Origin of the sequence: Halomonas sp. A3H3 (assembly GCF_000982975.1) — a bacterium.
GTDB classification, from domain to species: domain Bacteria; phylum Pseudomonadota; class Gammaproteobacteria; order Pseudomonadales; family Halomonadaceae; genus Vreelandella; species Vreelandella titanicae.
Map to the genome: position 1 here is coordinate 3,243,029 of NZ_HG423343.1, position 56,141 is coordinate 3,299,169.

The window sequence follows — 56,141 nt, forward strand, 5'->3', positions numbered from 1 at the left end:
CCGTATTGTCGGGGTGGGGTTTTCATCGGGGGCGCATTTAGTGAGTTTGCTGGCAGTGGCGGGAGTAGAGGGGCCGCTGGCTGAACCTTACGGCGGTGAGCAGAGCCGTTTGGCTGCAGTATTGGCAGGAGGGCTACCTAGTGATTTGCTTAAGTTTGACGATGGACGCTTAGTCGTCGACTTTATCGGCGGTACCCGCGCTGAAGAAAACGAAGCGTATCGCCTAGCCTCTCCCGCACGGCAAATTACTCCGCAGACGCCGCCATTTTTTCTGTTCCACGGCAAGTGGGATCAACTGGTGCCGGTGGATCACGCCACGGACTTCTATCAAGCCCTGCAGGAAAATAACATCGAGAGCGAGCTGTATCTGCAGCGCTGGCGCGGCCACTTCGCCAGCTTTCTATTCCGTGGCGGCGCCATTGATGCAGGCATTGCGTTTCTTAATCGGCAGGTCAATCCTTAACGGTTATACGTCATCAAGACATGGCCAATGACATCATTCCGATAACAGCGCCATCATCAAGATCCATCTGAGTGACGAGTTTGCTTAGTTGGCTCATAGCCTCTTGAAGCGAATTATTGAGGCTACTGATTTCCTGTTGCAGGGCGTCGAGTTTTGCTTGGCGTTGTTCATCGTTTAGGGACTTGTCGCGCATAACATCTTCAAGTTCCTGCTGTTTCTCCTTTAACTTTTCTCTATATTCAACAATTCGCTTTAGTAGTTCTTTAATCTCCTGCGGGAGATCGCTTTCATCGATTTTGGTGTTCTTCGCTTCCTGTGTGTTACCAGCCTTTTCTGAAGCTGAGGCGATGCCTCTAGCCACGGGCGAAAGATCCAAATGAATGCTGGTGTTGGCTTCTTCCTGGGCGGCGTTAGAAGTGACCGGTGTAGTTGTTACCTTCTCGGCATTTAACGGCTCACTACGTAAAGAATGTGCGTCTAAAGAAGCACTCCCGGTAGGTAAAGAGATGGTCATGGCAATCTCTCGTTAGTGTTAAGGGCTATTTTAAGCAGGCGCGACCGCGGCTACACAGGCTTGCTTAGATAAATAGGTTCAAAGCAGGCTAATAGTGTTATCGACAGCCCGAGACAATACTTTAGCTTACGCTAAGGAATACCTAGGTGACCTGGAAGTCAGTGCAATAGGGATAGCCATCATTGCTGCATGGCCATTGATGCAGGCATCACGTTTCTTAATTGGCAGGTAGTTAGCAGGGGTTAGACTTTAGTTGCGTTCTTACTTTATGCAAGGTTGGTGACAGTTTCGTGGGGTAGCGTCTTAAGCACACAAGGTAAGATCTGTGTCGAAAACCAAGCAAACTTATAAAAAGAGAGCCACGCTATGCTTAACACTTCCAGTGCTTCCTTATCGTTTAATATCAAATCGATATTGGTAGGGGCAACGGCCGCCATTGCCTCTCTATCAATGGCGCTTCCTGCTGTAGCTGACGACTTTCCTTCTCGGCCGCTCAACATGGTGGTAGGTTTTGGCACCGGCGGAAGTGCGGATCGTATGGCCCGCATGATGTCAGGGCCTATTTCCGAAGAGCTAGGTGTACCAGTACAAGTAACTAATCGCCCCGGTGCGGGCACTCAGGTTGCTTCTAATTACGTTCTTAACGTGCCTGACGATGGTTATACCGTCTATGCCTCGACATTTGCTCCTTACTTAACCAACTCGATCCTTACTGGTGATGCAGAGTTTAGTGTCGACGACTTTTCTTATATCAACTTCCAGTGGTTTGATTTGGATCTAATCGCTGCAAATAAAGACAGCGGTTATGAAGACCTGCCAAGCCTGCTTGAAGCGATCCGCGAAGAAGAGGGTCAAGTACGCGGTGCGGTGGTTCAAGGTTCTGCTGGTCACTTAATGGTGCGTTTGCTGCTTGATGAGGCAGGTATTCCCCAAGATAACCTCAACTTGGTGACCTATAACAGCGGCGGTGAAGCCCGTTCAGCGGTAGCGGGTGGGCAGGTGGATTTCGTCTCTATTAGTGCCCAGGGTAGTGAGGGAATCCGTGAGTTCTTAACCCCGTTGGCGATCGTAAGTGATGAGCGCATTGAACAGTGGGATGCACTCCCGATCAATGAAGCGCTGGCGCCGATGAATCTTGAGGTGCCCGTTCTTCAGGGCTCAATGCGCGGCTTTGCAGTGACCAGTGAAATGGAGCGTCAGCATCCTGAGCGTTTTGAGAAGATCTCCTCGGCTATTCAAAGTGCGCTTGCCCGCAAGGATGTTCAAGAGCAGCTTGAGCGCAACGAAATGGGCGGCGTTTGGGTAGGCCCAGAGCGCTCCAACGAGCTGATGCGCGAAAACTATCAGGTGTTTGAAAAGTACGCTCACCTGCTTAACTAATTTTCACGAACAGGTTTTTCACGACCAAGTTTTTCCGAGCAGTTTTTCCGAACTAATCCTTCCATGATAGCTGGCCCCTCACATTAATGAGGGGCCAGTATGGGGTTTTACCATGTCTGAATGTAAACGTGACTATGGGGACTTTATCGTTCTCATGGGTCTGGCTGGCTTTACACTATGGTATTTATTAGACGCCATTCGCGTATCCGCCACACCGCAAAACCTGCTGCTTATATTGCCACTTGCCGTTATCGTGTTAGCGATTATTGCACTCGAGTTGATCCTGCGTATTAAACACGGCTCGCTGTTTCGCTCCTCTGAAGAAGAACCGCTGCATAAAACATTACCTGTTGTGGGTCTCTTCGCCGTTTATGTGCTGTCGCTTGAAGCGATAGGCTTTGATATTGCCACCGTAGCGTTTCTGGCGCTTTTCCTGATCCTTAAGGGGGAGCGCAATTGGTTGTTGGTAGGTGGCTATAGCGTCGCTTTTGGGCTGAGTGTCGCGTTCTTTTTCTCGCAGATGCTGCCGTACCCTATGACACTGCTGCTGCTTCCAAGCTGAGGAGATACCATGATTGATTTTGGCGCAGTAGGGCAGAGTTTTGATCTGCTTTTTTCTAATTTTGGCCCTTGGTTGGTGGTAGTGCCGGGTATCGTGCTGGGGCTTATTTTTGGCGCAACGCCAGGCCTGCAGATATCAATGGCTATGGCCATTTTCCTGCCAATGACCATGTATATGGACTTTATTCAAGCCATGTTGTTCCTTACCGCTATTTTTACTGGCGGCTCATTTGGTGCCGGTATCCCAGCCATTCTGATGAATATTCCGGGAACCTCTTCGGCAATCGCTACCGCGTTTGATGGTTACCCCATGGCGCGAAAGGGGCAGCATAACCAGGCGTTAGGCGTCGCGTTAGCCTCCTCGGTGATTGGCGCGCTGATGGGCTACGTGGTGCTGTTCTTTATGATACAGCCGCTTTCCTACATGGTGCTGAGATTGGGGCCAGCAGAGATGTTTGTAGTGATTCTCTGGGGGATGACGCTGATTGCGAGCTTAAAAGGCGAACAGGTGCTTAAAGGCTTGATTGCAGGGTTTGTTGGCCTGTTAGTCGGGACGATTGGGTTTAGCGAAATCGGCTTGGCACGCGGTACGATGGGGCAGACTTACCTGTTGGACGGCGTCCCCGTCATTCCGGCCATGATGGGTATGTTTGCGGCCTCTGAGCTATTTAAGCTGGCCAACAAGGGCTTCATCGTTGAATCCGCCGATGCTCGTAAGGTCAAGGTGAGTGAGATCTTCGAAGGCTGCAGAATGGCGATGCGTTACCCTGTTGTGATGATTCGGGGTGGTTTGATCGGGGTGTTGGTCGGGGCGGTTCCTGGTGTGGGCTCATCCGTGTCTAACCTGCTCTCTTACATAGAAACTAAGCGCCGTGATCGGGATCCCGATTCATTTGGGAAAGGCAATCCGAAAGGGGTCGTGGCCTCTGAGGCGGCTAACAGCAGCTCCGAAGGGGGCTCGATGGCAACACTGCTGGCACTAGGGATTCCCGGCGGTGGCGCTACAGCGGTAATGTTAGCGGCGTTTGCTATGCATAACATCACTGGCGGCCCGCAGTTTATTCGCCAACAAACGGATGTGGTTTACGCGATTATCTTCGCTAACTTTGCCCAGGTGTTTCTACTGGTGATCATCGGCTTACTGTTTATTCCTCTCTTGGCCAATATCGTCAAAGTGCCCATGCGCTACTTGATACCTTCTGTGTTGGTGCTGGCGGTAATGGGGTCATTCGGGCTAACCGGCAATATGACTGGGCCCGCTACGGTGCTGGTGTTTGCGGTGATCGGTTGGATATTTCGCCACTATGGCTACTCCGTACCCGCTGCCGTGATCGGCATGCTACTGGGCTCGCTGGCTGAAAAATCGCTACTTCACTCCTACCAAATCAGTGGTGGCGACATCACGTACGTTTTTGAGCGCCCAGTAACGCTGGCTATTTTTGCCTTACTGCTTATCTCACTATTTAGCCAGCCACTAATGAAGCGCCTTAAAGCGCGTCAAGAGGCTGCTCAACTATGATTCCTGAATTCAGAATTTGAAATGTTGAAAAAAACTGTCATTACCGTTGGCTTGGGTTTTGTGGGTGGCTGGTTTGCCACCCTTTTTTCATTGCCCTTGGCTTGGATGCTTGGTTCTCTGTTTATGGTGATGGGCTTATCACTGGTGGGGGTGAAAACAGGTGTCGATAAGCGCGTACACCGCACCGCCATCGCACTGCTAGGGCTATTTATCGGGAGTCGAATCCAAGCAGATGAGCTCGTAGGATTGGTTTTGTGGTACCCCAGTGTGCTGGCAATGCTGGTTTATATGGGACTAATGCTGATCGGCGGGTTCTGGATTTTTAACCGAGCAAGAGTAGGGCGGATGAATGCTATTTTTTGCTCGTATCCAGGGAGTATGAATTCAGCGCTGGTGCTGGCTGAACGTGCAAATGGAGATTTACGTTGGATCGCCATCTCTCACTCACTACGCTTAGTCACCGTGGTCTCGGGTGCGGCTTTCGTGGCGAGTTTTTTTGTTGATGATGTAGCGCTTGCCAGTTCACCATCAGCGCTAGCCTTAGTCGATATTTTGCCTCTGTTATTGGCACCACTGTGTTGGTGGTTAGCGCGCTTATTAAGAATTCCTCTGCCTGAGTTTTTAGGGCCCATGGCCGCAGGGGCCATTATTGCTAATCTTGGATTTGATTACTCCCTGCCGACCGGGGTAGTGCTTGCAGCCTTTCTGGTGCTGGGGGCTTCTGTAGGCTCGCGTTTTTCAGGGACTCAGTGGTCGCAGGTAGTCAGCATGGGGCGCTATGGGATTACTTTTGCCCTATTTGCGTTGGTGTTAGCGGCGCTCATGGCGTGGTTGGTTTCAAGTTTTACCCAACTAGCCTTCGTTGCTGTCCTGCTTGCGTTAATTCCTGGTGGAGTAGGAGAAATGGCGGTGATCGCCATGGTGATGGGTATCGACCCAGTCTATGTTGTTTCTCACCACATACTGCGCCTACTGCTATTGATCTTTATGACCCCGCTAATGCTGCGAATAGTCAATCAGCCGCTTAAATAGCGGGGAAAGTCACCGAGACCTCAAAGCCGCCCTGGGGCCGATTCGTTAACGCCAGTCGGGCAGAGTGCGTCGTGGCAATTTGTTCCACAATGGCCAGCCCTAATCCGCTTCCAGGCGTATGTTTGTTGTGGCGGAAAAAGCGTTCCGTCAATTTGGAAAGCTGCGCTTCCTCCACGCCGGTACCCTCATCGCTAACCGTTAACGTTACTTGGCGCGTGTCAGCCGTTAGTGCAACGGTTATAACGCCTCTATAGGCCATGCTGCCACCCGCATGCACGCTGGCATTTTCGATGAGATTGGTCACCAACCAGCGCAGCATAATGGGGTCGCCCAAAATGTTAGGTATTGCTTTATGTTGATCAAAGGCGAGTTCTTGGTTCTGTTTATAAATATTAGGGGCAGTCTGGGCACAGGCATCATGGCAAATGGCGATTAAATCGACACTTTCGAGATGAGACGTATCGACTAATTCACTGCGTGTTTTGGCGTATTTAAGCAGTTGCTTAACGGTATGGCTGGCATGTTCAGCGATGCGTTGAATCTCTCGCAGGCTAGTATGAGCGGGTGAGTGCGAGGGGTCTTTAAGCGACATTTCCGTTAAAGCGCGAATTTCTGAGACAGGTGTTCTAAGTTGATGCGAGACATCGGCATTGAGCTGCTGAGTGCTTTCAATACTGCGCCGCATACGCTGCATTAAATGATTAATACTCTGGATTAGCGGCAGGATCTCTTTTGGGGCTGCATCATCCAATGCATGCAAGTCATTCGGTGAACGTTGTCGCAAGGCTTGGCTAACCGCGTTAAGAGGTGCTAACCCAAGGTGAATGGCTAAAAGTGCAATTGAAATTGCTAGTAATCCTGTAACGACCATTAATCCTGTGAGCGTTATCATGAAGTCGTTGGTAAGGGTGTGGCGGGCTTCCTTTGATTCGGCGACGACGACTTCAATGTCTACCGGTTCGCCTCCGCGCCGGAACGGAAGGGTGAGCGCAACAGCTCTTAAAGCATTGCCCGCATAATCTACATCATAAAAAATTGGCTCGTGCGACGTTTGGGGTGGATCTGTCAAACCGCTAAAGCCTGCGATTATGTCTCCGTCATTTTCTTTAATGCGATAGAAAATTTTTCCTTCACCTCTGCTGCCAAGTGTACTGATGCTGAAATAGTGCATATTGATGCGTAGCTCACCATCCGCTGTGTAAATTCGACGCTCCAGTCTCTGAGCTGCATTAAGTAGCAGGTCATCAAAGGTGGCATTAATTTGGCGAGACAGCAGCAGGTGACTAGAGATCAATGCCAAGATCGCGAGGGCGGTGAAAGGCAGTCCAATCCATAAAAGCAGCCGACTGCGGATCGATTGGCGTTTATTCATAGCCAGGGGCTTTCACGTCTTTAGGTTCGTAGTCTTTAGATTCCAGGTAATAGCCCAGGCCGCGTACCGTTTTTAAGCCGAAATCGTAGCCAATTTTTTTACGAATCCGGGAGATGTAAGTTTCCACTGCGGCGTAGCTGACCGACTCATCGGAGGTAGATAGTCGGTCGATAATTTGATCCTTATTAACGAGGCGATTTTGGTTTATCAGCAGGTACTCCATGACTTCTAACTCGCGGCGATGCAACAGCAAGGGTTTGCCATCAAGCCGAAGCTCCATGGCATCAGGTAAAAACTCTAAGCGCCCACACTGCAGCGTTTCTCCGCCAAAGTGCTTGGCACGCCGCACTAACGCACGGGCACGTGCAGTAACTTCTTCCAACGAAAAAGGCTTGCATAGATAGTCGTCTGCGCCCACTTCAAGACCATGTATGCGCTGATCCAGGCTGTCGCGTGCCGAAATAATCAAGACAGGGATCGTATCCTGCTGGTGGCGTAATGTGCGTAGTAAGGAGATGCCATCCAATTCAGGCAGGCCAAGATCCAACACCAACAGGTCGTATCCGCCCTGTTCAAGCATATGGAGTGCTTTTCTGCCATCGTCGGCGACATCAATGCTAAAGGCAGCCTCGCTAAGTGTGGCTGCAATAGAGTTGGCTAAATTAACGTTGTCTTCTACTACAAGCGCCTTCATAAGCAGTCCTGTTGTTATCCCTCCGGCTGGTACTTATACCCTACGCCATAGACAGAACGGATGATCTCCAGCTCTGGAAGCGCTTCGTGGATCTTCTTGCGCAGCTTTTTGATGTGGCTGTCCACGGTGCGCTCCGAGACGATGCGGTTGTCGCGATACATGTGATCCATCAGCTGCTCGCGGCTGAAAATCCGGCCCGGCGCCTGCATCATTACCCGCAATAGTTGGAACTCCACCGCCGTTAGGCCTAAATCCTGCCCATGGGCGAGCGCCTGCCAGCCATCTTCGTTTAATACCACCGGTGCGTTTTGCACCTCGGCTGGGGCATCGGCCGCCGCTTGGCTGCGGCGTAGTACCGCTTTGACCCGTGCGACGACTTCCCGGGGGCTAAACGGCTTGCAAATATAGTCGTCGGCACCTAGTTCCAGCCCTAGCAAGCGGTCGACCTCTTCTACCTTGGCGGTGACCATGATGATGGCAATGGCAGGCCACTGCTGACGTATTTCCCGGCTGAGGGTGAGGCCATCTTTGCCTGGCAGCATGATATCGAGGAGTACCAACGCAGGGGAGTGCTGCTCCAGCCACGGTATCACCTCATCGCCATGGCCCAGGGTGGTTACCTCAAAACCGTGGGTGGTTAAGTAGTCCGTCATTAGGCGGGCAATCTTCGGTTCATCCTCAACAATCAGTAAAGAGGCAGCATGAGACATAAAGGTAGACTCGCTTAACAGTGAACGTGAAAGCAGGGCGTAACGGTTCTTGTACTATCAGTTTTGGTGATACTAATCCCGGAAATATTAATCAGCAGCCAACAGCGGAAAACGTAGCGTCCAGCGTAGCCCACCTAGCGTTGAGCTAGAGGGCGTCAGCGTTGCGCCGTGGGCATTAACCAGGGCGCTGGCAATTGAAAGTCCTAAACCGCTGCCACCACTGGCACGGCTGCGCGAGCCTTCAACGCGATAGAGCCGCTCGGTCAAACGGGCTAATTCACCTTCCGGCACGCCTGGCGTACTGTCTTCCCAGATGACTACGGCCATTCCCTGCTGAGCGGTAAGCGTGACGCGTAGCTCTCCCGGCGGCTGGGTATAGGCGCAGCTGTTATCCAACAGGTTGTTCCACAGCTGGCGCAGGCGTTGGGCATCGCCACGAATCATAATGCCAGGCTCGATCTGTTCGGTCAGCGTTAAACCGCTTTCGACTAACCAGCGGTCGGCGTCGGACAGGCGGCTGGCAAGGCAGTCGCTAAGATCCATCGGCGCCAGCTGAATATCCAGCGCGCCAGCATCGCTTTGCGATAGCAAGCGTAAATCCGCCACTAAACGCTCTAGCTGCCCCACTTCCTGGGCGAGGGAGCTAAGGTTCTCCTGATTCAATGGACGAATCCCATCCTGCATGGCTTCGATTTCGCCGCGCAGCACCGCCAGCGGCGTGCGCAGCTCGTGGGCGGTATCAGAAACCCAGCGGGCGCGGGCATCGCGGCTGGCCTCCAGCGTTGCCGCCAATACGTTGAAGTCGCGTGCCAGGCGCGATAGCTCATCGCGACCGCGTTCAGGCAGTCGAGTGCGATAGTCGCCCTCGGTAAGCCGCAGCGTGGCGCCCGCCAGTGCCCGAGTGCGTCGCCCCAGCCACCAGGAGAGCCCGCCTGCCAGTAGCAGTGAGGCAACGCAGAGTGATATCACGATAAGCACCAAGTTACGCTGTTGGCGCTCAAGGAAGCGGCTCTCCATACGCTCCATCATTTCTCGGGGCGGCCGAAAACCCAGCGAGCCGATATCGGTATCGCCGCTGCGAAGGGTTAGCCAATGCCAACTGCCCGAACCTTCGCGCCCGCTCCTGGGGAGCACCACAAAACGGCCATCCGCTGCGCGCAGGGTGAAGTCCCGCGCCTCACCGAGTGGCGAAGGGCGGTCACTATGCTCCTGACCCAGTTCAAAGCGGACAATATACGGCCAGCGTTCCGGTGACTGCTCCAGCCATCCCCAGCTCTGCTGGGTTTCCCAGCGAGTCACGAGGCCGTCAGCCAGCAGTGTGGCACGGCGTTCCTGGGCCTGGTTGAGGTAGTCGAGAAAGCCGCGGTCAATACTGTACGAGACAGCAAGAAACATACTCGCTGAGATCGCTACATTGACGCTGAGAATAATCACGAACAGCTTGAGCCCCAGCCGAGAGGGGCGCCATTGACGTATGGCTGTGAGCAAGGCCATCAGTGGGCTCCTTCTTCTTGGCTAGGGTTTTTATCTAGTGTCGGTTGGCGTGGCGCGCTGAGCCGCTCGCGAACATTCTCCATGCCTAAATAGAGGCAGGGCACCAGGATCAGCAGTATCACTGTGGCGAAAAGCATACCGAAGCCGAGCGAGATCGCCATGGGGATCATAAAGCGCGCTTGTCTGGACGTTTCCAAGATCATCGGTGCCAGACCTAGAAAGGTCGTCAGCGTGGTCATCATTATCGGGCGTAAGCGGCGGGTGGCTGCTGCCACAATGGCTTCCCGGGCGGCCATGCCCTCACGGCGTTTGCGATTGGCGTAATCAATCAGCACCAAGGCGTCGTTAATGACCACGCCTGAGAGCGCCAGCATACCCAGCAGGCTAATGATGGATAGCCCGAAGCCCATGATCATATGTCCAGCGACGGCACCAACAATGCCAAAGGGGATCGCGGCCAGCACCAGCAGTGGTTGTAGGTAGCTTCTAAACGGGATCGCCAGCAGTGCATAGAGCGCGGCAATCATTAACCACATGGAAGTTCTTAGCGTGGCTAAATTGTCGGCGGTATCCTGCTGACGGCCACCCATGCTGACTTCCAACCCCGGCCAGGTCGCTTCCAGACTGGGAAACTCCTCTTCCTGGAGCGTGGCGAGCACTTGATTGATGGCCACATCGCTTTCCGAGTCAGCGGTAACGGTAATAATCCGCCGCCCGTTAATGCGTTCAAGGCTGCTAGAGGCTTGGCTGATGGTAATGTCGGCCACTCGCGATAGCGGTACACTCAGCCCATCAGGTGTGCGCACCGGCATGCGGTAGAGCTCATTCAAACTGTCGCGGTTGTCGGTGGGTAAACGTACCTCAACGCTGATTTCGCTGCGCCCCACGTACTGTTCAAGCGCGGTGGCGCCCTGGAGTGGCCCGCGCAGGGCTTGGGCTAGATTATTACCCGTGAGCCCCAAGGCGCGGCCTTCGGCAGAAAGACGCATTTCTAACTGCGGTTTACCGTCACCAAGGCCGCTGTCGATATCTGTGAGGCCATAGCCGCCCAGCGTTTCCGCTAAGCGTTCGGCGGCGGCTTCCAGCACCTGAGTATCCGGGTGCGAAAGACGTAGGCTGAGTGCCGCGCCGCTACCGGGCCCGCCGACATCGGCTTCAAAACGAACCGACTGGGCGCCGAGTAAATCGCCGGTGAGATCACGCCACTCCCGGGCGATACGCGAGGGTGGCCACGCTTCCAGGCTCTCGCTGGCAATATCCAAACGCACTTCCAAACTTTCGCCATCTAAGCGGCTGCGTGAGCTGCTGAAGCTAAGTGTCTCTTCGCGCTCGCTGAGGGCATCGGCGGCGTCGAGCAACTGTTGGCTAAGCTCGCGGCTAACGTTGATATTGCTACCAATGGGCAGGGTGACCGTGGCCTGCACCTGATCCGATTCGACCCGTGGCATCAGGGAAAAGCCCAAACGCCCACTCATCGCCCAGGAGAGCGCGATCAACAGAATCGCGATGCCCAGCGAAATACTCAGCAGGCGCTGATTGAGGGCGCGTTGCAGGAACGGTTCGAACTGGTGATAAGTAAAGTGGTGCAGGCCCCCCTGAAGGCGCTGGCGCAGTGCTTCAAGGGGACGCTGCCACGCCGGGGTTTGGCGCGGTTTGCGACTATGCGCCAGGTGAGCGGGTAGAATCACCAAGGCTTCCAGCCAGGAAATCAAGAATACCGTCACCACCACTACCGGCACGGTGGCAAAAATCAGTCCCAAAAAGCCGGGTAAAAATAGCAGCGGCAGGAAGGCGACGATATTGGACAGAATCGCAAAGGTTAGCGGCGTGGCAATTTCGCTGGCACCTTTGACCGCCGCATCGCGCAGTGAGTAACCCTCTTCCCGGTAGCTGTAGATATTCTCACCAACGATAATGGCGTCATCTACCACGATCCCCAGGGCGATAATAAAGGCGAACATCGACATCATATTGAGCGAGACGCCGATCCAGGGCAGAAACAGCATGGCACCCAGGAACGCCGTTGGAATGCCCAGGGTGACCCAGAACGCCAACCGCGCTTCCAAAAATAGCGCCATGAGTACCAATACCAGCGCTAGCCCCATCCAGGCGTTTTTTAACAGCAGGCTAAGACGATCTTCGTAAACTTCTGAGCTGTCGCGGGAAATATCCAGGCTGACGCCTTCTGGCATACCTGCGCGTAGGCGCTCAAGCTCACCGTTGACCGCTTCCGAAATACTGGTCGGGGTTTGATCACCAATCTGGTAAACATCCACAGAGAGACCGGGCTGGCCGTTATAAAACTCCTCTCGGTCGGTTTCGGCAAAGCCATCGCTGACTCTGGCGATCTCGCCCAGGGTAATCGGCGCCCCCTGGGTGCTGGTCAGAATCGGCAGCTCGGCAAAGGCCTCGGCACTGTTACGCCGTCCCTGATAGCGAATCAGCCATTCACCTTCTTCCGTAGTGAGCTGGCCACTAGCAAGATCAAGGGCTTCTTCGGCAATGCGGTTGGCAAGTTCCTGGTGATCAAGGCCATAGCGCTCGATGGCCTCTTCGTCCAAGTGGACTTGAATCTCTCGCTCGCGGTTGCCGGATAGCTCCGCACGGGAGATGCCGGAAGTGGCTTGCAGTTCACCGCGTACATCTTCGGCCGCGTTGTGCAGTGCTTCCAGACCGACTTGGCCGTAAACCTGTAGGCTCAACACGCTGCGGGAGCGCCCCGCGAGGGTAAAGCGGGGTGGATCGGCAGCGCTGGGTAGGGTTGTGATGGCGTTCACCGCCTGCTGGATATCCTGATAGGCGCGCATCACATCCACACCATCAATCAGCGTTGCGTAGACGCTGGCGCTGCCTTCACTGGCCGTCGCGGTCAGCTCGTCGATGCCCTCTACATCGGCAATCGCGGCTTCCACCGGTAGCAGCAGGCTCTGTTCCACATCCTCTGGTGTGGCGCCAGGGTAGCTGATAGTGACTTGCACAACTTCGATGTCGAATTCAGGGAACACTTCCTTCTTAATCGCTAGCGACGCCATTAGGCCGCCGACGATAAACAGCACCATCAATAAGTTGGGGGCTACCCCGTGATCTACCATCCAAGCCAATGGGCCGCGTGGTACCTTCATGATTCATCTCCCGGTCCATCTCCTGCTTGAGCCGGGGTGTCGTTGGGGTGACGAATGCGCACTAGCTGGCCTTCTCTGGGCTGGGCCAAGCCCGCGGTGACGACCTGCTGGCCGGTTTCCAAGCCGCCACGAATCAAAGCATCATCTTCCCCGCGATAAGCCAGGGTGACCGGCGTTCGGCGTAAACGATTCTCTTCATCTACCCGCCATGCTACGTCACCCGGGCGGAGAGCCGCAGAAGGTAGTGAAATAAGCTTCTCCTGAATAGCCGGTTGAAAAGAGGCGCGCAGGACATCGCCCAGGCGCAGGGCAGGGCCGTCGGTCTCTAGGGCGAGCGGGTCGTTAACCGCAATCAACAGCTGTGCCTGCAGGCCATTCTCTTCAAGGCTGGGTAGCATTGAGACCAGGAGTCCTTCGCGTGTGGCGCCTTCGGGCCAGCCGCGGCTGGTTAACGTAACGCTGCTGCCCGATTCCAGCCACTCCGTCCACTCGCTGGGAAGCGAAGCGCGCACCCAAAACTGCTCAACGCCCACCAAGTGGACTACTTCTGTACCCTGGCTGAGCAGGCTGCCGGCGCCGACCAGGCGCTCTTGTACCATGGCCCGCCAGGGAGCAGTGAGAGTGGCGCGTTCCACATTCAGCGCCGCTTGGTCGCGGGCCACTCGTGCTTGGGTGACTTGGGCCTGTGCTTGGCGCAGCTGCGGTTCGCGTAGTACCAGTGACCGCCGCTCTGCTGAGAGCTGACGACCAAAAGATTCGTACTCGCTGCGGGCGCGTTGCTGCTCCGCCTGCTCTAGCGCCAGCTGCGCTTGAGCATTGGACAACTGCGCCTCAGCATCTTCAAGGCTCAGGGCCAAGTCGGCTTGGTCTATATAGGCTACAGGGGCCTGCTGCTCGACCACCTGACCGGGCACAACGTTATCAGCAAAACGCTCCAATTGGCCCGCTACTCGGCTGGCCAGCATCGTCTCCTGCTCTGCTTCAACACGCCCAAAAGCGTACAGGTTGGGTGCCTGGGAACTGGCATTCACCGTGACAACGTCTACCACACTAGGCAGAGGCTCTGGCGGTGGGGTACGCTCTATACGCGGTGGTTGAGTAATGATCCACCAAGCAAGGGCCAATGTGGTAATAAGAATCAATAATGCGACCACAGCACCCAAACGAATGCGGCCATGTTGATTCGTAGCGTAATAGCGAGAAAGAGTCATTACCGCGCGTCATCCATTGGGAGCGAAAATTCCAGAAAAATAAGCGTATGATGCTAGGGTTTGTACGAAAAGTCGCCGAGCGAAGGCTAGATAAGGCAAAAATCAACGAAAAAAGGATCGGATTCGCGTGCGAATTTACGGGTGTAAATGAACATTTTGATCGGACTCGGGCACGAGTTGATTTTTAACGCCGTATTGGCGAGCGCAGGCAGTTTTCGTACAAAGCCCAGCATCGCGCATTGTTAAGCAGCCATTAGTCAAAAAATGTGCAAATAACATGCAATTGCCACTTAACCAGGCTTTCTTACAGCTAGATTTTCTTACAATTGGGTTCTCTTACAAATTGGCTTTCATTCACTTGGCTTTCTCTCACTTGAAAGCAATAGACTGACTGGTCTACTTTAGGCATATGAAAAATACTGCAACGCGCGACAAATTAATCGATAGCGGCGCCCAGCTGATTAGTCAGCAAGGCTACAACGCAACGGGCATTAATGCCGTTTTAAAAACCTGCGGTGTGCCTAAAGGCTCTTTCTATCACTACTTTTCCAGCAAAGAAGATTTCGGGTTGGCGGTGATCGAGCGTTTTGCCGCCAGCTATGATGAAACGTTGATGGCGCTGCTGGAAGATAATGACACGCCGCCGCTTGAGCGTCTAAAACGTTACTTCGCGGCTGGCCGTGAGCATATGCACGAGTGCGACCACGCCACGGGCTGTTTGATTGGCAACCTTGGCCAAGAGCTTTCGGGGCAGAGCGATACCTTCCGCGATGCGCTAAATCTAGTCTTTCAGCGCTGGGAGCAGCGTTTTGTGCGCTGCCTGGAAGATGCCCAGGCGCGGGGAGATATTGCCACCCATTCGCCCCCAGAAGCGCTAGCCAGCTTTATTCTTACCGGCTGGGAAGGCGCTATTCTACGCGCCAAGACGTTGAAATCCGTCGAGCCCATGGAACACTTTGAAAAGATTCTGTTCCAGCAAGTGCTGGTGCCTTCCTCTTAACGCTTACCTACTTAAACATCCGTGCTCTAGTGACGAGCTCTGAAGTGATGCTCATCAGCGGCCACATCGTTTCGAGTGGCGGCTATTAGAGCGTCATCAAGTGAAGGGTCGTCCAGTGTTATTAAACCGCACTGTGCCAGCGCTTCGCGCAGGCTGACCTGTTCATCCAGGCGTTGATACACCACCCGCACACAGCAGGGCATGCGTTCACTGTTATCCGCCACGCCTATTTTTAAGCCGGTCAAACGCGTTACTTGGCTCTGAAAACTCGGAAACAGAATCGTCTGAGTGATTTCATGGCCGTTAAGGGTTTCGTGGTCGACCAAAAAGAGTCGATCAGCAAGCTTAACCGCGGTACCTACATAACGATTGTGACACGGGCGGGAGCCGGGCGTGGTCTGCATCCGCTCGGTGCGCTGATAGACCACGCCACCTTCCCGTGCTTCCAGGCACACCAAAGTTCGCATTAACTGCCCCGGTCGCGACATTGAGTGATAAAGCTCAAAGTAACGGCCAATATAGCGCTCCATGCCTTCGCTGCCGCGCTGAACCAGCGCGTTAGGCCAAGGCAGCGTTGCTGGGGTTGCTTCTCTATTGAGCTGGCCGGTTTGTACCAGAGCACGAAAATCATGATGGGGTAGCGCGATATCCTCAGTGGTGACGCCGAAAAAGTGGCAAATGCGCTGAAGAGCGGCGTGGCTGGGGCGGTAGCGCCCACTCAGGTAGCGGTTAAACTGAGCACGGTTGATCGTTAAACGCCGACAAACCTCTGCAATAGACGGGTAGTAGCTGCAGAGCAGGCGCAGGTTGGCCACAAAATCGTCATGCATGGGGTGACTCGATTCTCTTGGTGTCGTGGCTGCCTAATGTGATGGTTCACGCCTCAGAGTGCAACGGCCTTGTGCCAGGGCCGTCGCGCCCATTAAGCAATTTTTTGTTTAAAAACCTTCCAAGACCAGTTTGCCGATCGTGCGGTTGCTCTCAATAAGTGCGTGCGCGCGTTTTAGATTCTCAGCATTAATGGGGCCTAACACCTCGCCTAAGGTGGTTGTTAGCCTTCCATCATCGACCATGGCTGCCACTTCTGTGAGCAGATCGTGCTGCTTGGCAAGATCGTCGGTGGTGAATAACGGGCGGGTAAACATCAGCTCCCAATGCAGCGAAAGGCTTTTCACTTTGAGCTTCCGCACATCGATCAGTTCCGGGTCATCAATCAGTGCCAATTTGCCCTGAGGCTTAAGGGCTTCAACAATGGCCTCAAAGTGGTGATCGGTTTGGTTAAGGCTGATCACCATATCCACCCCGTCAAAGCCTGCCACTTTAAGCGCCTGATCAAGTGGTTGGTGGTGGTCAATCACTGCGTCCGCGCCTAGCGACTTCACCCAGGATTGGCTTTCGGGCCGAGACGCCGTACCAATAACAGTAATATCGGTGAGCTGTTTGGCAAGTTGCACAAGGATTGAGCCCACGCCCCCCGCTGCGCCAATCACCAACAGGCTTTTGCCTTGGGTATCGCGCATGCCCAGCTCTAGCCGGTCAAACAGCAGTTCCCAAGCGGTAATGGCGGTTAATGGAAGCGCAGCGGCTTCAGTGTCAGAAAGGCTTTTTGGCGCTAGGCTGGCGATGCGCTCATCGACCAGTTGAAACTCGGCGTTAGAGCCTTGGCGAGCAACGTTACCCGCATACCACACCCGGTCACCTGGCTGAAAACGCGTAACGGCGCTGCCAACGGCATCCACAATGCCCACAGCATCGTACCCAAGTACGCGCGGCTCGCCGGTTTTCGGCAAGGCGCTGTTGCGCACTTTGGCATCAACGGGGTTTACGGAAATGGCGCTAACCGCAACACGAATATCGTGGGCTTCTGGTGTTGGGATCGGTAACTCAATCTCTTGAAGTGCATCAGGATGATCAATAGGCAGACTTTGGGTAAAGGCAATCGCTTTCATAATGGGGAGTCTCGTGAGTTGTCGTTGCGCCATCATGCCTGGATGTTGTTTTGCTAAAAAGAGGGGTAATCTTGCTAACAGTTTCTAATAAATTTTGAAGATAGCAGGCGCCAGGGGGTCTAATGCGTGTCGATGATCTAAAAGTGCTGACCTATGCCGCCGAGTACGGCAGCCTTTCTGCCGCTGCGCGGGAGTTAGCGATTACTCCAGCGGTGGCCAGTGTGGCCATCAAACGTTTGGAAGACGCGCTAGGCACACGGCTATTGGTGCGCTCTACCCGCAGTTTGCGGCTAACCACCGCGGGCGCACACTACCTTGTGCACGCTAAAGCGGCGCTCAATGCTCTCAACCAAGGCGAGAAAGAACTTCACCGCGAGCGCCAAGAGATCGCTGGAGAGCTCAGTCTTGCCATGCCTTCCGACCTGGGTCGCAATGTGCTGCTGGGCTGGTTGGACACCTTTATGGCCCAGCACCCGCAGTTGCATTTACGCCTGCGAGTAAGTGACCGCGTGAGTGACCTGTTCCGCCAACCCGTAGAAATCGCCCTGCGATACGGCGTTCCAGAAGACTCCAGCCTCGTCGCATTGCCGCTTAAAAGCGATAACTATCGCGTGGTATGTGCCTCTCCAGACTATATTACGCGTCATGGCAGTCCTGCTTACCCCGACGATTTACACCAGCACAACTGTCTGTGTTTCGTGCTTGGCGAACGTGTTCATAACCAGTGGAAGTTTGGGAGTGACAACATCAACGTAAAAGGCAATCGGGTGAGCGACGATGCCGATTGTGTGCGGCGCTGGGCATTGGCTGGCGAGGGCATTGCTTACAAGTCACGGCTAGACGTTGAAGAAGATCTTCGCAATGGTCGCCTAGTGGCAATGCTGGAGGAGTTTCCCTGCGAGCCAACGCCGCTTTACCTTGTGTGCCCTCATCGCCTTTCATTGACGCCTGCCGTGATAGCGTTAAAAGACTTTCTTATTCAGCAGTTAAAAGGTTACAGCCGCTAGCGACTGAGGTCAGGGTTTAACATCAACTTGTATTGCGAATCACTGATATAGGCGTTTATAAAAGGGTTACGCGATTACGTTGTGTTAGTTACATTGCCAGCAGACCAGGAGAACACCATGTTTCATGGGTTTGAAAAACAAACGCGCCACGTTAATGGCGTCGAGATCGCTTTTCGAATGGGTGGCAGAGGCCCGGCACTGCTACTGCTTCATGGCCACCCTCAGACCCACGTGATTTGGCACAAAGTAGCAGAAGAACTTGCCCAACATTTCACCGTTATCGCCGCGGATCTGCGCGGATACGGTGACAGCAGTAAACCCGACGATGATCCTGAGCATCTAAATTACTCCAAGCGCGCTATGGCGCAGGATATGGCTGAGCTAATGAGCGCGCTGGGTTTCGAGCGTTTTAAAGTGCTGGCCCATGATCGCGGCGCGCGGGTCGCCCACCGTTTAGGTGTTGACCACGCTGAACGCGTAGAGCGCATGGTGCTGCTGGATATCGCCCCGACGCTTGCCATGTATCGCGGCACCAACGAGGCCTTTGCACGCAGTTACTGGCACTGGTTCTTCTTGATTCGGCCTCAGCCGCTGCCGGAAATGCTGATCCAGAGCGATCCCACCCAATATCTGAAAAGCGTAATGGGTGCCCGCAGTGCCGGTATGGCGCCTTTCTCCTCAGAAGCCCTGGCCGAATATGAGCGCTGCTTGTCGCTCCCCGGTACCGCCACCGGCATTTGCGGTGACTACCGCGCCAGCGCCACCATCGATTTGGAGCATGATCAGGCCGATATCGATGCGGGCGTAAAACTCACCTGCCCGTTAAAAGTGATGTGGGGCGCGGAAGGCGCCATTGAAGCCTGCTTTGATGCCCTAAGTGAATGGCAAAAAGTCGCCATTGATATAGAAGGCAAGGCGCTTCCTTGCGGCCACTACATCGCTGAGGAAGTTCCCGAAATGCTGCTTGGGGAAGCGCTGCCGTTTCTAGCAGCCTGTCGGGCTTGACCGATCGTCGCGAGAAGTACGGATTTTGAGCCAAATTTATCGATCGATTGAGGCGAATAGCGCGCTATTTAACGAAATCGATCGAATAAAGTTGGCCAAAATACCGGGATTCGCAGTAGATCAGTGTTAAGTCCGACAGGCTGCTAGGCAAGGCAGGGTGACAATAGTGTTTAGATAAACCGATCATAGCCTGGCGGCAGATCGGTTTATTTATTTCCGTCTTTAACGCTCGATACTGCTAACAATAAGCGCCGCATTGACGCCACCAAAACCGAATCCGTTGCACAATACATGCTTAGTGACGTGCTTATGATGAGTCGCCGTGACGAAGGTTAAATCCTGCATATCATCATCGCAGTGCTCAAGATTGATGGTAGGCGGAAGTTGCTGCGTATTGGCTGCCAATACAGAGAAAATACTCTCTATGCCCCCTGCTGCGCCTAAGAGATGGCCTGTGGCGGCTTTCGTTGCCGAAATCGGGATGGCGGGCAAGCGCTCGCCGAATACATTACGCAATGAGGCAATTTCAGCCCGGTCGCCAACGGGGGTCGAGGTAGCGTGGGCATTGATATGGTCAATAGCATCAGTGGTAAGGTTCGCCATGCCTAGCGCTGCTTGAATCGCTGCTGCTGCGCCAGCCCCATCTTTTGGGCCTGCCGTTAGATGATAGGCATCTGCGCTGGTGCCGTAGCCGCTAATCACCGCTAACGGCGTTGCACCCCGCGCGACCGCATGCTCAAGCGTTTCGATCACCATAACGCCAGCGCCTTCTCCCATCACAAAACCGTTACGGGCTTTATCAAAGGGTCTGGACGCGCGTTCAGGGTTGTCTGCTTCTGTGGAAACGGCCTTTAGAGCGTTAAAGCTGGCCAGTGAAAGCGGGTCAATACATGCCTCGGCACCGCCGACGAGGGCTACATCGGCTTCTCCATTGCGTATGATGCGCATACCGTCGCCAATCGCCTGTAGACCTGCCGCGCAAGCCGTTACTGGGCACCCCAGTGGGCCTTGAAAACCATAGCGAATGGACAGATTGCCCGCAGCCAAATTGGCTAGAAAGGCGGGCACCGTGAAGGGGGAAAGTTTGCGATAGCCTCGCTCGGCAAGGGTTTTTTGGGCTTGAGTAATGGTAGGGAAGCCGCCAATGCCGGAACCAATAATGGTGGCCGTTCTGCGTTTCTGAGCCTGCTCAACGGGAAACCAGTTGGCCTGTGACAGTGCCTCTTTGGCTGCCGCCAATGCGTAGAGGCTGAACAAGTCCATTTTGCGCTGCTCTTTGGGGTCAGCTATCTCATCCAGGTCAATACCGCCGCTGGGGTCATGGCTAATGCTCGGCACCACCCCGGCAATTTTGATCGGGATATTACTTGTGTCAAAGCGGTCAATGGTGCTGATGCCAGACTGACCGTTAACCAGTCGCTGCCAACTTGTGTTGACGCTGTTGCCTAGCGGGCTGACCATACCCATGCCAGTAATCACGATAGGTGAGTGCATAGTGACTCCTGAGTTATTGATATGGTCACCCTAGCAATGGGCAATATATGATCAAGATAATATTTAGCTGACGAGGTAGATATGCCTTATCCCAAGAGCCATAAATCGAAAACCAAAGAGCGCATTTTGGCTTCGGCGACAGAGCTATTCAGCCGCAATGGGTTTCAAAAGGTGTCGATCGGTCAGATCATGAAGCTAGCCAAGATGACCCATGGCGCCTTTTATGCACATTTCGCTTCAAAAGAGGCCCTTTACAATGAGTCTGTGCGTCTGACCATTGATAACAGCCGAGCAGCGAGACTGGTAAAAGGCCCGCTTTCGTTGCAGCACTTAACCGAGTTAGTCGCTAACTACTGCAATCTCCAAGAGTTGGAAGCTAAGCATAAGCCGGGGCCTGAAGCGGTACTGTTCAATGAAATAGGCAGTGAAAAAGCAGAAATCCGCACTATGTTTGAAGCGTCATATATGAGTATGAAAAAGATGCTTGAAACGCGATTGATAGCGCTGAGTAAGCTGAAACAACTTCCCTTTGCCGATGACCGCAAAGCGATTGCTGATAAATCCCGGGTCATATTGGCCTCCTTGATAGGGGCCGTCGCCATTGCCAAAAGTTTGCCGGGGGAGGTGGAGCGAAAGCAGGTGTTGGTAGCCACACAACGCCAGATTTTGCTGATGCTCGGGGTCAGCGAAGCTGAGGCGGAGCGTATGATGCAAGCTCAATAGTGCGTGAAGAGAACCCCGAGTTGCTGCTGTAGTAAGAACAACCATTTTTGCACGACATGTGGTAGATGATTTGGGAGACTGACCAAGACGAAGCGGGTAAAAAACTGGATAATGGGCCGCAATTCGCCTACTGCCCACTGCTAGTCAAACTCATTGCTCCGGATGCCCGCTCATGGAAATCAAAGTTAACTATCTCGACAACCTCCGCCTGGAGGCCAAGTTCGACGATTTTACGGTTATCTCCGACCAGCCGATTCGCTATAAAGGTGACGGCTCGGCACCGGGGCCGTTTGACTACTTCCTGGCATCGTCTGCCATGTGTGCGGCCTACTTTGTAAAGGTGTATTGCAACGCCCGCGATATTCCTACCGAAAATATTCGTCTTTCCCAGAATAATATCGTCGATCCGGAAGATCGCTATAAGCAGATTTTCAAAATCCAGGTCGAGCTGCCTGAAGATATTTCTGAAAAAGACCGCCAGGGCATTCTGCGCTCCATTGACCGCTGCACGGTCAAGAAAGTGGTGCAAACTGGCCCTGATTTCCAAATCGAGACGGTAGAAAACATCGATGAGGACGCCCAGGCGCTGCTTATGGGCGCGCCGGAAGGCGGCAGTACCTACATCGAAGGTAAAGACCTGCCGCTGGAGCAGACCATTGCCAATATGAGCGCGATCCTTGCTGACCTGGGCATGAAGATCGAAATCGCCTCCTGGCGTAATATCGTGCCTCATGTTTGGTCATTGCATATTCGCGATGCGGCCTCCCCCATGTGCTTTACCAACGGCAAAGGCGCGACCAAAGAGAGTGCGCTGTGTTCGGCGTTGGGCGAGTTTATCGAACGTCTGAGCTGCAACTTCTTCTATAACGACCAGTTCTTTGGCGAAGAGATGGCGGGCAGCGCCTTTGTTCACTACCCCAATGAGAAGTGGTTCAAGCCGGGCCCGAACGATGAACTGCCTGCGGAAATCCTCGACGAGCACTGCTTGGCGATCTATAACCCGGAAGGCGAGCTGTGCGGCTCAAACCTGATCGATACCAACTCGGGGCGCGAAGACCGGGGCATTGTCTCGCTGCCTTATGTGCGTCAATCCGATGGCGAAACGGTTTACTTTCCTTCCAACCTGATCGAAAACCTGTTCCTGAGTAACGGCATGAGCGCGGGCAATACCCTGGTGGAAGCCCAGGTGCAGTGTCTGTCGGAAATTTTCGAACGGGCAGTGAAGCGTGAAATCCTTGAGCAGGAGCTAACCCTGCCGGATGTACCGCAGGAAGTGTTAGCAAAGTACCCAAGCATAGTAGAGGGTATTAACGCTCTGGAAGCCCAGGGGTTCCCAGTGTTGGTCAAAGATGCCTCCATGGGCGGGCAGTTCCCGGTGATGTGCGTCACCTTGATGAACCCGCGCACCGGTGGCGTGTTTGCCTCCTTTGGTGCCCACCCAAGCTTTGAAGTGGCGCTGGAACGCAGCTTGACCGAGCTGCTACAAGGTCGAAGTTTCGAAGGCCTGAACGATCTGCCGCTGCCCACTTTTAACTCACAGACGGTTTCCGAGCCCAACAACTTCGTTGAGCACTTTATCGACTCGGTGGGCGTGGTCTCCTGGCGCTTCTTTAGCGCCAAGCCCGATTTTGAATTCAGCGAGTGGGACTTCTCCGGCAGCAACGAGGAAGAAGCCGAGACACTGTTTGGTATCTTTGAAGAGCTGGGTGCCGAAGTGTATATGGCGGTACACGAAGACCTGGGCGCGCCGGTGTGCCGAATTCTGGTGCCGGGCTACTCGGAGGTATATCCCATCGAAGATCTGATCTGGGATAACACCAATAAGGCGCTGGATTACCGCGAGGATATTCTTAATCTGCATCGCCTCGACGATGATCAACTGACTGACCTGGTCGAGCGGCTGGAAGAGAGCCAGATGGATGACCACGCCGATATCATTACGCTGATTGGTATCGAGTTTGATGAAAACACCGAGTGGGGACAGCTGACGATTCTGGAACTGAAGCTGTTGGTCTACCTGGCGCTTGGCCGTCACGAAGAAGCGCTGGACTGTGTGCAGATGTTCCTGCAGTACAACGACAACACCGTCGAGCGCGGCCTGTTCTACCAGGCGGTGAACGCGGTGCTGGAAATTGTGTTGGATGACGAGCTGGCGCTTGAAGATTATCTGCATAACTTCCAGCGCATGTTCGGCGAAGCCACCATGGTGGCGGTGGTTGGTTCAGTGAGTGGCGAGGTACGTTTCCACGGCCTAACGCCCACTAACATGCAGTTAGAAGGCCTAGAGCGCCACCAGCGCTTGATTGAAAGCTATAAAAAGCTCCACGCTGCTCGGGCGGCAAAAGCGGGCATCTAAGCATTATCCAAAAATGATGATCGTTAACTGCTGGCGTTACGGCGCCAGTAGAGAAGCCGGTTTGCTCCGTACAGTCGGTCTAATCAGCAGAGTGGAACCAGGATTGGTGACTGAGGAATTCGATTAACTCGCTGCGAAACAGCTTGGCCCGCGCTGAAAGGCTTCGCCGGTAGGGCCATACCAGGAAAATTTCCCTGTTGAGCCCCTGCCACTCAGGCAGTACTCGGATTAACTCCCCCGTTTGTAGGCTGTTGGCCACCATGCTGGTAGGCATCAAGGAAACGCCGGCGCCCGATTGGGTGAGATTCAGCACAATACTCATGTCGTTACTGATGTGAAAATGGCTTTTGCGGCAAGTGTACTGACTGCCTTCCCTGTGCGTGAGATGCCAGTCGCTAAACATTTTGGCGGCCACGCTGGGGCACGCTTCTAACTCATCAATCTTACTGGGAAGAGGATGCATCATGGTGGGTGATGCCACCAATATGAGCTCTATATAGCCCAGGTATTTCTGGATCAGCGTATCGTCTTTTTGTGGCCCAGAGCGTAGTGCAATATCCGCTTGTTGGCCGCGAATGTCGGCTACGTTGTTGTCCAGCTCGATGGTCAGCGAAATCTCAGGGTAGCGATGGATAAAGTGACGCCAAAATGCATCTAGCGGCCCGCTGCCCAAATTGACCGGCGCCATAATTTTCAACGGCCCGCTTAGGCTATGCAGCGTTTGATCCAGATCCAAAATGCGCTGATCTAGTGCGAGCACCAATTCCTCACATTCGCGGTAGTAGGATTCGCCGTGAGGCGTCAACGTCAACCCCTTGGTTGAGCGATAGAGCAACTCAACGCCTAGCGTGGCTTCTAATGCGCTTATACGCCTCGACACGGTGGCAATAGTCATCTTCAACGGTGCCGCCGCAGCCGTGAGACTGCGTTGATTAGCGGCCACGATAAAGATATTTAGGTCATCTAACGAGGGTTTTCGCATTTTGCAATTCTGTAAAATTGATTCTCATATATTGGCATATATTACCGTTATAGATGTTTGTTAATCTACCTGCACTTATACATCATCCTTAGGTACTCTCATGAAACATAGAATTATCTTCGCTATTCTCATGTCGTTTACGCTATCGCTAATTATGTCTGCCTGGGTGACCTACGTGAATATCGGCATGCATGCTGATTTTGTTGGCATCTGGATGCACGCTTGGTTTCTTGCCTGGCCAGCCGCTGGGATCATTGCGTTTATCAGCGGCCCCTTTATCCATAAGTTAGCCCACCGCATTGCCGAGAAGGTCTGACGGCTTGCCTGATGCACTATGGTGCACCCACTGATGCAGCGAGTGCACACAACTGCACCGCTGCGCCAAATTTAATCCTGCCCCACACTTGGTAAAACGTTCTCCGCGGCGCGAATTCCACAAGCGCGATAACAAACGACGCGAATTCAAACATAACGCTAATACAAAAACGCGGAGAGAATCACATGCTCGATATGCTCAATGACCTCCTGTGGGGGAAGGTTCTACTAGTGCTGCTGGTGGGCGTTGGCATCGGTTTTACCGTTGCGTCCCGCTTTGTACAGTTTCGTTATTTCGGTGAGATGTTTCGCATCCTCGGTTCCGGCCAAGCCTTTAAGCGCAATAAACACGGCCATTTAAGCTCGTTTCAGGCGCTGGTGCTCTCAGTGGCTGGGCGCGTTGGTGGTGGCAACATCGCCGGCGTAGCGGTTGCGATTACCTTGGGTGGCCCAGGGGCGATTTTTTGGATGTGGTTGGTGGGTTTAATGGGTATGGCCACCAGCTTTTTGGAATGCACCCTGGCACAGACCTATAAAGAAGCCGAAGGTGACGGCACCTATCGCGGCGGCCCCGCGTACTACATTGTTAAAGGGCTGGGTAAGCAGTGGCGCTGGCTGGCAGCGTTCTACTCGGTACTGCTGCTGTTGACCTTCGGTTTTGCCTTTACCGCACTGCAATCCTATGCGGTGGCAACCTCTTTCGGCGATGCTTTTGGCGTACCGGTGCTTTATAGCGGTATTGCCCTGGCGATGCTGGTAGGGCTGATTATTTTCGGCGGTATTAAGCGTATTGCACGTATTTCCGAGGTTTTGGTGCCCTTTATGGCGGTGAGCTATATCGCCATTGCGCTGCTGGTCATCGCCATGAATATTACGGAAATACCTGGCGTGATTGTGCTGATTGTAAAGAGCGCTTTCGGCCTTGAACCACTGATTGGTGGCGGTATTGGCGCGGCAATTATGATGGGCCTGAAGCGTGGCCTGTTCTCTAATGAAGCGGGCTTGGGTAGTGCGCCAAACGTCGCGGCGGTGGCCTATGTGCCGCACCCTGCCAACCAGGGCATCGTGCAGGCGTTTTCGGTATTTATCGATACCGTGATTATCTGTTCCGCCACGGCGTTTGTGATTCTGCTCAGCGGTGCTTATGACCCGACCGTAGGTGCTGGTGTTGAAGGCATCGCCCTGACCCAGGCAGCGCTGGCCGACCATGTGGGCGAATGGGGCCGCACTTTTGTCAGTTTGGCACTGTTGCTGTTTGCGTTTAGCACCATTCTCTACAACTACTACTTGGGTGAGAACAGCCTCAACTTCTTTAGCCGCGACAACCAGAACCTGTTTAACGCCTTCCGCGTTGCCATCGTGCTGTTGGTTTGCTGGGGCGCGACCACTGATTTGGGCACCGTGTTCGGCTTTGCTGATGTCACCATGGGGCTGCTCGCCGTGGTCAACCTGATTGCGCTGATCATGCTGTTCAAGTGCGGCCTGCGCATTTTGAAGGACTTCGATGGTCAGCGTCGGCAGGGCATCAAACAGCCGATTTTTGACGCTAACCAGCACCCAGATCTTGACCTGGATCCAAAAGCCTGGGAGCTAGAGCCTGAAGAGGCCGAAGCGTTAAAGCAGCGCCTGGAAGGCGTGCCTGCGAAGTAAGTATTTATTTAGACGACTGTACTGATTAGGAAAGGAGTGGCCATGCCCCGCGTACTGATGCTCTATACCGGTGGGACTATTGGTATGCAGCCATCGTCACAGGGTTATATACCTTGCGCGGGGCTGGCCGAACGCCTAGCGGCGCATTTGGCATTGGACGATCTTTACCGGCTGCCAGCGTTTGATGTGCTGGAAATGCAGCCGTTGATTGATAGCGCCGAGCTAATGCCAGAGGCCTGGAACCGTTTGGTGGCACAGCTGGAAATCCACTGGTCGTGCTATGAAGCGTTTGTGATACTCCATGGCACCGATACCATGGCGTACAGCGCCGCGGCGCTTTCGTTTATGCTCGGTGCGTTGAATAAGCCGGTGATCTTCACCGGCTCCCAAATTCCCCTGGGTGAGCCAAGAAGCGATGCGCTGAATAATGTGTTCAGCGCGCTGCAGCTTGCGGTTCACCCCGCAACACCTTGTGAAGTAAGCCTGGTGTTTCACGACCGGCTGTTGCGCGGTAACCGAGCCCGCAAGGTGCGCACTCAAGGCTTGGATGCCTTCGACTCACCCAACTTCCCCTGGCTTGCCGAGCTTGGCATTGGTATAAACTTCCCTCAGCCCTCGGCGCTGCTAAGCGGTAAACCGAATTTTGCACCTATTGAGGTGGACGACGAGGCGGTGGCGGTACTGCCGCTGCATCCAGGAATGTCGCTGCGCCGCGCAAAGGCGTTGCTGGCGGATAAAACGCTAAAAGGGCTGGTGCTTTATAGCTACGGGGTTGGCAACCCGCTTAGCTTTGAAGGCGAGCTGCTTGACGCCTTGAAGGCGGCCAGCGAGAGAGGCGTAGCGCTGCTTAACGTCACCCAGTGTGCCCAAGGCGAGGTAGTGCAGGGCGCCTACGCCACCGGTGCCGCACTCAATCAAGCGGGCGTGATTGCCGGAAGTGATATTACCCTGGAAGCAGCTATCGCGAAACTAACCGTACTCATTGGGCAAGGGCTGGTGGGGTCAATGCTGAGCAAGGCATTGAGTGCGCCCATGCGCGGTGAGTGTAGCCGTTAAGCTTATCAGCGGGAAGAAACGCTCAGCGCGGTGACGGTTAGCAAGATGATCCCCATACCGACCATTTGAATAACGCCCAGGCTTTCGTTTAACACCGCTACACCAAACAGGGTGGCGGTAATCGGCTCGACCATGGCAACCATGGAGGCTAGCGCAGGTGCCGCATGCTTGATACCTACCACGTACAGCAGAAAAGATAGTCCAGCGCCGAGAATGCCCAGCGCCACAAACAGCGGCAGCTCCGGAGCGCTGATAACGCTGACAGCCTGGTTAATGTCCGTTGGAAACAGCAGTGCGATGGCTAGCACGGTGAAGGCGACCGAAAGAATTGCCTGAGGACTGCCATGGGGCGCGGCATACTTGAAACCAAAAATGAACGCTGTATAAGAGAGCCCGGCAAGCAGCCCGGTGCCTACGCCAATTAACGAGAGACCACTGGCGCTGATGGCATACAGCTTGGTTAACAGCACAATACCCACCATGACCAGCGCAATGGCCAGCCACTTGGCAGCGGTGGGGCGCTCTAGTTTGAGGGAAAATGAGACGAGGTAGACAAAAACAGGGGCGCAGTACATCAGGGTGGCAGCGACCGCAACGTTGCCATACTCAATACTAAGAAAATAGAACGTAAAATTGCCAGCGACGCCCAGGCCTGCAACCACTGACCAGAACCAAAGCCGCTTGCTGTTTAGGCCGCTATGCCGACGTTGAAGCAGCAGCCACCCAAGTGCGAAGAGAAGCCCTATAAACCCTCGATAAAATGACACGACGGCTGCATCCCAGCCGTCGTCTAACAAAATGCCTGCGATTCCCCCAGATATCCCCCAGCAGAAGGCCGCCAGCGCTATCAATAAACTGCTTGCGCCTGCCATATTTCACCTATCGTCCTTGAGCGGTAAACACTCGGGAGCAACGAATGTTTAAACGCATTTCTACTGCTTAGCGATGGCTCCTGATCTACTGCCTGTAGACCTTAATGCGGCTCCCCTGAAAGGTAGACGCTGAGCCCAGTGAACGAAAGCCAGCTAACACCAGCTATCCAAAAAACCAGTAACACACCGCAATCGCAGTGGTTACTCCCGCCACATCGGCGACCAACGCACAGCCCAACCCGTGGCGAATGCGAGTGATACCCACGGCGCCAAAGTAGACAGCCAGCACATAGAAGGTGGTTTCAGTGCTACCTTGCATAGTGGCCGCGAGTAGCCCGGCGAAGCTGTCTACGCCGAAAGTATCCATGGTTTCGATCATCATGGCGCGGGCGCCGCTGCCAGAAAGCGGTTTCACAAAGGCGGTGGGGAGAGCATCGACAAAGCGGGTGTCCCAGCCAAAGCCTTCTACTATCCAGCGGATACCGCCTAAGCCAGCGTCTAAAACGCCGCTGGCGCGCAGTACGCCGACTGCCACCAGCATGGCGATCAAGTAAGGCAGCAACGTGATGGTAAAGCTCAGCCCCTCTTTTGCACCTTCAATAAAGGCGTCGTACACCCTCACCCCACGTAACGCCCCGACCATTAAAAACATCATCACGATGCTAAATAGCGTCAGGTTACCGACTAGCGTAGAGGCCGCGGCTAGCGCCTGGGCGGACATGCCTGCCAGCGTGGTTATCAGTAGCCCCAACGCAAGTGCAGCAATCGCTAAATAGGCTAGCACCACGGGCTGCCAGAGTTTTAAGCGCTGCATCAGTGCCACCGCCAAAAGCCCTGCCAGGCTGGAGGCGGTTGTCGCTAGTAAAATAGGTAAAAAGACCAGAGTGGGGTCGGCGGCGCCTTGCTGGGCGCGATACATAAAAATCGTTACCGGCAATAGCGTGAGAGAAGAGGTATTGAGCACCAGAAACAGAATTTGTGCGTTGCTGGCGGTCTCACTGCTGGGGTTAAGGCTCTGCAGCGAGTGCATCGCCTTGATGCCAATCGGTGTGGCGGCGTTATCCAGACCCAGGATATTCGCCGCGAAGTTCATGCTGATCAGCCCCATAGCAGGGTGGCCGCGAGGAACCTCTGGCATCAAGCGGCAGAACAGCGGGTCGAGCACCCGTCCAAGCAGGCGAATCAAGCCTGCCTTTTCGGCAATCGAAAGAAACCCTAGCCACAGCGTCATGGTGCCCAGCAGCACCAGGATAATATCAACGCTCACTTCCGCCATGTCGAACAGTGACTGCACCAAGCGGGCAAATACCTCGCTATCGCCGCCAACCAACCACTGCCAGAGTGAGGCCGCGAAGGCAGCGATAAAGAAGCTTAACCAAATTCCGTTGAGCATGGGGAGTGGGCATCCTGGGGGGTAAGAGTTTTTATATCTCCAGCAATGCCACTTATCCTAACCAATGAGCGCCCGTCACCGCTAACCCGACAGCGAAAGAAAGAACAGAATCAGCGGCGGGGAGAGCAGTGAAAGGATAAAACCGCTGACCACGGCAATGGGTACGCAGGCCACACCGCCGTGCTGCTGAATGACGGGCAGGGTGAAATCCATGGAGGTGGCGCCGCCGTAACCAATCGCCAGTGCGGTATGGCGGTGAATCACCAGTGGAATCAATATAAACGCCAGCAGCTCCCGGGTCAGGTCGTTGAAGAACGCCACACCGCCCATCAGTGGGCCTAGCTGGTCGCCGATCAAGATGGCCGAAAGAGAGTACCAGCCAAAGCCTGACGCCATCGCCAGGCCTTCGTTCCAGCTTAATGAGAGCAGCGGGGCGGCAGCCAAGCCTGCCAGCAGCGAACTTATTGCTAGCGTCACCGCAATCGCCAGCCCCATGCGGTTAAGTAAGATCTGCCTGAGTGGCATGCCGGAGTTACGCAGCTGGCAGCCAATCAGTGCCAGCAGCAGGTAGAGTACCCATTCGGCCAGTAAATCTGCGCTGTTGAAAAGCCTATCACCCAGGAGTGGCCCCAGCAGCAGGCCAGCGATAACTCCCCCTGCCACCACGGCGACCAATAACAGCGAACCCTGCATGGCCGCCAGCTTACTGGTCGGAGCATTTTTCACCACCGGTGAGCTACCGGCCTTAAGCGTTAAACGGCGCGATAGCCACCATAGTGCTGCTAAGTTAAACAGCGTGGTAATGCTAAATAACAGCAAGGCGTTGCCACCCAGGCGCGAAAGCTGGCTAGTCAGGTTTTCAAGCCCGGCAAGGCTTATGCCCATGAAGAGCAGAATCAGGTAAACCGAGCCATTAACCGCTCGGTTGATCAGGTTCTGTAACTGTATGGAACGGACGCGAACCAGATAGCCAAGAAAAAGCGGTAGTAGAACAATCAATAAACCGGAAAACATTTAGGGCGTCGCGCCACCGTTTGGGTTGAAGTTAGTTAATGTCAGCTGCGTTTCGCGGCGACCCTCTTTTCGATACACCGCAGAAAGAATCAGCCCGGGCCAGTCAGGGTGAAAGCTAATGGTTAGCAGGCGGTCGGGCTTCTCGATATCAATGAGCGATACGTTCAGTGCTTCAAACTCTCCTGCGGGAACCTCAATGCTGCCTGGGGCGGTAACATAATATTGAAAGTGCTCATCGCGGCCTTTTTGATCGACAAACTCAATCGCGCAGGGCGTGCTTTGTGTACAGTTTTCGTGTCCCGCCCGGCGGGAGAGATCAAATAGCGCCGCTTGGCGATCTAAAGTGGGGATCTCACCTTCGTTCAGTTGATAGCTATCACCCACGCCCAGCACCGAATAGCTGCTGCTAAAGAGCAGAGCGTTGGTGTCATTGCCATTGAGCGAAAAACGGCTGAACTCCTGGCCGCGCGCCACGGTGATTGAAAAGCGCATATCGCTTAACCAGTGATTCCCTTCGTTAGAGAGGCGATGGGTAATGGTAGCCCCAGGCCAACCGCGAACCTCAAGCCGGTACTGTGCTTCAAAGGGTTGGGGGGCTTCAAAGGGCTGCGGCTCTTTGAACGTCTCAGTTGCTAATGCCATGCCACTTGAGCAGGAAATAGCAAAACCCAACCCCACACACCTGAGCGCGCGGCCAGGTAGTCGTGCGAAAACATTGACCAAGGGCCTTTCCTCCATAAAGGGTATCTTCCTAAGAGCCTTTAGCCACTGCTTGGTTCCCAGCGCGCCAGTATAGCCTGGGTGAGGGGTGGCGTCAGTAACCTGCTTCCGGGTTGATGGTGGAGAGTTTTTCACCCGATTCAAAGGCATGCAAGTAAGCGATCACTTGGTCGATGGCATCATTCAGCGGAGTAGGCGCCGCCATATGGGGTGTGACGATTACCTTAGGATGCTGCCAGAGCGGGTTGTCAGTGGGCAGTGGCTCTTCCTGGAAGACATCCAATAGCGCACCCCGCAGGTGCCCCGGCTGGTTACCGCTACCCAGTGCTTCCAATAGCGCCTGCTCATCAATCAAGCTACCCCGGCCAGGATTAATCACACTAGCCCCTTGGGGCAGCTGGGCCAGCCGCTCGGCGTTGAGAATATGTTGAGTGGCGGCCGTATCGGGCAAAATGGTGATCAGGCTCTGCACTTGGCCGAGCAGTTCGCTTAATCCATCATCGCCATGAAAGCAGTGCACGCCACGGATCTGCTTGGGGGAGCGGCTCCAGCCCAGTACAGGGAAACCTGCTTGCTCCAAGGCGCTGGCCACAAAGCTGCCAATAGCGCCCAGGCCTAATACACCCACCGGCCACTGGGATTTTTCCACCACCTCTTGCGGCTTCCAAGTGGCGTTTTGCTGCTGCTCTGAGTAACGATCCATGCTGCGGTAAAAGTGCAGTACGCCATAGAAGGCGTAATCGGCCATCAGCTCGCCCATGCCCGCATCGCGCAATTTTACAATTGGCACGTCGCTGGGCAGGCCTGGGGTTTTCAGCAAATAATCCACCCCTGCGCCTAAATTGATGATGCCTTTGAGCTGGGTCTGCTCTTGCAGTAAATGGGCGGGGGCTTTCCAGATGGCGAGATAGTCAGCGTCTTTACGCTCATCCGCTGGTGCCTCGCTGGTGAGTACGGTGGCTTGGGGCAACGCTTCCGCAAGCGCCGCTTGCCACTGTGCCGCCTCATCAATATGCACAACAATTTTCATTTCGTTTCCTCTCGCTAAACGTGTTTCCAATGCAGGTTATCATGGTGAGCGATAGGTGCCGTTGCAAGCTCGCATAGTGCAAATAACGATGCCGTATGCACTTTTTGTCATAAAGCCTTTGACCGCTAACCAAGGGTCGGTGCTAGTATCGGCTTAAGACGACATTGGCGGGCCTGCTGCAAGCGCGGCAGATGCAACCCCGACGCCTGATCGGTGGTGGCCAGGTCGATCCTGTGGCCCAGCGTTGCGTGCCTATAGTAGGCAGTGCGCTGGTTCTTGGTGATCTTTAATGGCGAGTTGCCCGATGACTCAGGTTTCCCTGCCTTTCACGCGCGAAGAGTACGCTAACCGCCTGTGGAAAGTGCGTGCTGAAATGGCCAGTCGTGGTATTGACGTACTGATCGTCAGTGACCCTTCCAATATGGCTTGGCTGACCGGCTACGACGGTTGGTCGTTTTATGTGCATCAGTGTGTGCTGGTGGGCCTTGAAGGCGAGCCGGTATGGTTCGGGCGGCGTATGGATGCCAACGGTGCTCTGCTCACCTGTTGGATCGATCCCGAAAACATTACCTACTATCCGGATTACTACGTACAGAATCCGGACATGCACCCGATGGAGTATCTGGCTCAGTCGATCATGCCGGATCGCGGCTGGCATCTGGGGGTGGTGGGTATGGAGATGGATAACTACTACTTCTCCGCCAAGGCCTATCTAAGCCTACTGCGCGAACTCCCCCATGCGCGTTTTATGGATGCCAATGCGCTGGTTAACTGGTGCCGGGCGATCAAATCGCCGCAAGAAGTGGCCTATATGCGCATTGCCGCCAAGATTGTGGAAGGCATGCATACGCGTATTCTTGAAGTGATTGAGCCTGGCTTGCCCAAGAGCAAGCTGGTGTCAGAGATTTACCGCGTTGGCATCGAAGGTTTTGTGGATGAGAACGGCAAAGTATTTGGCGGCGACTATCCCGCCATCGTGCCCATGCTGCCTACTGGTAAAGACGCCGCCGCGCCACACCTAACCTGGGACGACACGCCGTTCCGCAAAGGTGAAGGTACTTTCTTTGAGATTGCCGGGGTGTTTAAACGCTATCATGCGCCGATGTCGCGCACCGTATTTCTGGGCACACCGCCGACGGATTTTATTCGCGCGGAATCAGCTCTGCTAGAAGGCATCGAAAATGGTTTGGCAGTGGCCAAACCTGGTAACCGTACGGCGGATATCGCCATGGCACTGGGTGCGGCGATGGATAAATACGGTTTTGACCGTGGCGGCGCCCGCTGTGGTTACCCTATCGGTATCTCCTATCCGCCCGACTGGGGCGAGCGCACCATGAGTCTGCGCCCCTCGGATGAAACCATTCTCCAGCCAGGCATGACGTTCCACTTCATGCCTGGGCTATGGGTCGATGACTGGGGTCTGGAAATTACCGAAAGCATTCTGATTACCGACGATGGCTGTGAGACGCTGGCCAATTTCCCGCGCCAGCTGTTTGTGAAGTAGTGCTGATATAGCTGCCCGTAACATAAAGGAATTTTTTCATGACGACGATGCGACCAAGTCCCATTTCCGCCACCGTTGATTTTGATGCCGATGGCGTGCAGCACGGCTTTTTAAAGCTACCGATCTCTACCGATGAGTCTGCCTGGGGCGCGGTGATGATTCCTGTGACCGTGGTAAAAAACGGCGAAGGCCCCACGGCACTGCTGACCGGCGGCAACCACGGCGATGAATATGAGGGCATCACCTCGCTACTGAAACTCTCTTCAACGCTGAAGGCAGAGGACGTGACAGGGCGGGTGATTATCGTGCCGTGCATGAATACTCCAGCGGTTATGGCAGGCAAGCGTACCTCTCCGATGGACAAGGGCAACCTCAATCGCAGCTTTCCCGGCGACCCCAATGGCAGCGTCACACCGCAAATTGCCGACTACTTCACCCGTGTGTTGGTACCCATGGCGGACGTGGTGCTCGACCTTCACTCGGGCGGCCGCACGCTGGATATTCTGCCCTTCGGCGCGTCTCACGTGCTGGATAATAAAGAGCAGCAGCAGGCCGCTCTGGAAGGTGCCAAAGCGTTCGGCGCCCCCTATGCCATGGTGATGTTTGAGTTGGATGCGGAAAAACTCTTCGACACTGCCTGCGAGCGCCAGGGCAAAGTCTTTGTGGCCACCGAGCTTGGCGGCGGCGGTACTTCCACCCCACAAAGCATTGCCATTGCCGAGCGCGGCGTGCGCAATTTCCTGATTCACTACGGCCTTGTAGAAGGCGAAGTGGAAATGCCCACAGGTGGGCAACTGTATCTCGATATGCCCGACGCCAGTTGCTACGTGCAGAGCCAGCACTCCGGCGTGTTAGAGCTATTGGTGGCCCTGGGTGATGAAGTGAAAAAAGGCCAAACCATCGCCTACGTGTACGACATGACCCGCAGCGGCACCGATCCGGTTGCCTATAAAGCAGAGCGCGACGGCATTCTAATGGCTCGCCGTGCCCCCTCACTGATCAATATGGGGGATACCCTGGCGGTGATTGCCGATGTTGTTGAACGCCTGGAGGCGTAATCCTCGGCATGATGAAACTTGACCGTTACGATCTGAAAATTCTCGATATCCTCTCCCGCGATGGGCGAATCACCAAGTCGAAGCTAGCCGAGGCGATCAATCTCTCGGTCAGCCCCTGCTGGGAGCGGGTAAAGCGCCTGGAAAAGGCTGGCATCATTGAAGGGTATACCGCGCGCATCAACGCGGACGTGTTGGTGCCGCGCAATCCTGTCTGGGTGCAGATTGAGCTCAAGCAGCACAACGCCGAAAGCTTCACTCGTTTTGAAGCGCTAGTGATGCAAACCCCGGAAGTTACCGAGTGTGTGGCGGTGGGCGGTGGGGTGGATTACTTAGTGAAGTTTGAAGCGCGCACCATCGATAGCTACCAGCGTTTGATGGATAAGTGGCTGGTCTCTGAAGCCGGTATCGAGCGCTACTTCACCTATATCGTGACCAAAACCGTCAAGCGCGTTCCTATAGGCATTGATACCGACGACATTCTTTAATGTAGTTTTGGCCCCCTATCGTAAGCCCACCAAAAAAAAGCACTGCCAAACGCTCTCTGACAAAAAAAGTCGCGTGATAAGTCTCGGTTTTCAAAAACACTTCGTGGCTCCTCTCCGTTAACCTGTGGGCATTCGACGGCAAGGCTAATCAGCACTTGCTGACAATGCCACACAGTGACTGCAGCGCTCGGTTAGCCAGACTGCATTTGAGGGGGAGGTTCCCATGACCACACTATCGACCACGCTCGCCAAGCGCCTGGAAGATCCGCGTCTGTTCCGGCAGTACGCCTACGTGAACGGTAAGTGGACTCACGGGGAAGGCGGTCGCGAAGAGGCTGTCTATGACCCCGCTACCAATGAAGCCATTGGTCATATCCCGTTGCTGGAAGCCGAGCAGATAACCGCCGCTGTAGATGCCGCTGAAGCCGCTTTTGTACAGTGGCGGGCGCTACGCGCCGATGAGCGCTGCGAGCGCCTGCTGGCCTGGTATGACCTGATTCAAGCTAACCGTGAAGACCTTGCGACCATCATGACGCTGGAGCAGGGTAAGCCGCTGCCCGATGCCCGTGGGGAGGTGCAGTACGGTGCCAGTTTCGTGCGCTGGTTCGCCGAAGAGGGTAAGCGTACCTATGGCGAAACCATCCCCAGCCATATTCCCAACGCATCACTTGGTACCATTAAAGAGCCGGTGGGAATCGCGGCGATGATTACTCCATGGAACTTTCCGTTGGCGATGATTACCCGCAAAGCTGCGGCGGCGCTGGCAGCGGGCTGCCCGGTGATCGTCAAACCCGCCAATGAAACGCCCTTCTCGGCGTTGGCGCTGGCGGAGCTGGCCGAGCGTGCTGGGATTCCCGCGGGGATTTTCAATGTGGTGCTGGGCGATCCTGCGGAAGTCTCAAAGATTCTCTGCGCCGAATCGCGTATTCGGGCGTTGTCGTTCACCGGTTCCACCCGCGTGGGCCGTCTGCTGATTGAGAAGAGCGCTAATACCGTCAAGCGGCTCTCCCTGGAGTTGGGGGGCAATGCACCGTTTATCGTTGGGCCCGATATGGATCCCAAAGAGGCGGCCTTTGCAGCCATTGACGCCAAGTTCCAAACCGCTGGGCAGGACTGCTTGGCTGCTAATCGCATCCTGGTGCACGAATCTATCCATGATGAATTCGTAGAGCATTTCAGCGAGCGTATGGCGGCGCTTACCGTGGGCAATGGCCTCCACAGTGAGATAGACCTTGGCCCGTTGATTCACCGTCAGGCGGTAGAAAAGGCGGCCGCGATTGTCGATGACGCCATTTCCAAAGGCGCCAAGATGGTGGGGGGTGATCAAAGCCAAGCACCGGGGGAAAACTTCTTTATGCCGGTGATGCTGACCGGCGTGACGGCGCAGATGAAAGTGTGGCGGGAAGAGAACTTCGCGCCTGTGGCCGGGATCACCGCCTACAGCACCGACGACGAAGTGATTGAAATGGCCAACGACACCGAGTACGGCCTGGCGGCGTATATCTATACCCACGATATTCGCCGCATCTGGAAGCTGATGCGCGCCCTGGAGTACGGCATGGTCAGCGTTAACTCGGTTAAGATGACCGGCCCGCCGGTTCCCTTTGGTGGCGTGAAGCAGTCTGGCCTTGGCCGTGAAGGCGGTGCCACGGGTATCGATGAATACCTGGAAACGAAGTATTACTGCCTGGGCGCGCTGGGTTCGGTGTCGGGTAGTTAAGTCCGGGAACTTGAGTTGGCCTTGTGGGAGGCCGGCTCGGCCGGGCGAAGGCACCGTTAGGTGCCCAAAAATAAGTTCATCATTAATGAATAAAGCACCTCCCCGCTGACTGGGGAGGTTTACCGTACAGAGAGAACACTATGAGCTTGCATCAGGATTTGATCGAACGCGACCGTAAAGTCACTTTCCACGCCTCTACCCACTTGCGCGATTTCGCCCATGGCGATGCGCCGGGCCGCGTGATTACCGGCGGCAAAGGCATCAATATCGTGGATAAGGACGGCCGCGAATTTATCGACGGCTTTGCCGGGCTTTACTGCGTCAACATCGGCTACGGGCGCACCGAAGTCGCCGAGGCGATCTATAAGCAGGCACTTGAACTCTCTTACTACCATACCTACGTAGGTCACTCCAACGAGCCGCAGATCGAGCTTTCCGAGCGTATTCTAAAAATCGCCGGGATGAATATGTCCAAGGTTTACTACGGCATGTCGGGTTCTGATGCCAACGAAACCCAGCTCAAGATCGTACGCTACTACAACAACGTGCTGGGCCGCCCGCAGAAGAAAAAGGTTATCTCACGTATGCGTGGTTACCATGGTTCGGGCATTGCCTCGGGCTCGCTGACCGGCCTGAAAGCATTCCACGACCACTTCGATCTGCCCATCGATACCATTCGCCATACCGAAGCGCCGCATTACTACCTGCGTGCCGCCGAACAGCACGGCATGACCGAGCTGGAGTTCTCTGCGTATTGCGCTGAGAAACTGGAAGCGATGATTCTGGAAGAAGGCCCGGATACCGTGGCCGCCTTTATCGGTGAGCCGGTACTGGGTACTGGCGGTATCGTACCGCCGCCGGAAGGCTACTGGGATGCCATTCAAAGCGTGCTGGCGAAGTATGACGTGCTGTTGATTGCCGATGAAGTGGTCTGTGGCTTTGGCCGTACCGGCTCTGACTTCGGTAGCCACCACTACAATATGAAGCCTGACCTGGTCACCATCGCCAAGGGCTTAACTAGCGCCTACCAGCCGCTCTCCGGCGTGATTGTTGGCGAGAAGGTGTGGCAGGTGCTGGAGCAGGGCACCGGTGAGTATGGCCCCATCGGCCACGGCTGGACCTACTCTGGCCACGCTCTGGGCTGTGCGGCAGGGCTTGCCAACCTGGATATCATCGAGCGTGAAAACCTGGTGGGTAACGCGTCGGAAACCGGTGCTTACTTCCAGCAGCAGCTAAAAGCCAATTTCGAAGGTCATCCGCTGCTGGGCGACGTTCGTGGTGTAGGCCTGATGGCGGCACTGGAGTTCTCTCCGGATGCCAAGCAGCGCCTGCACTTCGACCCAGCGCTTAAAGTCGGCCCTCGCGTGGCGGCTGCCGCCATGGAAGAGAACCTGATTGCCCGGGCCATGCCGCAAGGCGATATTCTCGGCTTTGCGCCGCCGCTGACCATTAATCGTGGTGAAGTGGACGAGATGATTGGCCGCGCCAAGCGCGCCATTGACCGGGTTACCGATGAGCTTACGCGCTCTGGCGACCTGAAAAGCGGTGAAAAAGAGGCCGCGTTTACGGTCTGACCGAGTGTCGTAGTCTTCTGAGCGCCGCTGCCTGTGCAGCGGCGCTTTTGTTATTGAAGGTGTCGTCTATGCTAAAGATATAAGCTGAACTCAGGTCACAATCAATTGAAAGTTAAGGAGTAGCCAACGATGCAACCGGTCTTAGCCTTCGATGTATACGGTACGCTGATCGATACCCAAGGCGTTACTGTTGAGCTCGAACATCGCCTAACGGATGCTTCCAAAGCTGGCGAATTTGCTCGCCGCTGGCGCGATAAGCAGCTTGAGTACAGCTTTCGCCACGGCCTGATGGGGGCTTACGTGCCGTTCTCGGAGTGCACCCGCGAAGCGCTGGTTTTTATTGACCGCGCACTGCAAACCGGGCTTTCGGATAATGACCAAGATCATCTGATGGCGGTGTATGCTGAGCTGCCCGCGTTTGACGATGTAGTGCCTGCGCTCGATCAGCTTCGCGAAGCGGGCATACGCTGCGTGGCGTTTTCGAACGGCACAGCAGATGCCGTGTCCAAGTTACTCACTCGAGCAGGCGTTGAGAGCCATATGGACGATGTAATCAGCGCCGATGAGGTAAAACGCTTTAAGCCAGACCCAGCAGTGTACGCGCATTTGCGTAGCCGCTTAGAGACACGCCCCGAGCACACATGGTTGGTTTCCAGTAACCCTTTTGATGTGATTGGCGCCACCCATGCAGGCCTACGCAGTGCCTGGATACGGCGCAGTTCCGACGCCCCTTTCGACCCTTGGGGTGTCGAGCCGGATATGACGGTTACCGATCTAGAAGCATTGGCCGAGCGCATAATCCGCTAGGTTGTTAACCTACGTCGACAAGCCGCATAATGACGTACGCTTAACGACTTAGGAGATGACCATGTCAGAAAAAATTTACTGTGTTGCCGGTTTTAAGCCCAAACCTGGCAAAGAAGAAGCGGTATTCAAAGCGCTTCAGTCGTTAGAGCCGAACACCCACCGGGAAGATGCGTGCATTCACTACACCGTAACCCGGCAGATTGATAACCCCTTCGCCCAGGGCACCAGTTATCCGATTGTTTTTCATGAAATCTGGGCCAGTCGCGAAGAGTTTGAAGCCCATTGTCAGCGCAAAGAGATTCAAGACTTCTTTGCCAAGCACGTTGAAGCGCCGGATGGCGATATCGAAGATGCCAACGTGTGTGTTTATACCGACGAACCATGGAATTTTGACGCGCCCAAGGTTTAAGCGAATCAAGGTTTAGTGAAAAAGGAGCCAACATGACCGATAAAAAGATGAACGTCGAGAGCTTTAACCTGGATCACACCAAGGTAAAAGCCCCGTACGTTCGGTTAGCCGATATTAAAGAAGGCCAGAACGGCGACCGTATTCATAAATATGACTTGCGTATCTGCCAGCCCAATAAAGAGCATATGGAGATGCCGGCACTGCACTCCCTTGAGCACTTGATGGCTGAGTTGTCGCGCAATCACACCGATAAAGTGGTCGATATCAGCCCCATGGGCTGCCAAACCGGCTTCTACATCGCAATGATTAACCACGACGACTACGACGGTGTGATCACTATCATCGAACAAACCCTGAACGATGTGCTAGAAGCCACCGAAGTGCCTGCCTGCAACGAGATGCAGTGCGGCTGGGCCGCCAGCCACAGCCTGGAAGGCGCTAAAGAATTGGCCAAAGGCCTACTGGCCAAGCGTAGTGAGTGGACTGAAGTGTTCGCCTAAGCGCTATGTGGCAGCAAAAGGTCGTTAGACGGCGCCTCCCCCTTGTTACATATAGCAAAGGGGGAGGCGTTTTTATTGAGCGTGCTTTAACGAATGGAAAACGCCGACCAACAGTGACATGCTGGCGCATTGAAAGCATTTTTTCATGGGGGAAGCGTTACTATGCTGTTGGACACGTGGCTTTTATACCTAATCGCCTGCCTTGGCCTTTCGCTTTCGCCTGGGCCAAACGGCCTGCTGGCGCTGACCCACGGCGCGCTACATGGCAGCCGTAGAACCCTGTTTACCATCGTAGGCGGCGCCACAGGATTTATGCTGATTATTGCCCTGTGCATGTTTGGCATTGGTGCGCTGCTTAAGTCGTCGGTGGTGTGGTTAACAGTGCTGAAATGGGTCGGTGGGGGGTATCTTATTTGGCTGGGTATCCAGGTATGGCGCTCGCCGCCGATTACGGGCGAGGTGGATGTGAGCGCAAGCCAAGCGAGCGGGTGGCATCTGTACCGCCAGGGGGTGCTGGCATCGGTTACCAACCCCAAGGTACTGTTATTTTTTAGTGCTTTTCTACCTCAGTTTATCGACCCACAGCGCAGTTTGATGCTGCAATATTTCGTGCTGACAGGCACCTTTGTGGCTATTGAATGTATGGTTGAAGGCCTGCTCGCCAATATGGCTAACCGCATTCGCCACTGGCTGAAGCGTGTTGGCCGCGGCTTCAATCGCACTTGCGGCGGCATCTTCGTTGCCATCGGGGCTGCGTTGCCGCTGCGCCCATGAATGCGGCTTTGCGTGGTGGCGAGCGCACGATAGAGAACCATTGACTTCCGCTTATGATGCCCCTATAAACTGGGTACAACCCATCACTCTAGGCCCTCATGTTCCTCCTAATCACGATTGCTACCCTTTCAATCGCGTTCTCGTTTTTATGTTCCATCCTTGAAGCGGCGCTTCTTTCAATTACACCCAGCTATATTGCTAAGCAGAAAGAAGACAACCCCAAGCTGCACGCCTCGCTTACGCGCCTGAAGGCTAATATCGACCGGCCCCTAGCCGCTATTTTGACGCTCAATACGATTGCCCATACTGTTGGTGCAACTGCTGTGGGGGCTCAAGCGGCGGTCGTGTTTGGCGAAGCCTCTATTGCCATCGTTTCGGCAGTAATGACAATGGCGATTTTAATACTGTCGGAAATTATTCCTAAAACCATAGGCGCGACGTACTGGCGCGGCTTGTCACCGTATTTGCCACGCCTGTTAAACCCGATGATCATTGGCTTGCTGCCTTTTATCTGGATGTCGGAGCAGATCACCCGCCGGCTAGGTAAGTCAGAGCATGATGTCGATCTGCGTGATGAAATTAAAGTACTTGCCCGCGTCGGCCTGGAAGAGAAGGTTCTGGACGAGGACGAGTCGCGCACCATTATCAATATGCTCAACTTGCACGATATCGTCGTCAGCAAAGCGATGACGCCGCGCACGGTGTGTGAAACCGTTTTGCCTGACATGACCGTGAAAACGTTCGATGAGCAGTATGGCAAAGCACCGTTTACGCGCTTCCCAGTGATGGACAACGGTGAGCAGGCCTTTGGTTATGTGCATAAAGCAGATATGTACCACGCTGACGATGCCAAAACGATGCGCGAGTTGATGCATCCGATTGGCAGCGTGGACGTCTCACATAACATCGAGCAGGTATTCACCTCTATGCTAAAAGATCACCTGCACATGCGGGTTGTCTACGACGAGCATGGCACTTTTGTAGGTTTAATCACGTTAGAAGACATTATCGAAACCATTCTGGGGCAAGATATTGTCGATGAGACCGACAATGTGGCCAATCTACGCCACTATGCTAAACAGCAGTGGATCAAGCGGGTTAAACGGGAAGATAAAGCTGCCAAAGCAGCCGAGTAATCCCAAAGAAGGTGCTCTCTGTTGTTGATTTAAAGCGGCGCCTTGGGGCGCCGTTCTGCTTTTACAGGCATTTATATTCAGGCTTTTACGCCGTTAGACTACGCTTGGCAGAGCGAGGGAACGTTGTACTACGACTCGCTGTCTTAGCGCTAAATGATCTATAGTGAAGGTGTTGAAAGTCAAATAAGCTATTAGGGCGTCTAACGCCCATTAAGGAGGAAAGCATGTCATTACGTATTAATGCAGTCGTGCCCGATTTCGAAGCGGAGACGAGCCAAGGGCCGATTCGTTTTCATGACTGGATTGGCGACAGCTGGGCGATCCTGTTTTCGCATCCTAAAGACTTTACCCCGGTTTGCACGACAGAATTCGGTGCCGTCGCGCAGCTGAGCGCAGAGTGGAAGAAACGTGGCACCAAAGTAATCGGTGTTTCCGTGGATGGTGTTGAAGACCACAAACGCTGGGGCAATGACATCCAAACCGTCAGCGGCAGCGAAGTCGATTTTCCGATCATCGCCGACGACGGTCTTACGGTGTCAAAGCTGTATGACATGCTGCCGGAAGATGCCTACCTGCCCGATGGCCGCACGCCAGCAGACAGCGCAACGGTGCGCTCGGTGTTTATTATCGGGCCGGATAAGCAGTTGAAGCTTTCCATGACCTATCCAATGACCGTAGGGCGTAACTTTGCGGAAATCCTACGCGCCCTGGATGCATTGCAAACCACGACGAAACACGGCGTTGCCACCCCAGCTGATTGGACGATAGGTCAGGACGTGATTATTCCGCCTAGCGTTTCTGACGCCGATGCCAAGCAGAAGTATGGCGAGTATGAAACGGTTCTGCCTTACCTGCGTAAGACGCCACTGCGTTAATTGCGTTAGTAGAATAGTGTAAAAAGCGAAAAGCCAGCGCCTATGCGCTGGCTTTTGCATGGGCCATCAAGTGGACTCTATACAATGTTTTTGTCGGGCGTACGTAGGAGTTCGCTGACGGAGAAGCGAAGCAGGAGAGAGTAGTGGTTTGCAGCACTTAGCCGAAAAAGCTAATCGTCTAGCGTTTTGCGGGAAGAGATTCGCGAGGCGGGGTGGTGGTCGCTAATGTTGTGCAACAGATCGAATTGGCGGGCGCAGTGACGGCAATCCCGGCACATCGACAGGTGAAGACGAAGAGCCATCTTTTCACGCAATGTTAATATTTTGTCCTGTTTTAAAGACATCAACCTCGTGGCTTCGCGGCACATAAGCATATCAGGTTCCCCTCAGCTAATTTAACCAACCATGATCCAAGCACTCTCTTAGCCGTAAACGCGCACGGTGTAAGATGACCCAGCAGTTGGTTTCAGTAATGCCGGTTTCCTTACAGATCTCTGTGGTGGAGAGCCCCATGAGTTCACGCAAGGTAAATACGCGTGCGATATTCTCCGGTAAGGCTATCAAGCAGGCATCAAATACTTGCCAAAAACGCTGGTTTTCTAACACCTGCTCAGGCTCTCCCCAGTGGCTGGGGCGGGCAGCGCTTTGCCAGTGACCATCCTGTTGAAATAGACGGTCAAGGGTGTCGTCATCTAAGTCCAGGCCTAACGGTTGCCAAGTACCTTGACGGCGCTGTTGACGCAGTTGATCCAGAATTTTGTATTTTAATATGCCAAATACCCAGGTCTCGAACTCGGAGCGCCCTTCAAAGGTGGCGCTTTTCTCAAAGGCGGTGAGCAGGGTCTCCTGTACAGCATCTTCAGCGGCGGTAGAGTCGCGTAACTGCAAGCGCGCAAAGGCCACTAAGCGGGGTCGTAGCTGGGTAAAGTGGGCGGCGGCGAACGTAGCGGAATGAGGCACGAGAATCCCCTTTTAATGTTCCCAAGGCGCACTACTGACATCGCGCTAATGAAAACCATCGTTATTTATTCATTAGGCATTAATGCGTTAAAGTACGTGTTGATACCACGTTAGACAACAACGTGTCGTTCTCTTTGATGCCTTTCTGAATGCCAACCGAGTTTATGCTGTCCATGGAAAATACGTTGTTATTAGGGTTTTTGGGCAGCTTAATTGCTGGATTGTTGACGGCGGTAGGTGCGCTACCGGTGCTGCTAGGTAAAACGCCTAGCCGTGGCTTTCGTGATTTGGCGTTAGGTTTTGCGGCGGGGGTAATGCTGGCAGCGTCATTCTTTTCGCTGATTATTCCAGCGCTTGACGCTGCGGAAATCTATTATCCCGGTGGCCCCGTGCCTGCCGCGATTGTTTGTGCGGCTATTTTGTTAGGAATGGGCGCGATTGCGCTGCTTAACGAGCATCTGCCCCATGAGCATTTTGCCCAGGGCCGTGAAGGGCCGGAGGCTGCATCGCTTCGCCGGGTGTGGCTGTTTGTGTTTGCGATTACTATCCACAACCTGCCGGAAGGCATGGCAGTGGGCGTTGGCTTTGGGGCCAATGGGTTAGAGGGCGGTATGCCCCTGGCGATCGGTATTGGCTTACAGAACATGCCAGAAGGACTCGCCGTTGCGGTCGCCTTAATGGGCGAGGGCTACTCAAAGTGGCGCTCCTGGTCGATTGCTGCGCTAACCGGCCTAATCGAGCCCGTTGGCGGGCTATTTGGTGCCAGTATTGTCAGCGTTTCCCAAATACTGCTGCCCTGGGGCCTGGCCTTTGCCGCCGGCGCGATGCTGTACGTGATCAGCCACGAAATCATCCCCGAAACCCACCGCTGCGGGCACCAGAAAAAAGCCACCTTTGGCTTGGCGATGGGGCTGGTGATTATGCTGTTCTTGGATGTGTGGCTGGGTTAATTGCGCGTTAACCTATGACATCCGCGCCACCGTGAGGCCCCGTTTGATGGCACAACCGGTGGTCGCTGAGTACGTCAATAATATGGCACTGGCCAACATTGCCCCCCGCACATTGATTGATCATGCGTTTGAGCTCATCGCGTACCGAGGTGAGTCGTGCAAGTCGTGCCTCGACCTCGGCTAGGTGACGCTTCGCTAGCGTGTCTACCTCTTCGCAGGGCATAGTGGGGTAATCCGCCATTTGTAACAGCTCCCGGACTGCCTCCACCGAAAAGCCAAAATCCCGCGCATGGCGAATAAACGTCAAACGGCGGATAGCAGCAGTAGTGTAGCGCCGCTGATTGCCTTCGTTGCGCGGTGCTGAAGGCAGTAGCCCAATCTGTTCGTAGTAGCGCACCGTTTCTGGCTTGCAGCCGGACTCGCGTGCCAGCTCACCAATGCCGATATAACGTTCAGTGGCAGTTGGCTCAGGGGTTTGATCTTTCATTACTTGAACCTCTAGTGACTACAGGTATTACGCTGCTCCTAAGATAGACTAACTTGGAGCAAAGAGCGATGAGTACGACCACACCGGCTAAAACCTCTGCAGTTTCTCCGTCGCCGACCACCCTGCGCGTGCAAGGTATGGACTGCGGTGGCTGCGAACGTAAAGTTGAGGCGGCGCTAAATCGTTTAAACCATGTTGAACATGTTTCCGCGAGTTCTGTCACCGGCTCGGTGCGATTAACCGCACCGCCCGGTAAGACCCTGCCACATTCCGATATTGAGTCAACGATCACGGCTCTGGGCTACCAGGTAATCGATGAGTCGGTGAACACAACTGAATCGGAAAAGTCGTCCTCATGGTGGCAGTCGCCTAAAGGGCGTTTGGTGATTGTCAGTGGTGTATTGCTGGCGCTTGCCTGGGGGCTTAAATTCGCCTGGCCCACCCTGGGCAGTTGGCCGTTCATCGCCGCAACGGTCGTTGGTCTTGTGCCGGTTATTCAGCGTGCTTGGCAGGCGCTTAAGATGGGTAACCCTTTCACCATTGAAATACTGATGAGCATCGCAGCCCTAGGGGCACTGGCGATAAACGCCGCCGCTGAAGCGGCAGTGGTGGTGTTTCTATTTGCAGTGGGGGAGATGCTGGAAGGCGTTGCCGCCGCTCAGGCGCGCCGCAGTATTTCGGCGCTTTCCAAGCTGACTCCCTCTACTGCGCGGTTGATGGAGCAGGGCGAAGCTCGGGAAGTTGCTGCCGCGTCTCTGGTGCCGGGGCAACGAGTGCAGGTACGCCCTGGCGACCGTCTGCCCTGTGACGGGCAAATTATTGCCGGTCACTCTTCGATTGATGAATCGCCTGTGAATGGTGAGTCGGTGCCACGGGAGCGTAGCGAAGGCGAGTCAGTATTTGCTGGCACCGTCAATCTGGATGGCGTGCTTGAAGTTGAGGTAACCCGCAGCGCTGAAAACAACACCATCGCCCGAGTGATTAAGCTCGTGGAGGAGGCTCAGGCGGCCAAAGCACCAGTGGCGCGTTTTATTGACCGCTTTGCGTTTTACTATATGCCTGCGGTCGTCGGGGTGGCGCTGCTGGTCGCTATCGTACCGCCGCTGGTATCGACGATGCTGTGGTCGGAATCCATCTATCGCGCCCTAGCGCTACTGCTTATTGCTTGCCCCTGTGCGCTGGTGATTTCGACGCCCGCGGCCATTGCAGCCGGGTTATCGGTGGGCGCTCGCAACGGTCTGCTGATGAAAGGCGGTGCGGTATTAGAGCAGTTAGGCAAACTCAAGCGGGTCGCGCTGGATAAAACCGGCACGCTAACCGCGGGCAAACCCACCGTGACGGATGTAGAGAGCCTTGAAGCGGGTAGCCGTCTTGATAAAAGCCGTTGCGCTGAGATAGTGCGTCTTGCTGCCGCTCTGGAGCAGGGCTCGAGCCACCCCCTCGCTGTGGCGATCAGTGACTATTATGACCGGCAGGAGGGGGCTTCGGTACCTACTGTGCAAGGTGCTCGTGCGCTAGCAGGGCAGGGCGTTGCCGGACATGTCGAAGGACGTGAGTTAATGCTGGTGAGCCCGCGCTATTTACAATCTTTCACCCAGCACACCGGTGAGATAAAAGCCCGTATTGCGGCGTTGGAAGCGCAGGGCAAAAGCTTGGCCATATTGCTAGAAAGAGGGATAGAAAGAGGGATAGAAGGAGAGGACGGGATAGAAAGTGAGCGCCTATTAGGACTAATCGCTCTGCGTGATGAACCCCGTGAAGATGCTCGCGAAGGTCTTCAAGCGTTAGAGCGCCTAGGTGTGCAAGCCGTGATGCTCAGCGGTGATAATGCCCGCACCGTGGCGGCCATTGGTGAACAGTTGGGCATTGAAGCAGAAGGCGAGCTGATGCCGGAAGATAAAGCCCAGCGCGTGCGCGAGTGGCAGGCGCAAGGGCTTGGGCCAGTGGGTAAAGTGGGCGATGGTATTAACGATGCACCGGCACTCGCAGCGGCAGAAGTGGGTATTGCCATGGGTAGCGGTACCGATGTGGCGCTTGAAACCGCCGACGCCGCGCTGCTTAAAAACCGCGTAGGTGGGATAGCCGAGATGATCGCACTTTCCCGGGCGACCATGCGCAATGTAAAAACCAACGTGGCCTTGGCGCTTGGCTTCAAGGCGCTGTTTTTGGTCTCTACGGTGCTGGGGATTACAGGGATGTGGGTCGCGGTAATGGCTGACACTGGGGCGACCGTGCTGGTCACCCTCAATGCATTGTACTTATTGCGTTACCGCTTTAATGAAATTGGCTAGAAAGCGATCAGCTAGAAAGAGTCGACTAGTGGCTCTGTACGTACTCAACCAACGCCTGGGCGAAGGAGTCGGTAGAGCCAGTGCCGCCCATATCGGGGGTGACCATATCGCGGCGGGTTTCCAGCACGGTACGGATACCCTGGCGGATGGCGGTGCCTTTCTCTGTCATGCCCAGGTGATCAAGCATTTGTGCTGCGGCGAGCAGCAAGGCGCAGGGGTTAGCGATGTTTTTGCCTTCGATATCCGGCGCTGAGCCATGCACCGCTTCAAAAATCGCTGCTTTTTCGCCGATGTTCGCCCCTGGAGCCAAACCCAAACCGCCGACTAAGCCCGCACAAAGGTCAGAGAGAATATCGCCAAACAGGTTGGTAGTGACCACCACATCAAACTGATGTGGGTTCATTACCAGCTGCATGCAGGCGTTATCGACGATCATCTCTTGGAATTCGATCTCGGGGTACTCTTTGGCAATCTCCCGCGCTACGTCCAGGAACAAACCCGAGCTGGTTTTGATAATGTTGGCTTTGTGTACCGCGGTGACTTTTTTGCGACCGTTGTTTTTGGCCAGCTCAAAGGCGTAGCGCACAATGCGCTCGGAGCCTTTGCGAGTCACTTTGATCACCGAAATGCCAGTATCGCCGTCGTCTATCATCTCCTGGCCGTCGGAAAGATACGCGCCTTCGGTGTTTTCGCGCACGGTGATCATATCAATATCGTCGTAGCGCGAGCGGGTACCGGGGAAGCTAATCGCCGGGCGCACATTGGCATAAAGGTCAAAGTGACGACGTAGCTGCACGTTAATCGAGGAGAAGCCTTTGCCAATCGGCGTGGTTAGCGGGCCCTTCAGCGCAATGCCGTATTTCTCGATGGCATCCAACGACTCCTGGGGAATCAGCGTGCCATGCTTTTCAAGGGCACCTAAGCCAGCATCGATGTGCTGGTAGGTTAAGCCACAATCTAAGGCGTCGAGTACTCGCAGCGTGGCCTCCATAATTTCGGGACCGATACCGTCGCCCTTGATGACTGCAATAGATTGGCTCATGTGCTGCTCCTCTTTGAGCGACAAGTGTGTTGCGTATGCCGCTTCAACGTAAATAGTTGGGACTTGATAAGACATCATTTTCGAGCGTAATGGTACGCCAAATTGAGTCTGGAGGGCACCCTGCAAAGGGTGTAGCACGGGTGCAAAGAGCGCTAATTGCTGCTAGAATGTCGCGGCTTATAGCGCCACGCTTTAACTTTGCGTTCTTCTTACAGCAAGGCATAACGGTAATGATCTTTTCACGTTTATTTCAGAAACTACCTATTTCAGGGCTGATGACTCCGCCCTAGGTTTTCCCCCTCCTCAAGAAAACGTCTGGCCTCGTTAATTGCGTTGTCATGGCGTTGCAGCATGCTACTGTCGGCCGCACCCTAGATTGCTCCAGCACTGACTCATTGGTTTGACGCCGCACGTCTTGTGTGTGCTGATGCGCCGCGTCGAGAGTTTGTAAAATCTTAACCTCCAGCCATGGACTCCCTGAATGTCTCTCTATACCAAGCAAGAGTGGTTTTCCAACATTAAAGGCGACACGCTTTCGGGAATCGTTGTCGCCCTTGCACTGATTCCCGAGGCGATTGCCTTTTCAATTATTGCAGGCGTTGACCCCAAAGTTGGTCTTTACGCTTCCTTCTGTATCGCGGTGGTCATTGCGTTCACGGGGGGGCGCCCTGGCATGATTTCGGCGGCGACGGGGGCTATGGCGTTACTGATGGTGACGCTGGTGAGAGAGCATGGGCTTGAATACCTGCTGGCCGCCACGCTGTTGACTGGTGTATTCCAGATTATTGCGGGTTACCTGAAACTCGCGGATTTGATGCGCTTCGTGTCACGCTCAGTGGTGACGGGGTTCGTTAATGCGCTGGCGATTTTGATTTTCATGGCACAGCTACCGGAGTTGACCGATGTGACTTGGCATGTCTATGCCATGACGTTGGCCGGATTGGGCATTATCTACCTGTTCCCCTATTTACCTGTCATCGGTAAGTCCATCCCCTCACCTCTGGTCTGTATTGTGGTGCTTACCGCGGTCTATATGATCAGCGGTATGGATATCCGCAGCGTCGGTGATATGGGGGAACTGCCTGATACGCTGCCTGTATTCCTGTGGCCAAGTGTGCCGCTGAACCTGGAAACGCTATGGATCATTCTACCTTACGCGATGATGCTAACCGTGGTCGGTCTGCTTGAGTCTATGATGACTGCCACCATTGTCGATGATCTGACCGATACGCCAAGTAATAAAAACCGCGAGTGCAAAGGGCAGGGAATTGCCAATATTGGCTCTGGACTACTGGGTGGCATGGCGGGCTGCGCCATGATCGGCCAATCGGTGATTAACATTAAGTCCGGTGGTCGTACGCGGTTATCGGCGCTGATTGCTGGCGTGGTGCTATTAATGTTGGTGGTTTTTTTAGCAGACTTGGTCTCGCAGATCCCTATGGCGGCGCTGGTGGCGGTAATGATTATGGTGTCGATCGGTACCTTTAGCTGGGAGTCGATTCGTGATCTTAAAAAGCATCCGATAAGCACCAATATTGTCATGCTGGCAACAGTTGCAGTTACCGTCAGTACACATAACTTAGCGATTGGTGTTTTTGTAGGCGTGCTGCTAGCAGCGCTATTCTTTGCTAATAAAGTGGGCAACATTCTCTACGTTGGTTCAAAAGAAGTGGAAGTCGGTAAGCAGCGTGAATATCAGGTGGTCGGCCAAGTGTTCTTCGCCTCTTCTGAGCGTTTCACGGCCGCTTTTGATCTTAAGGAAAGTATCGAGAAAGTGACGATTGATCTTTCTCGTGCGCATTTTTGGGATGTGACGGCCGTGCAGGCGCTGGATCGCGTGGTGATTAAATTCCGCCGTGAAGGTACCGAGGTAGAGCTTGTGGGCTTGAGCGAGGCCAGTGCGACGGTCGTGGATCGCTATGCGGTACACAACGACCCCGAAGCGGTTGAAAAGCTGATGGGCGGCCACTAACCAACGCAAGGAGAGCGACATGACAGATCAAGTATTAGCCGCTATTGACGGCTCCCAGTTTTCTGAAGGCGTCTGCGATTATGCTGCCTGGGCAAGCTTGGCTATGGATGCACCGTTAACCTTTGTGCATGTGGTCGACAACCACTCAGCAGTACCCGAAGAGCAGAACCTTTCCGGCAACCTGCGTTTCGGTGCCCGTGAAAGGCTGATGAAAGAGCTTTCCGAGCTTGATGAGCAGCGCGCTAAAGTGAATCGCGAGCATGGCAAGCTCATGCTGGAAGCAGCTAAAGAGCGCGCTATCGATGATGGAGTCAGCAACCCCACCACGCGCCAACGCAATGGCACCCTGGTGGAAAGCTTGTTAGAGCTTGAGGAAGACATACGGTTGCTGGTGGTGGGTAAGCGCGGTGAAACCGCCCACCAGGCCAGTGGCCACCTTGGCTCTAACCTTGAACGGGTGGCGCGTGAATTGCACCGTCCGATCCTAATGGTGCCGAAAACCTTCAAGCGACCTGAAAAGATATTGATGGCCTTTGACGGCAGCAAAACCGCCCGTAAAGGCGTCGAGATGCTGGCTCGTTCGCCGCTTTTTGCTGGCACTGAGTGCCATGTGCTGATCGTGGGTGCGGAAACGGCTGAACGCCGTTCCGAGCTTGAGTGGGCGTTAGGCATATTGCGCGATGCGGGCCACCAAGCCGAAGGCGCCATTCGTGCAGGCGAGGTAGATGAAGCCCTGCAAGCTTACGAAAAAGAGCATGGTATTGACCTGCTGGTGATGGGCGCTTATGGGCACTCGCGTATTCGCCACTTGCTGGTAGGTAGCACCACAACGGCTATGCTACGTGGTAGCCGCATACCGGTGCTGATTTTGCGCTAGGGCTCAATAAGCTAAAACTCAAAAAAAGCAGCAGCGCATAACCGTTTAGCTCGCTGTGCGTATTACCTTCGCAGCCGGCCCTCTTTCTTGAGTGAGCCGGCTTTTTAGTCTCTGCAGTGCATAAATGATCTCCATAAAATGATGCTAATGTTGCCATGCGCTTCTATGCTAGTAGTCAGGTTGTAACCTATTCACCCACTGGAATAGCGTAAGGAGCCTGCTGTGAACATGCCTATGTTGGAAAAAAAGCCTGTTGGCTTCGACGAAGCCTCTACTTCCCACCGTTTTGTTGCTGAGCTACTGGCCCAAGCCGATATTCATTTCGACGGGCACCGCCCCTGGGATATCCAATTGAATGCCCCCGGCGTTATTGATAGCGCTCTTTCGCGAGGCAATCTTGGGTTTGGCGAAAGCTACATGAAGGGGGACTGGAACGCCGATCGGCTTGATGAGCTGTTTTACCGCTTAATGCGTGCCCAGCTCGGGCAGCGTATCAAGCCCACTCAATTGATTTATCACTCTCTGCGTTCGCGCCTGCTGAATCGGCAAACGGTGAAGCGTGCCTGGGAAGTGGGCGAAAAGCATTACGATCTGGGTAATGACTTCTACGCGGCCATGCTCGATCAGCGCATGACCTACACCTGCGGCTACTGGAAAGATGCCAAAACCCTGGACGAGGCCCAGGAAGCCAAGCTCGATCTCGTCTGCCGTAAATTGCAATTAAAGCCAGGCATGCGCGTGCTGGATATTGGCTGCGGCTGGGGAAGCTTCATGGCCTACGCGGCTGAGCACTATGGTGTTGAGTGCGTGGGCCTGACTATCTCCAAAGAGCAAGCGGAGTTTGGGCAACGATTGATCAAAAAGGGCTTGCCGGTAGAGTTTCGACTGCAGGATTACCGCAATGAAAGCGAGCAGTTTGACCGTATTGTCAGCATCGGCATGTTTGAGCATGTGGGGCATAAAAATTATCGCGAGTATATGAACGTGGTTAACCGCTGCTTAAAGGATGACGGCCTGTTTTTGCTACATACCATCGGCAAAAACTTAAGCAACACGGTGACTGACCCCTGGATTGATAAATATATTTTCCCCAATGGCGAACTGCCCACCTTGGGGCAAATAGCTGATGCCGCCGAAGCACTGTTTGTGGTGGAGGATGTGCATAACTTTGGGGCTGATTACGACCGTACTCTGATGGCATGGCACAATAATTTCGAGAGGCACTGGCCCACATTCGAAAGCCAGTATGGCGAGCGTTTCTATCGCATGTGGCGCTACTACCTGCTGAGTTGCGCCGGTGCTTTCCGAGCCAGAGAAATTCATCTTTGGCAACTGGTGATGAGTAAGCAGGGGGTACTGGGCGGTTATTCCCGCGTTAGCTAATCGCTATCTAACACAAGCTAGGGATCTGGCAGTAGCTTATTGGGCACCCAGCGTAAGAGTGTCACCATACCAAATAGCTCTACCAGTGATTGAAACACCACCACCACAACCGCCGCCTGCCAAGCGCTGGGTAGCGTCAGGGCGATGGGCAACATCATAAAAGAGTTACGTGTACCAAAGCTAAACGCTAGCGTTCTAGCGCTGGCGGTGGGTAGCTTAAACAACTTGCCAAGCCCCTTACCCAATAGAGCTGCAAAGAGTAAAAAACCAATAAAAATAAACACCACCTGAACCAACACTTGGCTAAGGCCGAACACAGTGTTGACCTGGGAAGCGGCGATCATAAACACCACTAAGGCCAGTAAGGGCACTGGCAGTATTTCCAGGTAATACACGGTGCGTTTAACTGTCTTGTGACGCTGGGCTATGTACTCGGTTAACCAGGCGAGTGCTAAAGGCGTGAGAATAAGCCCTGCAAAAGCGCTCAATAGTTCTTTAGAGAGCGTTAGCTGAAACCACTCACTGCCCAGGAACAGCCACAAATAAACGGGTAACGCGACTAACTGCACCAGCAGCAGTAGTGGGGCGGCGGCAACGGCCCGAGCGCTATCGCCCTTGCCTAAATGCGTGAAGGTGATAAACCAATCGGTGCAGGGCACCAGCAGTACCAGTAAAACGCCTGCCAGCACGGCGGGGGAGAGTGGTAGCCAAATAACGGTAAGGGCTAAAAAGGCTGGAATGGCAATAAAATTACCGACCATCAACGCGGCCATAAAGCGTGTGTCAGCGAAGCTTCGGGCAATATGCAGCAAAGGAATTTGCGTAAAGGTGGCGTAAAGCAGCACCGCTAACAGCGGCCATAAAAAATGCGCTAGCGGCTCAGCGAATTGCGGTGCTCTGATGCCTAACGTTAGGCCTAAGCCAATGAAAATCAGGTAGAGCCAAGACTGATGCTTTTCCATCTGATCGCGCATGCTGGCACATCCTGTCGCTAACGGTTTTGCAATCGGGGCTGTTTTGCTAACGAAAAAGCGCCATGCGCTCACCCACCACGGCAGCGCCCAGCCAAAGGGGAAGGCTAACCACAATGTAAACCAGCGCAATCCCCGGGCGGTCTAACTGCACCAGATGTAGCGTCTCTAAGCTAAATAGCGAAAAGGTGGTAAAACCGCCGCAAAAACCGGCCACCAATAATGGCTGAAAACGCGCTAGCTGGCTGTGGGGGGAGCGCGAGAGGGTGGCGGCCAACCAACCGATTAAGCACGAACCCAGTACGTTAACAATGAGTGTTCCCCAGGGGAAATAGCCCCCTAGTGCTGCCTGGGATAATAGCGAAACGCCGTAGCGCAGCGCGCTGCCCACGCCGCTACCGACACCTACCGCAAGGTAAGCCTTCCAGGCGCTCATAAGGTCGCTCCTGACAGAGAAGCCCCTGATAACAACCAGCCCAGGGTGACCATGACTAAACCAAGCAGCAGCGTGGTGCCCACATTAATGCCTGCGCGGAGTTGCTGGCCGCCCTGCCATAGCTCAATGGTCTGCAAGCTAAAAGAGGAGACAGTGGTGTAGCCACCTAACACACCTCCGATGGTGAACAGCCATACAGAAGAGGGGGCGCTAGCGATACCTAGGCTGCCGAGCAGCCAGCCCGCTAGAAAGGCTCCGCTGGCGTTAACCGCCAGGGTTCCCCAGGGGAAGGCCTTGCCGAGATAGCGGGCGAGTAGATTGGAAACCGCAAATCGTCCCATCCCGCCCAGCGCGCCTCCTAGTGCGACTAACAGTACGCTTGTTAAGCCATGCCCCATGCTTTCCTCCGAGTCGCCAACTTCAATAGGCCGCTAAGTTTAGCATGTGCGTTTTATAGCGTCCGAAGCACGCAAGAACGTTTTAGGGTGTCGTGGGGCAATGAGTTCGTGTAGAAAAGGGTGAGAATATAAAAATAATGTTGATGCTCAAGGAGAATTACCTCATGTCAGATCGCGTGTTGGCAGCTATTGATAGTTCTCAGTTTTCAGAAGGCGTGTGTGATTATGCGGCTTGGGCCGCCCAAGCCCTGGATGCTCCGCTCAGTTTTATTCATACCGTGGATAACCATGCCCAAGTAGCTGAGCCTGATTTAACCGGTAACTTAGGATTAGGTACCCGAGAGCACCTGCTGGAAAAGCTGTCTGGCATTGAAGAGCAACATGCCAAAGTCTCCCGTGAGCGCGGGCGCCTGCTACTCGACGCCGCCAAGGAGCGCGCGGCCAACGCCGGTATTGCCGACCCGCAGTGTTTGCAGTGCAACGGTACTCTGGTGGAAACCCTGGTCGAGAATGAAAAAGATGTAAGGCTGTTAGTGGTAGGCAAGCGGGGCGAGACGGCGCACCAAGCTAGTGGTCATTTAGGTTCCAACCTAGAGCGCGTGGTGCGGGAAATGCATCGCCCGATTCTCATGGTGCCGAAAGAGTTTACTCAACCGCACAATGTGATGATGGCGTTTGACGGCAGTAAAACGGCTCGTAAAGGCGTGGAAATGCTGGCCAAAAGCCCGCTGTTTGAGGGTGCTACCTGCCACGTGGTGATTGTGGGCGCTGAAACCGCTGAAAACCGCTCGCAACTGAACTGGGCGCTGGAAACCTTACGCGAGGCCGGGCACTCCGCCGAAGGGGCGATACGCGCGGGCGAGGTGGAAGAGACGCTGCGTACCTATAAGCAAG

At 54.4% G+C, this 56,141-nt stretch carries 53 protein-coding genes (1 of these 53 cut by a window edge); 30 read left to right on the forward strand and 23 right to left on the reverse strand.

Going from position 1 to position 56,141, the window contains the following annotated elements; all coding sequences use genetic code 11:
- Positions 1-463, forward strand: a 463-nt coding sequence (locus HALA3H3_RS26190) for a prolyl oligopeptidase family serine peptidase (RefSeq protein ID WP_144410458.1), incomplete at its 5' end; no start/stop codon positions are given.
- Between the two features lie 13 nt (positions 464-476).
- On the opposite strand, the gene HALA3H3_RS14415 is transcribed toward HALA3H3_RS26190, so the two are convergent.
- Positions 477-977 (reverse strand): hypothetical protein, encoded by a 501-nt coding sequence (locus HALA3H3_RS14415; RefSeq protein WP_022522301.1) that lies wholly within the window; start codon positions 975-977, stop codon positions 477-479.
- 366 nt (positions 978-1,343) lie between these two features.
- Here HALA3H3_RS14415 and HALA3H3_RS14420 point away from each other — a divergent pair, with 366 nt between their 5' ends.
- The 4 genes from HALA3H3_RS14420 to HALA3H3_RS14435 all read left to right on the forward strand — a co-directional run bounded on the left by HALA3H3_RS14420 (position 1,344) and on the right by HALA3H3_RS14435 (position 5,469).
- A complete protein-coding gene (locus HALA3H3_RS14420) occupies positions 1,344-2,357 on the forward strand; it encodes a Bug family tripartite tricarboxylate transporter substrate binding protein (RefSeq protein ID WP_022522303.1) in 1,014 nt (337 codons plus the stop codon).
- Between the two features lie 112 nt (positions 2,358-2,469).
- Complete coding sequence (locus HALA3H3_RS14425; protein ID WP_022522304.1) at positions 2,470-2,919, forward strand: tripartite tricarboxylate transporter TctB family protein; 450 nt, start codon at positions 2,470-2,472, stop codon at positions 2,917-2,919.
- A 9-nt stretch (positions 2,920-2,928) separates the two neighbouring features.
- Positions 2,929-4,437 (forward strand): tripartite tricarboxylate transporter permease, encoded by a 1,509-nt coding sequence (locus tag HALA3H3_RS14430; protein ID WP_022522305.1) that lies wholly within the window; start codon positions 2,929-2,931, stop codon positions 4,435-4,437.
- Between the two features lie 21 nt (positions 4,438-4,458).
- The gene (locus HALA3H3_RS14435; RefSeq protein ID WP_022522306.1) at positions 4,459-5,469 is read left to right on the forward strand and encodes an AbrB family transcriptional regulator; all 1,011 of its coding nucleotides are present in this window, start codon (positions 4,459-4,461) and stop codon (positions 5,467-5,469) included.
- On the opposite strand, the gene HALA3H3_RS14440 is transcribed toward HALA3H3_RS14435, so the two are convergent.
- From HALA3H3_RS14440 to HALA3H3_RS14465, 6 genes are all read right to left on the reverse strand, one after another.
- On the reverse strand, positions 5,462-6,841 hold the full coding sequence (locus HALA3H3_RS14440) for a sensor histidine kinase (protein WP_022522307.1): 1,380 nt from the start codon (positions 6,839-6,841) through the stop codon (positions 5,462-5,464). The two genes, HALA3H3_RS14435 and HALA3H3_RS14440, sit on opposite strands and share 8 nt — an antisense overlap.
- Positions 6,834-7,535 carry a response regulator transcription factor gene (locus HALA3H3_RS14445; protein ID WP_022522308.1) on the reverse strand — a complete coding sequence of 234 codons (702 nt, stop codon included), beginning with the start codon at positions 7,533-7,535 and terminating at the stop codon, positions 6,834-6,836. The genes HALA3H3_RS14440 and HALA3H3_RS14445 overlap by 8 nt, the downstream gene beginning before the upstream one ends.
- Positions 7,536-7,549: 14 nt before the next feature.
- A complete protein-coding gene (locus HALA3H3_RS14450; RefSeq protein WP_022522309.1) occupies positions 7,550-8,245 on the reverse strand; it encodes a response regulator in 696 nt (231 codons plus the stop codon).
- Positions 8,246-8,332: 87 nt separating this feature from the next.
- Positions 8,333-9,739, reverse strand: a complete 1,407-nt coding sequence (locus HALA3H3_RS14455) for an ATP-binding protein (protein WP_009287362.1) — start codon at positions 9,737-9,739, stop codon at positions 8,333-8,335.
- Positions 9,739-12,861 (reverse strand): efflux RND transporter permease subunit, encoded by a 3,123-nt coding sequence (locus tag HALA3H3_RS14460; RefSeq protein ID WP_022522310.1) that lies wholly within the window; start codon positions 12,859-12,861, stop codon positions 9,739-9,741. Before HALA3H3_RS14460 ends, HALA3H3_RS14455 begins: the two co-directional genes overlap by 1 nt.
- Positions 12,858-14,072 (reverse strand): efflux RND transporter periplasmic adaptor subunit, encoded by a 1,215-nt coding sequence (locus tag HALA3H3_RS14465; RefSeq protein ID WP_022522311.1) that lies wholly within the window; start codon positions 14,070-14,072, stop codon positions 12,858-12,860. The genes HALA3H3_RS14460 and HALA3H3_RS14465 overlap by 4 nt, the downstream gene beginning before the upstream one ends.
- A gap of 409 nt (positions 14,073-14,481) precedes the next feature.
- Here HALA3H3_RS14465 and HALA3H3_RS14470 point away from each other — a divergent pair, with 409 nt between their 5' ends.
- Positions 14,482-15,072 carry a TetR/AcrR family transcriptional regulator gene (locus HALA3H3_RS14470; protein WP_022522312.1) on the forward strand — a complete coding sequence of 197 codons (591 nt, stop codon included), beginning with the start codon at positions 14,482-14,484 and terminating at the stop codon, positions 15,070-15,072.
- A gap of 26 nt (positions 15,073-15,098) precedes the next feature.
- Here HALA3H3_RS14470 and HALA3H3_RS14475 read toward each other — a convergent pair whose 3' ends face one another.
- Together HALA3H3_RS14475 and HALA3H3_RS14480 are read right to left on the reverse strand one after the other, a co-directional pair.
- The gene (locus tag HALA3H3_RS14475; RefSeq protein ID WP_022522313.1) at positions 15,099-15,902 is read right to left on the reverse strand and encodes a helix-turn-helix domain-containing protein; all 804 of its coding nucleotides are present in this window, start codon (positions 15,900-15,902) and stop codon (positions 15,099-15,101) included.
- A 108-nt stretch (positions 15,903-16,010) separates the two neighbouring features.
- A complete protein-coding gene (locus tag HALA3H3_RS14480; protein WP_022522314.1) occupies positions 16,011-17,021 on the reverse strand; it encodes a zinc-binding alcohol dehydrogenase family protein in 1,011 nt (336 codons plus the stop codon).
- A gap of 122 nt (positions 17,022-17,143) precedes the next feature.
- Between HALA3H3_RS14480 and HALA3H3_RS14485 the strand changes: the two genes are divergently transcribed.
- Together HALA3H3_RS14485 and HALA3H3_RS14490 are read left to right on the forward strand one after the other, a co-directional pair.
- Positions 17,144-18,028 carry a LysR family transcriptional regulator gene (locus HALA3H3_RS14485; RefSeq protein ID WP_009287358.1) on the forward strand — a complete coding sequence of 295 codons (885 nt, stop codon included), beginning with the start codon at positions 17,144-17,146 and terminating at the stop codon, positions 18,026-18,028.
- A 117-nt stretch (positions 18,029-18,145) separates the two neighbouring features.
- Entirely contained in the window at positions 18,146-19,033 is an 888-nt protein-coding gene (locus HALA3H3_RS14490) for an alpha/beta fold hydrolase (RefSeq protein WP_022522315.1), read from the forward strand.
- A 222-nt stretch (positions 19,034-19,255) separates the two neighbouring features.
- On the opposite strand, the gene fabF is transcribed toward HALA3H3_RS14490, so the two are convergent.
- The gene (fabF, locus tag HALA3H3_RS14495; protein ID WP_022522316.1) at positions 19,256-20,527 is read right to left on the reverse strand and encodes a beta-ketoacyl-ACP synthase II; all 1,272 of its coding nucleotides are present in this window, start codon (positions 20,525-20,527) and stop codon (positions 19,256-19,258) included.
- Between the two features lie 81 nt (positions 20,528-20,608).
- Between fabF and HALA3H3_RS14500 the strand changes: the two genes are divergently transcribed.
- Positions 20,609-21,250, forward strand: coding sequence for a TetR/AcrR family transcriptional regulator (locus tag HALA3H3_RS14500; protein ID WP_022522317.1), 642 nt, complete (start codon positions 20,609-20,611; stop codon positions 21,248-21,250).
- 172 nt (positions 21,251-21,422) lie between these two features.
- Positions 21,423-23,606 (forward strand): OsmC domain/YcaO domain-containing protein, encoded by a 2,184-nt coding sequence (locus HALA3H3_RS14505; protein WP_022522318.1) that lies wholly within the window; start codon positions 21,423-21,425, stop codon positions 23,604-23,606.
- A gap of 79 nt (positions 23,607-23,685) precedes the next feature.
- On the opposite strand, the gene HALA3H3_RS14510 is transcribed toward HALA3H3_RS14505, so the two are convergent.
- Positions 23,686-24,588: a LysR family transcriptional regulator gene (locus HALA3H3_RS14510; protein ID WP_022522319.1), complete on the reverse strand. Its 903-nt coding sequence runs from the start codon at positions 24,586-24,588 to the stop codon at positions 23,686-23,688.
- A gap of 100 nt (positions 24,589-24,688) precedes the next feature.
- On the opposite strand from HALA3H3_RS14510, the gene HALA3H3_RS14515 reads away from it, so the two are divergent.
- From HALA3H3_RS14515 to HALA3H3_RS14525, 3 genes are all read left to right on the forward strand, one after another.
- Positions 24,689-24,904 carry a DUF2798 domain-containing protein gene (locus tag HALA3H3_RS14515; RefSeq protein ID WP_022522320.1) on the forward strand — a complete coding sequence of 72 codons (216 nt, stop codon included), beginning with the start codon at positions 24,689-24,691 and terminating at the stop codon, positions 24,902-24,904.
- Positions 24,905-25,089: 185 nt separating this feature from the next.
- Positions 25,090-26,553, forward strand: coding sequence for an alanine/glycine:cation symporter family protein (locus HALA3H3_RS14520; RefSeq protein ID WP_022522321.1), 1,464 nt, complete (start codon positions 25,090-25,092; stop codon positions 26,551-26,553).
- 42 nt (positions 26,554-26,595) lie between these two features.
- Positions 26,596-27,609 carry an asparaginase domain-containing protein gene (locus HALA3H3_RS14525; RefSeq protein WP_022522322.1) on the forward strand — a complete coding sequence of 338 codons (1,014 nt, stop codon included), beginning with the start codon at positions 26,596-26,598 and terminating at the stop codon, positions 27,607-27,609.
- 5 nt (positions 27,610-27,614) lie between these two features.
- Here HALA3H3_RS14525 and HALA3H3_RS14530 read toward each other — a convergent pair whose 3' ends face one another.
- From HALA3H3_RS14530 to HALA3H3_RS14550, 5 genes are all read right to left on the reverse strand, one after another.
- Positions 27,615-28,481 (reverse strand): DMT family transporter, encoded by an 867-nt coding sequence (locus tag HALA3H3_RS14530; protein WP_022522323.1) that lies wholly within the window; start codon positions 28,479-28,481, stop codon positions 27,615-27,617.
- A 163-nt stretch (positions 28,482-28,644) separates the two neighbouring features.
- Entirely contained in the window at positions 28,645-29,874 is a 1,230-nt protein-coding gene (locus HALA3H3_RS14535; RefSeq protein ID WP_022522324.1) for a nucleoside recognition domain-containing protein, read from the reverse strand.
- A gap of 81 nt (positions 29,875-29,955) precedes the next feature.
- Complete coding sequence (locus HALA3H3_RS14540; protein ID WP_009287351.1) at positions 29,956-30,888, reverse strand: LysO family transporter; 933 nt, start codon at positions 30,886-30,888, stop codon at positions 29,956-29,958.
- Positions 30,889-31,530: a hypothetical protein gene (locus HALA3H3_RS14545; RefSeq protein ID WP_082116920.1), complete on the reverse strand. Its 642-nt coding sequence runs from the start codon at positions 31,528-31,530 to the stop codon at positions 30,889-30,891.
- Between the two features lie 172 nt (positions 31,531-31,702).
- The gene (locus HALA3H3_RS14550; protein WP_022522326.1) at positions 31,703-32,638 is read right to left on the reverse strand and encodes a 2-hydroxyacid dehydrogenase; all 936 of its coding nucleotides are present in this window, start codon (positions 32,636-32,638) and stop codon (positions 31,703-31,705) included.
- Between the two features lie 304 nt (positions 32,639-32,942).
- Here HALA3H3_RS14550 and doeA point away from each other — a divergent pair, with 304 nt between their 5' ends.
- From doeA to HALA3H3_RS14605, 11 genes are all read left to right on the forward strand, one after another.
- Positions 32,943-34,142 (forward strand): ectoine hydrolase DoeA, encoded by a 1,200-nt coding sequence (gene doeA, locus HALA3H3_RS14555; RefSeq protein ID WP_027958052.1) that lies wholly within the window; start codon positions 32,943-32,945, stop codon positions 34,140-34,142.
- Positions 34,143-34,180: 38 nt separating this feature from the next.
- Complete coding sequence (gene doeB, locus HALA3H3_RS14560; RefSeq protein WP_022522327.1) at positions 34,181-35,200, forward strand: N(2)-acetyl-L-2,4-diaminobutanoate deacetylase DoeB; 1,020 nt, start codon at positions 34,181-34,183, stop codon at positions 35,198-35,200.
- An 8-nt stretch (positions 35,201-35,208) separates the two neighbouring features.
- On the forward strand, positions 35,209-35,685 hold the full coding sequence (locus HALA3H3_RS14565) for an Lrp/AsnC family transcriptional regulator (RefSeq protein WP_022522328.1): 477 nt from the start codon (positions 35,209-35,211) through the stop codon (positions 35,683-35,685).
- 223 nt (positions 35,686-35,908) lie between these two features.
- Positions 35,909-37,405 carry an NAD-dependent succinate-semialdehyde dehydrogenase gene (locus tag HALA3H3_RS14570; RefSeq protein WP_022522329.1) on the forward strand — a complete coding sequence of 499 codons (1,497 nt, stop codon included), beginning with the start codon at positions 35,909-35,911 and terminating at the stop codon, positions 37,403-37,405.
- A 140-nt stretch (positions 37,406-37,545) separates the two neighbouring features.
- Positions 37,546-38,979: an aspartate aminotransferase family protein gene (locus tag HALA3H3_RS14575; protein ID WP_009287349.1), complete on the forward strand. Its 1,434-nt coding sequence runs from the start codon at positions 37,546-37,548 to the stop codon at positions 38,977-38,979.
- 129 nt (positions 38,980-39,108) lie between these two features.
- Positions 39,109-39,786, forward strand: a complete 678-nt coding sequence (locus HALA3H3_RS14580; protein ID WP_009287348.1) for a haloacid dehalogenase type II — start codon at positions 39,109-39,111, stop codon at positions 39,784-39,786.
- A 61-nt stretch (positions 39,787-39,847) separates the two neighbouring features.
- A complete protein-coding gene (locus tag HALA3H3_RS14585; RefSeq protein WP_022522330.1) occupies positions 39,848-40,195 on the forward strand; it encodes a putative quinol monooxygenase in 348 nt (115 codons plus the stop codon).
- A 32-nt stretch (positions 40,196-40,227) separates the two neighbouring features.
- A complete protein-coding gene (locus HALA3H3_RS14590) occupies positions 40,228-40,695 on the forward strand; it encodes an S-ribosylhomocysteine lyase (RefSeq protein WP_022522331.1) in 468 nt (155 codons plus the stop codon).
- Positions 40,696-40,857: 162 nt separating this feature from the next.
- Positions 40,858-41,469: a LysE family translocator gene (locus tag HALA3H3_RS14595; protein ID WP_022522332.1), complete on the forward strand. Its 612-nt coding sequence runs from the start codon at positions 40,858-40,860 to the stop codon at positions 41,467-41,469.
- 98 nt (positions 41,470-41,567) lie between these two features.
- A complete protein-coding gene (locus HALA3H3_RS14600) occupies positions 41,568-42,605 on the forward strand; it encodes a CNNM domain-containing protein (protein WP_009287346.1) in 1,038 nt (345 codons plus the stop codon).
- 224 nt (positions 42,606-42,829) lie between these two features.
- Positions 42,830-43,480 carry a peroxiredoxin gene (locus HALA3H3_RS14605; protein ID WP_022522333.1) on the forward strand — a complete coding sequence of 217 codons (651 nt, stop codon included), beginning with the start codon at positions 42,830-42,832 and terminating at the stop codon, positions 43,478-43,480.
- 170 nt (positions 43,481-43,650) lie between these two features.
- Here HALA3H3_RS14605 and HALA3H3_RS27655 read toward each other — a convergent pair whose 3' ends face one another.
- Both HALA3H3_RS27655 and HALA3H3_RS14610 read right to left on the reverse strand, forming a co-directional pair.
- Positions 43,651-43,854, reverse strand: coding sequence for a zf-HC2 domain-containing protein (locus HALA3H3_RS27655; RefSeq protein ID WP_081742556.1), 204 nt, complete (start codon positions 43,852-43,854; stop codon positions 43,651-43,653).
- 16 nt (positions 43,855-43,870) lie between these two features.
- Complete coding sequence (locus HALA3H3_RS14610) at positions 43,871-44,440, reverse strand: sigma-70 family RNA polymerase sigma factor (protein WP_022522334.1); 570 nt, start codon at positions 44,438-44,440, stop codon at positions 43,871-43,873.
- Between the two features lie 149 nt (positions 44,441-44,589).
- Between HALA3H3_RS14610 and HALA3H3_RS14615 the strand changes: the two genes are divergently transcribed.
- The gene (locus HALA3H3_RS14615; RefSeq protein WP_009287345.1) at positions 44,590-45,390 is read left to right on the forward strand and encodes a ZIP family metal transporter; all 801 of its coding nucleotides are present in this window, start codon (positions 44,590-44,592) and stop codon (positions 45,388-45,390) included.
- 7 nt (positions 45,391-45,397) lie between these two features.
- On the opposite strand, the gene HALA3H3_RS14620 is transcribed toward HALA3H3_RS14615, so the two are convergent.
- Positions 45,398-45,877: a MerR family transcriptional regulator gene (locus HALA3H3_RS14620; protein WP_022522335.1), complete on the reverse strand. Its 480-nt coding sequence runs from the start codon at positions 45,875-45,877 to the stop codon at positions 45,398-45,400.
- A gap of 68 nt (positions 45,878-45,945) precedes the next feature.
- On the opposite strand from HALA3H3_RS14620, the gene HALA3H3_RS14625 reads away from it, so the two are divergent.
- Entirely contained in the window at positions 45,946-48,168 is a 2,223-nt protein-coding gene (locus tag HALA3H3_RS14625) for a heavy metal translocating P-type ATPase (protein ID WP_022522336.1), read from the forward strand.
- Between the two features lie 25 nt (positions 48,169-48,193).
- On the opposite strand, the gene HALA3H3_RS14630 is transcribed toward HALA3H3_RS14625, so the two are convergent.
- Positions 48,194-49,210, reverse strand: coding sequence for an isocitrate dehydrogenase (locus tag HALA3H3_RS14630; RefSeq protein ID WP_009287343.1), 1,017 nt, complete (start codon positions 49,208-49,210; stop codon positions 48,194-48,196).
- A gap of 481 nt (positions 49,211-49,691) precedes the next feature.
- Here HALA3H3_RS14630 and HALA3H3_RS14635 point away from each other — a divergent pair, with 481 nt between their 5' ends.
- From HALA3H3_RS14635 to cfa, 3 genes are all read left to right on the forward strand, one after another.
- Positions 49,692-51,182 (forward strand): SulP family inorganic anion transporter, encoded by a 1,491-nt coding sequence (locus HALA3H3_RS14635; protein ID WP_022522338.1) that lies wholly within the window; start codon positions 49,692-49,694, stop codon positions 51,180-51,182.
- 19 nt (positions 51,183-51,201) lie between these two features.
- On the forward strand, positions 51,202-52,059 hold the full coding sequence (locus HALA3H3_RS14640) for a universal stress protein (protein ID WP_022522339.1): 858 nt from the start codon (positions 51,202-51,204) through the stop codon (positions 52,057-52,059).
- A gap of 222 nt (positions 52,060-52,281) precedes the next feature.
- Positions 52,282-53,442, forward strand: a complete 1,161-nt coding sequence (gene cfa / locus HALA3H3_RS14645) for a cyclopropane fatty acyl phospholipid synthase (protein WP_009287341.1) — start codon at positions 52,282-52,284, stop codon at positions 53,440-53,442.
- 17 nt (positions 53,443-53,459) lie between these two features.
- On the opposite strand, the gene HALA3H3_RS14650 is transcribed toward cfa, so the two are convergent.
- Genes HALA3H3_RS14650 through HALA3H3_RS14660 form a run of 3 tightly spaced genes read right to left on the reverse strand, consistent with a single transcriptional unit; the run spans position 53,460 to position 55,247 of the window.
- Positions 53,460-54,416, reverse strand: coding sequence for an arsenic resistance protein (locus HALA3H3_RS14650; protein WP_022522340.1), 957 nt, complete (start codon positions 54,414-54,416; stop codon positions 53,460-53,462).
- Between the two features lie 46 nt (positions 54,417-54,462).
- Positions 54,463-54,849 carry a fluoride efflux transporter CrcB gene (gene crcB, locus HALA3H3_RS14655; protein ID WP_022522341.1) on the reverse strand — a complete coding sequence of 129 codons (387 nt, stop codon included), beginning with the start codon at positions 54,847-54,849 and terminating at the stop codon, positions 54,463-54,465.
- The gene (locus tag HALA3H3_RS14660) at positions 54,846-55,247 is read right to left on the reverse strand and encodes a fluoride efflux transporter FluC (RefSeq protein ID WP_022522342.1); all 402 of its coding nucleotides are present in this window, start codon (positions 55,245-55,247) and stop codon (positions 54,846-54,848) included. Before HALA3H3_RS14660 ends, crcB begins: the two co-directional genes overlap by 4 nt.
- 164 nt (positions 55,248-55,411) lie before the next feature.
- Between HALA3H3_RS14660 and HALA3H3_RS14665 the strand changes: the two genes are divergently transcribed.
- Positions 55,412-56,141: the 5' portion of a universal stress protein gene (locus HALA3H3_RS14665; RefSeq protein ID WP_022522343.1), read on the forward strand. 125 nt of this gene lie beyond the right edge of the window; the window shows 730 of its 855 coding nt (coding positions 1-730); its start codon is at positions 55,412-55,414; its stop codon lies off the right edge, out of view.

What these genes read in the sequence shown, in the direction of transcription:
- HALA3H3_RS14415 (WP_022522301.1), bottom strand. Translation starts at nt 977, where the DNA reads ATGACCATCTCTTTACCTACCGGGAGTGCTTCTTTAGACGCACATTCT.
- HALA3H3_RS14420 (WP_022522303.1), top strand. Translation starts at nt 1,344, where the DNA reads ATGCTTAACACTTCCAGTGCTTCCTTATCGTTTAATATCAAATCGATA.
- HALA3H3_RS14425 (WP_022522304.1), top strand. Translation starts at nt 2,470, where the DNA reads ATGTCTGAATGTAAACGTGACTATGGGGACTTTATCGTTCTCATGGGT.
- HALA3H3_RS14430 (WP_022522305.1), top strand. Translation starts at nt 2,929, where the DNA reads ATGATTGATTTTGGCGCAGTAGGGCAGAGTTTTGATCTGCTTTTTTCT.
- HALA3H3_RS14435 (WP_022522306.1), top strand. Translation starts at nt 4,459, where the DNA reads ATGTTGAAAAAAACTGTCATTACCGTTGGCTTGGGTTTTGTGGGTGGC.
- HALA3H3_RS14440 (WP_022522307.1), bottom strand. Translation starts at nt 6,841, where the DNA reads ATGAATAAACGCCAATCGATCCGCAGTCGGCTGCTTTTATGGATTGGA.
- HALA3H3_RS14445 (WP_022522308.1), bottom strand. Translation starts at nt 7,535, where the DNA reads ATGAAGGCGCTTGTAGTAGAAGACAACGTTAATTTAGCCAACTCTATT.
- HALA3H3_RS14450 (WP_022522309.1), bottom strand. Translation starts at nt 8,245, where the DNA reads ATGTCTCATGCTGCCTCTTTACTGATTGTTGAGGATGAACCGAAGATT.
- HALA3H3_RS14455 (WP_009287362.1), bottom strand. Translation starts at nt 9,739, where the DNA reads ATGGCCTTGCTCACAGCCATACGTCAATGGCGCCCCTCTCGGCTGGGG.
- HALA3H3_RS14460 (WP_022522310.1), bottom strand. Translation starts at nt 12,861, where the DNA reads ATGAAGGTACCACGCGGCCCATTGGCTTGGATGGTAGATCACGGGGTA.
- HALA3H3_RS14465 (WP_022522311.1), bottom strand. Translation starts at nt 14,072, where the DNA reads ATGACTCTTTCTCGCTATTACGCTACGAATCAACATGGCCGCATTCGT.
- HALA3H3_RS14470 (WP_022522312.1), top strand. Translation starts at nt 14,482, where the DNA reads ATGAAAAATACTGCAACGCGCGACAAATTAATCGATAGCGGCGCCCAG.
- HALA3H3_RS14475 (WP_022522313.1), bottom strand. Translation starts at nt 15,902, where the DNA reads ATGCATGACGATTTTGTGGCCAACCTGCGCCTGCTCTGCAGCTACTAC.
- HALA3H3_RS14480 (WP_022522314.1), bottom strand. Translation starts at nt 17,021, where the DNA reads ATGAAAGCGATTGCCTTTACCCAAAGTCTGCCTATTGATCATCCTGAT.
- HALA3H3_RS14485 (WP_009287358.1), top strand. Translation starts at nt 17,144, where the DNA reads ATGCGTGTCGATGATCTAAAAGTGCTGACCTATGCCGCCGAGTACGGC.
- HALA3H3_RS14490 (WP_022522315.1), top strand. Translation starts at nt 18,146, where the DNA reads ATGTTTCATGGGTTTGAAAAACAAACGCGCCACGTTAATGGCGTCGAG.
- fabF (WP_022522316.1), bottom strand. Translation starts at nt 20,527, where the DNA reads ATGCACTCACCTATCGTGATTACTGGCATGGGTATGGTCAGCCCGCTA.
- HALA3H3_RS14500 (WP_022522317.1), top strand. Translation starts at nt 20,609, where the DNA reads ATGCCTTATCCCAAGAGCCATAAATCGAAAACCAAAGAGCGCATTTTG.
- HALA3H3_RS14505 (WP_022522318.1), top strand. Translation starts at nt 21,423, where the DNA reads ATGGAAATCAAAGTTAACTATCTCGACAACCTCCGCCTGGAGGCCAAG.
- HALA3H3_RS14510 (WP_022522319.1), bottom strand. Translation starts at nt 24,588, where the DNA reads ATGCGAAAACCCTCGTTAGATGACCTAAATATCTTTATCGTGGCCGCT.
- HALA3H3_RS14515 (WP_022522320.1), top strand. Translation starts at nt 24,689, where the DNA reads ATGAAACATAGAATTATCTTCGCTATTCTCATGTCGTTTACGCTATCG.
- HALA3H3_RS14520 (WP_022522321.1), top strand. Translation starts at nt 25,090, where the DNA reads ATGCTCGATATGCTCAATGACCTCCTGTGGGGGAAGGTTCTACTAGTG.
- HALA3H3_RS14525 (WP_022522322.1), top strand. Translation starts at nt 26,596, where the DNA reads ATGCCCCGCGTACTGATGCTCTATACCGGTGGGACTATTGGTATGCAG.
- HALA3H3_RS14530 (WP_022522323.1), bottom strand. Translation starts at nt 28,481, where the DNA reads ATGGCAGGCGCAAGCAGTTTATTGATAGCGCTGGCGGCCTTCTGCTGG.
- HALA3H3_RS14535 (WP_022522324.1), bottom strand. Translation starts at nt 29,874, where the DNA reads ATGCTCAACGGAATTTGGTTAAGCTTCTTTATCGCTGCCTTCGCGGCC.
- HALA3H3_RS14540 (WP_009287351.1), bottom strand. Translation starts at nt 30,888, where the DNA reads ATGTTTTCCGGTTTATTGATTGTTCTACTACCGCTTTTTCTTGGCTAT.
- HALA3H3_RS14545 (WP_082116920.1), bottom strand. Translation starts at nt 31,530, where the DNA reads ATGGCATTAGCAACTGAGACGTTCAAAGAGCCGCAGCCCTTTGAAGCC.
- HALA3H3_RS14550 (WP_022522326.1), bottom strand. Translation starts at nt 32,638, where the DNA reads ATGAAAATTGTTGTGCATATTGATGAGGCGGCACAGTGGCAAGCGGCG.
- doeA (WP_027958052.1), top strand. Translation starts at nt 32,943, where the DNA reads ATGACTCAGGTTTCCCTGCCTTTCACGCGCGAAGAGTACGCTAACCGC.
- doeB (WP_022522327.1), top strand. Translation starts at nt 34,181, where the DNA reads ATGACGACGATGCGACCAAGTCCCATTTCCGCCACCGTTGATTTTGAT.
- HALA3H3_RS14565 (WP_022522328.1), top strand. Translation starts at nt 35,209, where the DNA reads ATGATGAAACTTGACCGTTACGATCTGAAAATTCTCGATATCCTCTCC.
- HALA3H3_RS14570 (WP_022522329.1), top strand. Translation starts at nt 35,909, where the DNA reads ATGACCACACTATCGACCACGCTCGCCAAGCGCCTGGAAGATCCGCGT.
- HALA3H3_RS14575 (WP_009287349.1), top strand. Translation starts at nt 37,546, where the DNA reads ATGAGCTTGCATCAGGATTTGATCGAACGCGACCGTAAAGTCACTTTC.
- HALA3H3_RS14580 (WP_009287348.1), top strand. Translation starts at nt 39,109, where the DNA reads ATGCAACCGGTCTTAGCCTTCGATGTATACGGTACGCTGATCGATACC.
- HALA3H3_RS14585 (WP_022522330.1), top strand. Translation starts at nt 39,848, where the DNA reads ATGTCAGAAAAAATTTACTGTGTTGCCGGTTTTAAGCCCAAACCTGGC.
- HALA3H3_RS14590 (WP_022522331.1), top strand. Translation starts at nt 40,228, where the DNA reads ATGACCGATAAAAAGATGAACGTCGAGAGCTTTAACCTGGATCACACC.
- HALA3H3_RS14595 (WP_022522332.1), top strand. Translation starts at nt 40,858, where the DNA reads ATGCTGTTGGACACGTGGCTTTTATACCTAATCGCCTGCCTTGGCCTT.
- HALA3H3_RS14600 (WP_009287346.1), top strand. Translation starts at nt 41,568, where the DNA reads ATGTTCCTCCTAATCACGATTGCTACCCTTTCAATCGCGTTCTCGTTT.
- HALA3H3_RS14605 (WP_022522333.1), top strand. Translation starts at nt 42,830, where the DNA reads ATGTCATTACGTATTAATGCAGTCGTGCCCGATTTCGAAGCGGAGACG.
- HALA3H3_RS27655 (WP_081742556.1), bottom strand. Translation starts at nt 43,854, where the DNA reads ATGCTTATGTGCCGCGAAGCCACGAGGTTGATGTCTTTAAAACAGGAC.
- HALA3H3_RS14615 (WP_009287345.1), top strand. Translation starts at nt 44,590, where the DNA reads ATGCCAACCGAGTTTATGCTGTCCATGGAAAATACGTTGTTATTAGGG.
- HALA3H3_RS14620 (WP_022522335.1), bottom strand. Translation starts at nt 45,877, where the DNA reads ATGAAAGATCAAACCCCTGAGCCAACTGCCACTGAACGTTATATCGGC.
- HALA3H3_RS14625 (WP_022522336.1), top strand. Translation starts at nt 45,946, where the DNA reads ATGAGTACGACCACACCGGCTAAAACCTCTGCAGTTTCTCCGTCGCCG.
- HALA3H3_RS14630 (WP_009287343.1), bottom strand. Translation starts at nt 49,210, where the DNA reads ATGAGCCAATCTATTGCAGTCATCAAGGGCGACGGTATCGGTCCCGAA.
- HALA3H3_RS14635 (WP_022522338.1), top strand. Translation starts at nt 49,692, where the DNA reads ATGTCTCTCTATACCAAGCAAGAGTGGTTTTCCAACATTAAAGGCGAC.
- HALA3H3_RS14640 (WP_022522339.1), top strand. Translation starts at nt 51,202, where the DNA reads ATGACAGATCAAGTATTAGCCGCTATTGACGGCTCCCAGTTTTCTGAA.
- HALA3H3_RS14650 (WP_022522340.1), bottom strand. Translation starts at nt 54,416, where the DNA reads ATGCGCGATCAGATGGAAAAGCATCAGTCTTGGCTCTACCTGATTTTC.
- crcB (WP_022522341.1), bottom strand. Translation starts at nt 54,849, where the DNA reads ATGAGCGCCTGGAAGGCTTACCTTGCGGTAGGTGTCGGTAGCGGCGTG.
- HALA3H3_RS14660 (WP_022522342.1), bottom strand. Translation starts at nt 55,247, where the DNA reads ATGGGGCATGGCTTAACAAGCGTACTGTTAGTCGCACTAGGAGGCGCG.